The organism is Paenibacillus motobuensis, assembly GCF_039521865.1.
GTDB lineage: Bacteria > Bacillota > Bacilli > Paenibacillales > Paenibacillaceae > Fontibacillus > Fontibacillus motobuensis.
On sequence record NZ_BAAACX010000002.1, the window covers coordinates 1 to 57,671 of the forward strand.

The 57,671-nt window shown below is 48.2% G+C and carries 45 protein-coding genes, 1 pseudogene and 1 riboswitch (1 of these 47 running past the window's edge); of the genes and pseudogenes, 14 read left to right on the forward strand and 32 right to left on the reverse strand.

Annotated elements, in window-relative coordinates; all coding sequences use genetic code 11:
- Window positions 1-359 precede the first annotated feature (359 nt).
- A complete protein-coding gene (locus tag ABD014_RS00070; RefSeq protein WP_343855732.1) occupies window positions 360-1,730 on the reverse strand; it encodes an NCS2 family permease in 1,371 nt (456 codons plus the stop codon).
- Window positions 1,731-1,900: 170 nt separating this feature from the next.
- Window positions 1,901-2,001: riboswitch (purine riboswitch) on the reverse strand.
- Window positions 2,002-2,268: 267 nt separating this feature from the next.
- Here ABD014_RS00070 and ABD014_RS00075 point away from each other — a divergent pair.
- Window positions 2,269-2,670 (forward strand): GyrI-like domain-containing protein, encoded by a 402-nt coding sequence (locus ABD014_RS00075; protein ID WP_343855734.1) that lies wholly within the window; start codon window positions 2,269-2,271, stop codon window positions 2,668-2,670.
- A 191-nt stretch (window positions 2,671-2,861) separates the two neighbouring features.
- On the opposite strand, the gene guaA is transcribed toward ABD014_RS00075, so the two are convergent.
- The 4 genes from guaA to ABD014_RS00095 are packed head-to-tail and all read right to left on the reverse strand — an operon-like array spanning window position 2,862 to window position 9,125.
- Window positions 2,862-4,400 (reverse strand): glutamine-hydrolyzing GMP synthase, encoded by a 1,539-nt coding sequence (gene guaA, locus ABD014_RS00080; protein ID WP_343855736.1) that lies wholly within the window; start codon window positions 4,398-4,400, stop codon window positions 2,862-2,864.
- A gap of 54 nt (window positions 4,401-4,454) precedes the next feature.
- Complete coding sequence (locus tag ABD014_RS00085; protein WP_343855739.1) at window positions 4,455-6,902, reverse strand: transglutaminase-like domain-containing protein; 2,448 nt, start codon at window positions 6,900-6,902, stop codon at window positions 4,455-4,457.
- Window positions 6,889-8,163, reverse strand: a complete 1,275-nt coding sequence (locus ABD014_RS00090) for a DUF58 domain-containing protein (protein ID WP_343855742.1) — start codon at window positions 8,161-8,163, stop codon at window positions 6,889-6,891. Before ABD014_RS00090 ends, ABD014_RS00085 begins: the two co-directional genes overlap by 14 nt.
- The gene (locus ABD014_RS00095) at window positions 8,160-9,125 is read right to left on the reverse strand and encodes an AAA family ATPase (RefSeq protein ID WP_343855744.1); all 966 of its coding nucleotides are present in this window, start codon (window positions 9,123-9,125) and stop codon (window positions 8,160-8,162) included. The genes ABD014_RS00090 and ABD014_RS00095 overlap by 4 nt, the downstream gene beginning before the upstream one ends.
- 329 nt (window positions 9,126-9,454) lie before the next feature.
- On the opposite strand from ABD014_RS00095, the gene ABD014_RS00100 reads away from it, so the two are divergent.
- Window positions 9,455-11,029, forward strand: a complete 1,575-nt coding sequence (locus tag ABD014_RS00100; protein WP_343855747.1) for a hypothetical protein — start codon at window positions 9,455-9,457, stop codon at window positions 11,027-11,029.
- Between the two features lie 194 nt (window positions 11,030-11,223).
- Here the strand turns inward: ABD014_RS00100 and ABD014_RS00105 are convergent, their stop codons facing one another.
- Both ABD014_RS00105 and bcp read right to left on the reverse strand, forming a co-directional pair.
- Window positions 11,224-12,657 (reverse strand): polysaccharide deacetylase family protein, encoded by a 1,434-nt coding sequence (locus ABD014_RS00105; RefSeq protein ID WP_343855751.1) that lies wholly within the window; start codon window positions 12,655-12,657, stop codon window positions 11,224-11,226.
- A 160-nt stretch (window positions 12,658-12,817) separates the two neighbouring features.
- Window positions 12,818-13,294 (reverse strand): thioredoxin-dependent thiol peroxidase, encoded by a 477-nt coding sequence (gene bcp, locus ABD014_RS00110; RefSeq protein ID WP_343855755.1) that lies wholly within the window; start codon window positions 13,292-13,294, stop codon window positions 12,818-12,820.
- A 125-nt stretch (window positions 13,295-13,419) separates the two neighbouring features.
- Here bcp and ABD014_RS00115 point away from each other — a divergent pair, with 125 nt between their 5' ends.
- Both ABD014_RS00115 and ABD014_RS00120 read left to right on the forward strand, forming a co-directional pair.
- Complete coding sequence (locus ABD014_RS00115) at window positions 13,420-14,493, forward strand: LCP family protein (RefSeq protein ID WP_343855757.1); 1,074 nt, start codon at window positions 13,420-13,422, stop codon at window positions 14,491-14,493.
- A gap of 75 nt (window positions 14,494-14,568) precedes the next feature.
- Window positions 14,569-15,882, forward strand: a complete 1,314-nt coding sequence (locus tag ABD014_RS00120) for a glutamate-1-semialdehyde 2,1-aminomutase (RefSeq protein ID WP_343855761.1) — start codon at window positions 14,569-14,571, stop codon at window positions 15,880-15,882.
- 478 nt (window positions 15,883-16,360) lie between these two features.
- Here ABD014_RS00120 and ABD014_RS00125 read toward each other — a convergent pair whose 3' ends face one another.
- The 8 genes from ABD014_RS00125 to ABD014_RS00160 all read right to left on the reverse strand — a co-directional run bounded on the left by ABD014_RS00125 (window position 16,361) and on the right by ABD014_RS00160 (window position 29,060).
- Window positions 16,361-17,815 (reverse strand): ABC transporter substrate-binding protein, encoded by a 1,455-nt coding sequence (locus tag ABD014_RS00125; RefSeq protein WP_343855764.1) that lies wholly within the window; start codon window positions 17,813-17,815, stop codon window positions 16,361-16,363.
- Window positions 17,816-17,951: 136 nt separating this feature from the next.
- The gene (locus ABD014_RS00130) at window positions 17,952-18,815 is read right to left on the reverse strand and encodes a carbohydrate ABC transporter permease (protein ID WP_343855767.1); all 864 of its coding nucleotides are present in this window, start codon (window positions 18,813-18,815) and stop codon (window positions 17,952-17,954) included.
- A gap of 1 nt (window position 18,816) precedes the next feature.
- The gene (locus ABD014_RS00135) at window positions 18,817-19,749 is read right to left on the reverse strand and encodes a carbohydrate ABC transporter permease (RefSeq protein WP_343855769.1); all 933 of its coding nucleotides are present in this window, start codon (window positions 19,747-19,749) and stop codon (window positions 18,817-18,819) included.
- 94 nt (window positions 19,750-19,843) lie between these two features.
- Complete coding sequence (locus ABD014_RS00140; protein WP_343855772.1) at window positions 19,844-21,154, reverse strand: response regulator; 1,311 nt, start codon at window positions 21,152-21,154, stop codon at window positions 19,844-19,846.
- A 151-nt stretch (window positions 21,155-21,305) separates the two neighbouring features.
- On the reverse strand, window positions 21,306-23,114 hold the full coding sequence (locus tag ABD014_RS00145) for a sensor histidine kinase (protein ID WP_343855776.1): 1,809 nt from the start codon (window positions 23,112-23,114) through the stop codon (window positions 21,306-21,308).
- Window positions 23,115-23,717: 603 nt separating this feature from the next.
- A complete protein-coding gene (gene pgmB / locus ABD014_RS00150) occupies window positions 23,718-24,353 on the reverse strand; it encodes a beta-phosphoglucomutase (RefSeq protein WP_343855778.1) in 636 nt (211 codons plus the stop codon).
- Window positions 24,354-24,428: 75 nt separating this feature from the next.
- Window positions 24,429-26,759, reverse strand: a complete 2,331-nt coding sequence (locus ABD014_RS00155) for a glycoside hydrolase family 65 protein (RefSeq protein WP_343855781.1) — start codon at window positions 26,757-26,759, stop codon at window positions 24,429-24,431.
- A 3-nt stretch (window positions 26,760-26,762) separates the two neighbouring features.
- Window positions 26,763-29,060 carry a glycoside hydrolase family 65 protein gene (locus tag ABD014_RS00160; RefSeq protein ID WP_343855785.1) on the reverse strand — a complete coding sequence of 766 codons (2,298 nt, stop codon included), beginning with the start codon at window positions 29,058-29,060 and terminating at the stop codon, window positions 26,763-26,765.
- A gap of 237 nt (window positions 29,061-29,297) precedes the next feature.
- On the opposite strand from ABD014_RS00160, the gene ABD014_RS00165 reads away from it, so the two are divergent.
- Window positions 29,298-30,074, forward strand: coding sequence for a methyltransferase domain-containing protein (locus ABD014_RS00165; RefSeq protein WP_343855792.1), 777 nt, complete (start codon window positions 29,298-29,300; stop codon window positions 30,072-30,074).
- An 85-nt stretch (window positions 30,075-30,159) separates the two neighbouring features.
- Here the strand turns inward: ABD014_RS00165 and ABD014_RS00170 are convergent, their stop codons facing one another.
- The 5 genes from ABD014_RS00170 to ABD014_RS00190 form a co-directional block, all read right to left on the reverse strand.
- Window positions 30,160-30,411, reverse strand: a complete 252-nt coding sequence (locus ABD014_RS00170; protein ID WP_343855799.1) for a hypothetical protein — start codon at window positions 30,409-30,411, stop codon at window positions 30,160-30,162.
- Window positions 30,412-30,462: 51 nt separating this feature from the next.
- Entirely contained in the window at window positions 30,463-31,365 is a 903-nt protein-coding gene (locus ABD014_RS00175; protein WP_343855804.1) for an inositol monophosphatase family protein, read from the reverse strand.
- Window positions 31,366-31,735: 370 nt separating this feature from the next.
- Window positions 31,736-32,053: a hypothetical protein gene (locus ABD014_RS00180; protein WP_343855808.1), complete on the reverse strand. Its 318-nt coding sequence runs from the start codon at window positions 32,051-32,053 to the stop codon at window positions 31,736-31,738.
- Between the two features lie 54 nt (window positions 32,054-32,107).
- A complete protein-coding gene (locus ABD014_RS00185) occupies window positions 32,108-33,205 on the reverse strand; it encodes a D-alanine--D-alanine ligase (RefSeq protein WP_343855811.1) in 1,098 nt (365 codons plus the stop codon).
- Between the two features lie 57 nt (window positions 33,206-33,262).
- Window positions 33,263-34,267, reverse strand: a complete 1,005-nt coding sequence (locus ABD014_RS00190) for an amidase domain-containing protein (protein WP_343855815.1) — start codon at window positions 34,265-34,267, stop codon at window positions 33,263-33,265.
- Window positions 34,268-34,508: 241 nt separating this feature from the next.
- Between ABD014_RS00190 and acnA the strand changes: the two genes are divergently transcribed.
- The 4 genes from acnA (at window position 34,509) to ABD014_RS00210 (ending at window position 40,519) form a co-directional block, all read left to right on the forward strand.
- Window positions 34,509-37,226: an aconitate hydratase AcnA gene (acnA, locus tag ABD014_RS00195; RefSeq protein ID WP_343855820.1), complete on the forward strand. Its 2,718-nt coding sequence runs from the start codon at window positions 34,509-34,511 to the stop codon at window positions 37,224-37,226.
- 156 nt (window positions 37,227-37,382) lie between these two features.
- A complete protein-coding gene (locus tag ABD014_RS00200; RefSeq protein WP_343855823.1) occupies window positions 37,383-37,781 on the forward strand; it encodes a GntR family transcriptional regulator in 399 nt (132 codons plus the stop codon).
- 1 nt (window position 37,782) lies between these two features.
- Window positions 37,783-38,877, forward strand: a complete 1,095-nt coding sequence (locus tag ABD014_RS00205) for a DUF1648 domain-containing protein (protein WP_343855826.1) — start codon at window positions 37,783-37,785, stop codon at window positions 38,875-38,877.
- A gap of 31 nt (window positions 38,878-38,908) precedes the next feature.
- The gene (locus ABD014_RS00210) at window positions 38,909-40,519 is read left to right on the forward strand and encodes an alpha/beta hydrolase family protein (protein ID WP_343855828.1); all 1,611 of its coding nucleotides are present in this window, start codon (window positions 38,909-38,911) and stop codon (window positions 40,517-40,519) included.
- A 116-nt stretch (window positions 40,520-40,635) separates the two neighbouring features.
- Here the strand turns inward: ABD014_RS00210 and ABD014_RS00215 are convergent, their stop codons facing one another.
- Complete coding sequence (locus ABD014_RS00215; RefSeq protein ID WP_343855832.1) at window positions 40,636-41,385, reverse strand: IclR family transcriptional regulator; 750 nt, start codon at window positions 41,383-41,385, stop codon at window positions 40,636-40,638.
- 309 nt (window positions 41,386-41,694) lie between these two features.
- Here ABD014_RS00215 and ABD014_RS00220 point away from each other — a divergent pair, with 309 nt between their 5' ends.
- Complete coding sequence (locus ABD014_RS00220; RefSeq protein ID WP_343855834.1) at window positions 41,695-42,702, forward strand: alpha/beta hydrolase; 1,008 nt, start codon at window positions 41,695-41,697, stop codon at window positions 42,700-42,702.
- A gap of 134 nt (window positions 42,703-42,836) precedes the next feature.
- Entirely contained in the window at window positions 42,837-44,207 is a 1,371-nt protein-coding gene (locus ABD014_RS00225; protein WP_343855836.1) for a Fe-Mn family superoxide dismutase, read from the forward strand.
- Between the two features lie 180 nt (window positions 44,208-44,387).
- Here ABD014_RS00225 and folE read toward each other — a convergent pair whose 3' ends face one another.
- The 5 genes and pseudogenes from folE to ABD014_RS00250 all read right to left on the reverse strand — a co-directional run bounded on the left by folE (window position 44,388) and on the right by ABD014_RS00250 (window position 48,507).
- Window positions 44,388-44,981, reverse strand: coding sequence for a GTP cyclohydrolase I FolE (gene folE, locus ABD014_RS00230; protein ID WP_068779709.1), 594 nt, complete (start codon window positions 44,979-44,981; stop codon window positions 44,388-44,390).
- Window positions 44,982-45,207: 226 nt separating this feature from the next.
- Window positions 45,208-45,438 (reverse strand): YneF family protein, encoded by a 231-nt coding sequence (locus ABD014_RS00235; RefSeq protein WP_343855846.1) that lies wholly within the window; start codon window positions 45,436-45,438, stop codon window positions 45,208-45,210.
- 98 nt (window positions 45,439-45,536) lie between these two features.
- Window positions 45,537-46,574, reverse strand: a complete 1,038-nt coding sequence (locus tag ABD014_RS00240; protein ID WP_343855848.1) for an HD-GYP domain-containing protein — start codon at window positions 46,572-46,574, stop codon at window positions 45,537-45,539.
- A 120-nt stretch (window positions 46,575-46,694) separates the two neighbouring features.
- A pseudogene (gene queG / locus ABD014_RS00245) lies at window positions 46,695-47,873 on the reverse strand (tRNA epoxyqueuosine(34) reductase QueG); the annotation flags it as partial.
- A gap of 193 nt (window positions 47,874-48,066) precedes the next feature.
- Window positions 48,067-48,507 carry a GNAT family N-acetyltransferase gene (locus ABD014_RS00250; RefSeq protein ID WP_343855850.1) on the reverse strand — a complete coding sequence of 147 codons (441 nt, stop codon included), beginning with the start codon at window positions 48,505-48,507 and terminating at the stop codon, window positions 48,067-48,069.
- Window positions 48,508-48,967: 460 nt separating this feature from the next.
- Between ABD014_RS00250 and ABD014_RS00255 the strand changes: the two genes are divergently transcribed.
- A complete protein-coding gene (locus ABD014_RS00255) occupies window positions 48,968-49,183 on the forward strand; it encodes a hypothetical protein (protein WP_343855854.1) in 216 nt (71 codons plus the stop codon).
- A gap of 292 nt (window positions 49,184-49,475) precedes the next feature.
- Here the strand turns inward: ABD014_RS00255 and mutY are convergent, their stop codons facing one another.
- On the reverse strand, window positions 49,476-50,660 hold the full coding sequence (mutY, locus tag ABD014_RS00260) for an A/G-specific adenine glycosylase (RefSeq protein ID WP_343855857.1): 1,185 nt from the start codon (window positions 50,658-50,660) through the stop codon (window positions 49,476-49,478).
- Between the two features lie 37 nt (window positions 50,661-50,697).
- Entirely contained in the window at window positions 50,698-51,090 is a 393-nt protein-coding gene (gene acpS / locus ABD014_RS00265) for a holo-ACP synthase (protein WP_343855859.1), read from the reverse strand.
- A 329-nt stretch (window positions 51,091-51,419) separates the two neighbouring features.
- Between acpS and ABD014_RS00270 the strand changes: the two genes are divergently transcribed.
- Window positions 51,420-52,328 carry an AraC family transcriptional regulator gene (locus ABD014_RS00270; protein WP_343855862.1) on the forward strand — a complete coding sequence of 303 codons (909 nt, stop codon included), beginning with the start codon at window positions 51,420-51,422 and terminating at the stop codon, window positions 52,326-52,328.
- A gap of 176 nt (window positions 52,329-52,504) precedes the next feature.
- Here ABD014_RS00270 and ABD014_RS00275 read toward each other — a convergent pair whose 3' ends face one another.
- Window positions 52,505-52,939: a BrxA/BrxB family bacilliredoxin gene (locus tag ABD014_RS00275; RefSeq protein ID WP_343855865.1), complete on the reverse strand. Its 435-nt coding sequence runs from the start codon at window positions 52,937-52,939 to the stop codon at window positions 52,505-52,507.
- Window positions 52,940-53,047: 108 nt separating this feature from the next.
- Window positions 53,048-54,748, reverse strand: coding sequence for a two-component system sensor histidine kinase NtrB (locus tag ABD014_RS00280; RefSeq protein ID WP_343855869.1), 1,701 nt, complete (start codon window positions 54,746-54,748; stop codon window positions 53,048-53,050).
- 268 nt (window positions 54,749-55,016) lie between these two features.
- On the opposite strand from ABD014_RS00280, the gene ABD014_RS00285 reads away from it, so the two are divergent.
- Entirely contained in the window at window positions 55,017-56,240 is a 1,224-nt protein-coding gene (locus tag ABD014_RS00285) for a BaiN/RdsA family NAD(P)/FAD-dependent oxidoreductase (RefSeq protein ID WP_379337094.1), read from the forward strand.
- Between the two features lie 45 nt (window positions 56,241-56,285).
- Here ABD014_RS00285 and ABD014_RS00290 read toward each other — a convergent pair whose 3' ends face one another.
- Together ABD014_RS00290 and ABD014_RS00295 are read right to left on the reverse strand one after the other, a co-directional pair.
- On the reverse strand, window positions 56,286-57,554 hold the full coding sequence (locus ABD014_RS00290; protein ID WP_343855871.1) for an ABC transporter permease: 1,269 nt from the start codon (window positions 57,552-57,554) through the stop codon (window positions 56,286-56,288).
- 43 nt (window positions 57,555-57,597) lie between these two features.
- Window positions 57,598-57,671 carry the end of an ABC transporter ATP-binding protein gene (locus ABD014_RS00295; protein ID WP_343855875.1) on the reverse strand. 631 nt of this gene lie beyond the right edge of the window, so only the last 74 of its 705 coding nucleotides appear in the window; the start codon falls outside the window, past its right edge; its stop codon occupies window positions 57,598-57,600.

Consider the following 57,671-nt stretch of genomic DNA (forward strand, 5'->3'; position numbering starts at 1 on the left):
AATAAAGTGTTTCATTGAAAGAGCGATTAGCTCATTTTGAATCTGACTTATTTCTTAGATTTCACTGAACGTGAAACCCGCTCACTCGTTGTTCAGTTTTCAAAGATCAACTTCGTTTTCAGCGTCGCTGCGTTCTCAGCAGCAACTCTTATAATATATCACGTTCATTCCAGAAAAGCAAGAACTTTTTTTTGAAGCTTACTTTTTCAAAATTAGCGGCCGTTTGAAGCGGCGTTAATTAATATATCAAATATCCAACCTGAATACAAATTGTAATTAATTCCATATACAAATACAGAAAAGACCGGCCACCCAAGGGGCGGCCAGTCTTCGAAATACTCACTTATATATTAATGATATTACTCACCACCGAGGAAAATGTAGCGGCAAAGGATCAATACAGTCAGAATCCACATCAACCAGTGAATCTTAACTTTGTTCTTGTTAACCAAGTTGCTGAATACAGCAAGAATAACGTAAGATACGATCCCTGCCGAGATTCCGTTAGCAATACTTCCGGAGAACGGCATTAGGATAATGGTCAGGAATGCCGGGAATGCATACAGGAAATCATCCCATTCAATCGACTTCACTTGGCCCATCATCAATACACCAACTGTAATCAATGCCGGAGCCGTAGCAGCAGATGGAACTACTCCAGCCAGCGGTGCAATGAACAGAGCACAGATGAACAAGATCCCTGTAGTTACGGAAGTCAGACCTGTACGTCCACCTTCAGCAACGCCTGCAGTACTTTCTACGAAGGATGTGATCGTACTTGTACCAAGCACAGCCCCCGTACTAACGCCAACCGCGTCCACTAGCATCGCCTTACCAATCATCTTCTCGCCTTTTTCCTTATCTTCCATCAACCCTGCCCGTGTAGCTGTACCCACGAGAGTACCGAAAGTATCGAACAATTCAACAAAGGTAAAGACGAATACAATTTCGAGCAAGCCGAGCTTGAACGCACCTGCGATATCAAGTTTACCGACTGCAAGGTCGCTCAGGTTAGGGAACCAAGTTGCATGCGACAAACCGCTAACGTCTGTAACTCCCATTGGAATACCAATCAAAGTTGTTGCCACGATACCTATTAATAGAGCACCTTTTACACGCATTGCCATCAGAATAGCAATCAGGATCAAACCGATTAATGTCAATTGAACATCATGACTATGAACAAAATCACCAAAAGCAAAGTTAATTGCGCTACCAGGAATCGTAACCGATGCATCTTCAACCCCTGACAAGTTAGCGGCGATCAAATTACTCATTTTCAAACCGAGACTTGCTACGAACAAGCCAATACCAACCGTGATGGCGGCTTTAAGACTTTGCGGAACTGCAACGAGCAGCAATTGACGAACCTTCGTAATCGTGAGGATTATAAAAATGATACCGGAAATAAATACTGCGCCAAGAGCGGCTTGCCAAGTGATTTCTCCACCAGAGCTAAGGACAACGGTCATGAAGTACGCATTAAGACCCATACCAGGAGCAAGCGCAATTGGGATATTGACGAACAGTCCCATAATGATCGTAATAAGGCCTGCCCCAACCGTAGTTGCGAAGAAAACACCGTCTGCAGGAATACCAGCTCCATTAGGACCAAGGAACAACGTGTTGACGAATAAAATGTAGGCCATCGTCATAAATGTCGTAATACCCGCGATGATTTCAGTTTTTACAGTTGTTCCGTGTTCCTTAAGCTTAAAGAACCGATCCATTGTTAAATACTCCCCCTTAAAATAAGTCAGGAACGACAAAAAACCCGGGTTCTCACTAGCTTCCCAGGTCACTTGCTGAACAGAAGAAGCGCCAGTAGAACAGAAATGCCAAGTCCGTACCCGCAGCAAGCGGATTTGGACAAGCTTCTATTTATATCCGGAATCATTTCCGGTGCGCCTCTTCTTTTCGTAGCCAGATCATTTACGGTGACCTCGTAGAAACTTCCGGGCCAATTCCCGGAATTATACGAAAAAGCATATAGAAATTTGTCGATAGTTCCTGTTATAAAATCTTTAACTTGAAGACTTATTACATGGACTATTCTAGGCGCGAACGACATTCTTGTCAACATAAAAAGCGAATGTTTTTAAAGATATATGTTTTTAATGTTCGTGATTTGTCAAAAAATTAGTAATTTCTCCTATAGTATTGTTAATTTAACATGCATCCATACTACAAAATATTTAAAATAGGACGACATGTTGTCATATTTAGTGGTTTAGAATGAGGCTACATACAGTAAAAGGAGTGGTAATAATGGAACTATATATTTTAGAAAATACCCGCACGAACAATTTTATTGACCCTGACATGTACTCTAAAATTACGGGGATATGGCAGAACGTACAAGGTCGGCCCGAAGTGGCGAATATGGTGATTTACGGCGTGTACCACAATTATGAGAGTAACTACAAGGGAGATTACGACCTTTCGATCGCAACCTCTTCCTTCAATACAGCTAAGAAGCTTACCGTATCTGAGCAAGGCTATACAATTTTCAAAGTAGACCGTTCTAAAGAAAATGGCGTATTCGAGGCATGGCAGCATATTTGGGCGTTAGAGGAGAGCGGGGAGTTAGACAGAACTTACACGCTTGATTATGAAAAATACGACGTGAACGGAGAGATCGAAATCTTCATCGCTGTTAATAGAGATTAGCCACCTTTTATCCGTGCAGTGGGCCTGCGATTATATCCTCGCTGCTTGGTGCCGAAATTAAATGGGATAAGATAAAAACAAGCCTTACGAAAAAGACTTCTGCCCGAAAATAATAAAACCGTCTAGACAAAAAAAGCTCTCTTTTATGGCCAAAGCGGCCAATAAAAGAGAGCTTTTGTATCAATATCAGCTTATTCCCACTCAATCGTTGCTGGTGGTTTGGAGGTAATGTCATACACAACGCGGTTGACATTCTCTACCTCGTTAACGATACGAACAGAGATCTTCTCCAACACATCCCATGGGATACGTGCCCAGTCGGCGGTCATGCCGTCGATGGAAGTTACGGCGCGGATACCTACCGTATAGGAGTAGGTTCGCTCGTCGCCCATTACGCCTACACTCTTCATGTTAGGCAGAGCAGTGAAGTATTGCCAGATTTCGCGGTCAAGACCCGCATTGGCAATCTCTTCACGCAGGATATAGTCGGAATCACGAACGATCTTCAGTTTATCCTCCGTTACTTCGCCCAGTACGCGAATGGCCAGACCTGGACCCGGGAACGGCTGTCTCCAGACGATTTCCTTAGGCAGGCCGCACTCTTCGCCAACTTTACGGACTTCATCCTTAAACAGAGCCTTCAGCGGTTCAACTAACTCGAACTTCATGTCCTCTGGCAAGCCGCCAACGTTGTGATGGGACTTGATCGTTTGCGCAGTCGCCGTACCGCTCTCGACAATATCCGTGTACAGCGTACCTTGAGCCAAGAACTTAAAGTCATCAAATTTGCTGGATTCTTCGTCAAATACGTAAATAAACTCGTTACCGATGATTTTACGTTTTTGTTCCGGATCATCCACTCCAGCCAGCTTCGAAAGGAAGCGTTCGCGAGCATCAATCTTGACAACCTTCATGTCGAATTTTCCGACGAAAGTCTCCATAACGCTCTCAGCTTCACCTTTACGCAACAGACCATGGTCAATGAACATACAAGTAAGTTGGTCGCCGATCGCTTTATGGATCAACATAGCTACAACAGAGGAATCAACCCCGCCGCTCAATGCGCACAGTACCTTCTTGTCGCCAACTTGATTGCGAATATCTTGAATAGCATCCTCAATGAAGGTTTCCATGGTCCAGTTGCCTTCACATTTACATACTTCATATAGGAAGTTCTTGATCATCTCATTCCCGTACACAGAGTGACGAACTTCTGGATGGAATTGGACCCCGTACATTTCACGCTCGTTATTAACGAAGGCAGCGATTGGTGCAGATTCTGTCCAACCCGCCAGTGAAAAGCCCTCAGGCATTTGTGTAACATGATCCCCATGGCTCATCCATAATGTCTGTTTCGTGTCCAGCCCTTTAACCAAAGCCAGATTACGGTCAAAATCAACTTCAGATTTACCGTACTCACGTTTGTTCGCCCGCTCAACCTTGCCTCCAAGCTGTTGTGCCATCAATTGCATACCGTAGCAGATTCCGAAGATCGGAACACCGATGTCATAAATAGCCGGATCGATATGCGGAGCATCTTCTGCATATACACTAGCTGGTCCGCCCGAGAATACGATTCCCTTCGGCGCCAGCTCGCGCAGACGCTCCACTGGGGTATTATATGGTAACAATTCGCTGTACACGCCCAGGTCGCGAATCCGTCTAGCGATTAGTTGGTTATATTGTCCTCCAAAATCCAGAACGACAATGATTTCATTTGGCTTATTCATAACTGGCCTCCCTCGATTAATGACAATAATTATACGCAACGACGAAAGATGTCGTCAAGGAAGATCATGAGGGAGATAGCGGTAACGATATGCCAAATCACGGCATCGCCTCAAAAAATGCATGCTTTCTTGTCGCCCCAGTCTAACCCTTCCATAATAGAGGTTTTCCCAGTTCACTATAAAATCATCCAATTCGTTATAATTTTCTCTGCTTCCAGACTGTATCGATATCATGTACTCCCGTGCAGTCATAGCTTGTGGCTTAAGGCCAAAGCATTGGTATAGCTGACGCCAGACGATATCGGATGCCGAGAGCAACTCATCGGAATCAGGAAATTGCCGACGTGGCCTAAGGAGATGCAGGCTTAGCAGAAGCGCGTTCCTACAGAACAGCTCCCGACGATACCTCCAGAGCAACCATATGACAGCTGGTATACTGCACACCACAATGGTCCACTTGAGCAGGTCCGGTTCGATCCTTGTCCAGAGCATATTGGCCGCCATAAACAGCCCTTGCTTCATTTGTTTCGCAATCCTGCCTACTTGTTCCATGAGCATGCCCATATCAAACCTAGAGGATGTCTCTGTAATGTTCTCCTGGCCAAATACAGACAGGCTCTCAAAGCCCGGTGTTGGATCAAAGGGCACCCAGCCTAGCCCAGGAAAATAAACTTCTACCCAAGAATGCGCATCCGAATAGGAAACGTCATACTGATTACTATTTGCCGCTATAAGTTCCCCTGGAGCGAAGCCTTTGACCCATCTGGCAGGCACTCCTCCACTTCGCAGCAAGACAGTCATCGCCGTCGAGAAATGATCGCAATACCCGCTCTTGCTCTCAAATAGAAAATCATCCACGAAATCACGTCCGGATTGGGGTAACGACGTATTAAGATTGTACGTATAGTTGCTCTGTAAATAAGTCATAACCGCAGTAACTGATTCATACCGATTCAAGCCCTGCCCGACCAACTCGGTTCCTAGACTTCTAACGCGTGACGGCAATTGCTGAGGCAATTGAAGCGACTGCTGCATGGTTACCTCTTCAGGATCGATACCCGTAGCTTGCTTCAATTGGTCCAGCGTATATTGCTGCGGCTGAACCCTTACTTTATAGCCATACAGCTTCTCATTCCGCTCCAAATTGCTGAATGCCGCATTCGAGGATGCATCGTATAAGATGCCACCGCTAGCCTTCTCCTCCAGATTCTCATCGACATATAAACGTCCTATTCCTGCAGGCAGACCGCCAGTAAACAGAGGAATATTCCTGCTCTCCGGCTTAGAGAATATAACGGTCTGTTCGAAAATAGCTCCCGCCCCGCTCGTCTCTCCTGCCAAAGAACCGCTAGAAGCCGGGATTGCGAGAATATCTCTCATATTATCAAGTGAGATTCGGTCCGTGCCGGACTCCGTCCAGCCTTGTCCCGTATATACATTTTTACTCTCACCACGCCAGTATGTACGATAGGGCGAGAAAGCCGTAAAGTACCTTTCGTGCCGGAGACTCAGAGCAGACCCTAACTTTGAGTCATCCTGGCCATATCCAGACATTTTATAAGCCTGAGTTTGTCTCTCCCCGAGCCGCTCGCCGCTCCAATTCTCCCAGGCCCGGATTACATCATTCCAGGCTATCTCTTTTGCGGGCTTCACGGGAATGCGGATAGTAAGAAAGGCTGTCCCGAACAAGCCTGCCAGTAGAATAACAACACTAACGCCGAACCAAATACGCTCCATTCCTCTTGTATGCGACTGACCTACAGGATTCTGACGCTCATCCACTCCTAATTTTTGCTTCGCCATACGCGATGATTGCTGCAATGACTTCGTCTCCTGGAATTGTAGATCCCCTGTTAAAATCTGAAGCCTTCTCCGGAACAGGACTAGCTGCAAAAGCAGACCCCAGCATAAGGTGCGGACAAGTCCTGCATATATGTTCTGCTCCCCAGCTATTTCAAGCGCCAGCAAGTAAATAATTGATGCTATAAAGAACAGCATAGTGCTCTGCCGGCCAAAGGCCAATATTTGCACAGAGGATACCAACAGCGTCCAGCCGATAAGAAGCAGCAGAGCACGCGTCTCGATGCTTACCCCGTACAACCGGCCTGATTGGACAATATCAGTAATATCATTTCCTAACAGCTGAACATAACTGGAGAACCATCTTCCCCCGCTTCCCACCCCATATAGGAAGTACAGAGCCCCACTGACTAGCAAAGGGTATAGACCAAGCAGCAGGCCCTTTGGCAAGCCCAGGCAGCCGATGAACAACAGCGCGCCCGTGAGCACCATAAACAGGGTAATAACACGATAATGATCATCACCGATCAACTTCTGCAGCGGATAGAGCCATTCCGAGAACAAGGCAAATAGCAGCAAAGAGACCATGCTTCTGTTCACCACTATTTGGTGGAATGAAGCAGGGGCCCTTTCCTGTAATGGCGCAGCGAATGTCGTTAGGTTATCCCCTCTGACCCTTCCTTCCAGATTAGGCGCTGACATGTCCGTCCCCCCTGTCGTTAGACTTCGCGGGCAATAATAAAGCCAGGTCAACATAAGGGATACCCACACGCCGCAGTCGAGCTAACCATGCTCCCCTCTCCACCTCATTGCTAGAAACCGAAGTCCAGATCTCTAGCTTCACGCCCGACTCAGCCAGTTGCGTAGCTGCGGACACTAGCTCGGAAGTCATTCTTCCTGTAACCAGGGTATGGATCACTCCACTACGAGGAGTCATCACGCCAGCAGGAATCACAAGACGAGAGACTGAACGATCAGTTCTAACTCCTGCCAGCAGGTCAAGCCCTTGCCGAAGCCCCTGAAGGCCGGAGATGGTTATCGCCTCAGCGGACGATCCATAGCGAAGCTCAAGCTCACTGCCGCCGGCTTCCCAATCAGACGTCTTGGCTATCTCGTTACGAAGAAGGGCTGCAGTTGCTTGAACGGCCAGCTCAAAATTGGCCCGCACTGCCGGAACCTCCGGCTGGCTCTGCTGCGCTTCAGGCATATATGCTTTATGCCGAGTATCCAGCCATAAGCAGCGTGCTTCCTTCCCCCTCACATCTGGAATTCGGGCCAGTAGCGTTCCCGTCCTCGCGGAGCCTTTCCAATAGATACGATGTAGTGGATCACCTGGCAAATATTCACGAATACGCTCTATAGACGAACATGTCTCCATACTTCTAAGAAATGCACCTGAAGTCATCTCCTCATCACCAACGGGGTTTACCCCTTTGCCAAGGTAAGCGCCTAGATGTGAAGGATGAACATAAAGCGTATCGTCCATAACAATCCTTCGCGTCCGTTTGAAATAGCCCAGCGGGTCACCATAGCTCACGTATATCGCTTCTGCCCCATAGACCCCGCGCTGCGGATTCGTTATCACATATTTTACGGTATACTGCCTGCGGAATCCGCTTAGCAGCAAGCTCCCGCTCTCATATTCTTGATCCGGATCCATCCGTTCGGCTTGCATCGCCAGCTTGTCCCGTATAAGCAGCCATGGCACCGAAATTCCCCCGGTAGCCTTAATACGCAGAGTCACTTCTATAGGCTCCCCAGCCTCTGGCTGAAGAGGAAGCCAAGAACGCTCTATCTTAAAGGCGCGTGGTCCGAATAATAGAATGACCACGCCTTGAAATATCAGCAAGCCAAGCAGCAGGCATAGAAAGAGCAGTGCTGCTCCTCCCCGCCAAATGTATAGTGCGATCAGCAGACCCGCCGCCAGCGCACACCAGAACCCATTCCAAGCCCCTTCCCTCATGATGGGACACCCGGAGCACGATGAAATACAGGAACAGACACGCCATTTAATAAGTCGACTATGACCTGACGATGATCCAGCCCGGAGATTCTTGCTTCGCTGTTCAGCATGATCCGGTGTGCTAATACGGCTTCCGCTACCTGCTTGGCATCATCAGGCACAACATAAGTTCGTCCTTGGTAGAAGGCCATGGCCTGGCTCGCTCCCAGCCATGAGAGAGTGCCCCGCGGGCTAATGCCTAGGGAGATCTGCGGATGACGCCGGGATTTATCCGCCACTTCTACCATATATCGCTTGATTCTATCATCTACGAGAACCATTCTGACCTGACGCTGAATCCCAACAATCTCTTCCGGCAGCAATATTGGCTTCACTACTGCAGCCCGCGGGTCACTGAAGCGCCCAAGCATCTCTATCTCTTGCTCCGGTGCCGGGTAGCCGAGAGACAGTCTCATCAGGAAGCGGTCCAATTGGGCCTCCGGCAGTCGATAGGTCCCCTCATACTCCAGCGGATTCTGTGTCGCGAATAGCAAAAAAGGCTCCGGTAGGGGGCGGGTAATCCCGTCTACCGTTACCTTTCGCTCCTCCATCGCCTCGAGCAGTGCGGATTGAGTACGCGGAGCAGCCCGGTTCAATTCATCACCAAGCACGATATTGGCATGAATCGGCCCCTGCCTGAACTCGAAATATCCGGATTGTGGATGATACACCGTTACCCCGGTTACATCTGCAGGCATCAGGTCGGACGTGAACTGAATCCGTCCGAAGGTACCGCCTACGCAGTCCGCCAATGTTCTGACCAGCTTCGTCTTACCAACACCGGGTACATCCTCCAGCAATACATGCCCGCCGCATAACATCGATACGAGAATAAGTTCGATTTCCGTTCTTTTACCAACAATGACACGTTCTACCCGATTCACCAATCGCTCAAGCAGCTCTTGAGCCTGTTCTTGATTCATCTCTTCTATTCCTCCATTTCCGGCGATTCAAATCTATCAACCAGTATCGCCAGAATCTAGCGGAAATAGACCTATCGAGATATTCACTTTTGATCACGAAGTAAATCATTAAGCTATTCGGCATCGATAATTTCCCTCTGTCTTCATGGTACTAAATGGAAGACGTTTCGAACGCCCTCTGAGCTGGAATCAGTTTCGATCTCAGAAACTCTTGGTCACGACAATACATGATAATTCCAATCGATGTTTCGATATTGAATAAAACCTACTTTTTGGAAGCATTATAAATAAAATCCAAAGTTACCAAGAGTCCAAGGAGGGTTATTTAGATGGCTTATTTTGAAATTGCAACCGCTGTCCTCAGTGCTATTGGAGAACACAATGCAAAGATTAAACAAACCAATGAAATATCAGCACGAATTCTGAATCAATTAAATGACCTAAAGAAAGAAATAGTACAATATATACTTGAACACTCACTTAGTCAATATGAAGGAAAAATTGATTGGTATCACGAGTTTTATGAGCAGACAATCACTGACTATATAAACGGAGTTAAAGATGAAACAAAGACAAAAGAAAATCTAACTCAATTGTCATTCTTCTTAGGCGAAGTTATTTCAGAAATCAACAAGACCTTTATTAGTGATTTACAGTTTTATTGCAAGAAAGTTCACCCTATTCTAATCAACGCTGTTATATTCCAAATAGCTACGTATACGGAAATGAGTGTACGTTTCGGAGAGTTTACACGCGATACAGATGTAATTCAGTCACTTGATTTTCTTTTGGAAAAACATTTTTCTTATTATAAATATACTTATGATAACAGTAACATTTATCCAAATGGGACATACCTAGATCGACCAGTGTTTAATAATTTTGATTTATACAAATCGATTATTAAATTCAGAAAGGAATTGGAGCATTTAAGATTCATCAATGAAATCAATTTGAATAGTAACTTCAAATTGATTGAAACAACCGAGCGAACTGCATTTGGTAAATTTCAGTTTCATCGATGCACTCAGCATCAAATACTCGAATTAAATCAAATTAGGGTCCTGGCAGCCAATAATCAAAATGGAGAATTAGATAATCCAAGTATTTTAAAGGATGTTCATGATATCCCCGAAGAATCAACAGCAACGTTCACTGTCACTTTGAGTTCATCCATCAGTCGCCAAGCACAACTAGAGATCTGGGAGCTAACTGAATCAGGAGAAGTGATAGGTGAAGAACCAACTGTTGCGTTCCCCATTGACAATCAATGGACAACTCAAACAATTACTTACAGAAAAAAACAAATGGACACAAAACTAAGGTTTGAAATATATTGGTTTGATAAAAATGTGGACAATATTTTTATTAGAAATGCCAATATAACATTTACACAAGCGGAAGAAAGACTTCCTGATGTGCAATATCCGCATATACTTCCTATGGTCGATTCATTAGTTCTGAAATCGAGAAGTAATAACAAAATGCCGTATTTTACGATAAATCCAGACTATTCTTCAAGCATCTACTTTGCGGCAAATGATGATAAACATACATTTGAAGTCCCGAGTGTATACTACGATCTGACCATGAGTGGACTTAACGGACCAATTAAAGATTGGGAAAGGTTAAACGTAACGTTTGAATGCTTTGTCAAATCGCGGGAGAATATCGACCGGAATATCGCACTTGCGTTACATGAAGGAGAAATGAAAAACGGCAACTTTAATGCTAAAAACACTATTTCTACTGAAAAACAGGCAATTAATACAGAGTGGAAATTCTTTAGACTATCAGGTTCACGCCAGTTTAATGGATGGGTTCGGTGTGAAGTATATTGGTTTGACAGTAATGCAACTGACATAATGATTCGTTCCCCAAGAGTAAGGTACACATTAAAATAAGAAGCGATTTAGATTTAAATTGATAAACAAATTCGCATGACGAGTGGATCATTACTTTCACTCGTCTTTTTTGTTTAGCTTCGAATATGAGTAATTCAGCTTTTTACAAATCGAAGTTTCTCTTTTTTAATAAAACAAGGTAGAACCAAATTAACCTTATTAAATTAGATGTTATTAGCTATATTGTTACTACTTTATTCAGCCTTCACAAGCCGTTCCTCGGTGGTAGAGGAAGTTGAGAGAATCGGATGTCCTGTCGCCTCAAGAATGGACCGCAGCGGAACCCAAATGGCTCCGTTCTTTCTCGTAATTGAGATAGATTGAGGCTTCCCATTGCCATCGGCCAAATCGGACTCCGTTATGATCACATTTTCTAGCGTATCGACAATAACCTTAGATTCTCCCCAGGCAATAACTGCGCTACGATTCGGATGATCCCAGGTCACTTTGGCCCCCAGACGCTCCATAACTGCCCGCAGCGGAACCTGGTATTGCTCTCCCTGCAAGTCGTACTCCCCGACAGCCAGCTTCGTCCGTACGCCACCAGCCTCTACATATAGTGGCAATCCAGGACCGAACAAGGATGCGTTCGGCACAATATGACTATCAATCCATGCTTGGGATGGGGCAGACCGCGTTGTACGCTTCATCTTGTCGGAGATGGGAAAATGTACGGATGGCTGCTCCGCTGATAGCGTGCGGAACACATACCCTTGTTTTTTATAAAAATCGATAATTCCAGGAAGCGCCTTGACCGTCTCAGCGTGTCCTGCCCCATCATGCATCAGTATAATCATTTGATTCTTCAATTTATCAGGAGTACTGTTTCGTAAAATTTCCGCAGCAGGTACGCCCTTTCGCTTGGAGTCACCGCTGTCCACGTCCCAATCAAATATTTTATAGCCGGCCTGCTCCATTAAATCGAAATAGGTCTTGTCAAAATGGCCATAGGTACCGCCTGGGGCTCTAGCCAGCTCTGGACGTACTCCGGTAATCTGCCGCAGCACTTCCTCTGTCTCCTTGATCTGGCCCCAGAACACGTTGAAGCTCTGGTACAGCTCACTGTATTCATGATTATAAGTATGATTGCCAATCGTATGACCCGCCTCGACAATCCGTGTAATGACCTCTGGCATTTTCTTGGCGTTCCCCCCTAGTACAAAAAAGGTGGCAGGAACATCTTCTTTTTTCAATATTTTCAGCACTTGATCGGTTAAATTACTGGGCCCATCATCAAATGTAAGATAGACAATCTTGTCCGCTTTATCGGATTTAGGCATAGTGGCTGGCGTCTTAGCGGTCAGCGTCACCGCCCCGGTAGCCGCCTTATCTGAATCCAGTCCTGATGAATCTGACTCCAAATTGAAGCTGCTATTCACAGCAGATGCTTCTTGCCGCGACTGCATAATCTGCTCTTCATGAGCCTTACCCAGCGCCGCTTCTCCTGCCGCAGCAACTATCTGTTCCGGTGTATTCCTGTCCTCCAAGGCCCCGACCTGTTCGGAGGAATAGGCCGAAGCCTCTATAATCCCCGCCTCCCGGGAGATTAGGAGCGAGCTTACCGCAAATACCAGCACTACAAAAAGGATTGGAATCACCACAAGACTGGAAATAAATCTTCTCTTCATTTATTTCTACCTCCGCCGTTTATATGAATCATTTTGCGTCTGGTAGATTGTATGTCGTGAACTATAGAAATAGACTTTGTTTGGAAATAACAAAAAGGACGCTGCGAAAGCCCTACTTTACAGGTCTTTGCTGCGCCCTTCTTTTAAAAAAACGGATTGTTCAAACTCCCTCTTGTATTGCCTCCAGAACCTTCTCTACATGCCCCTTCACTCTGATGCCGCGCCATTCGCGGACCAGTCGTCCTTCTTCATCAATCAGAAAGGTGGAGCGAACAATGCCTTCATATTCACGACCATACATCTTCTTAAGCTGCCACACGCCGAACATCCGACAGATCTCATGGTCTGTATCCGATAGCAATAGGAACGGAAGACTCTGCTTCTCCACGAAGCGGTCATGCGACTTCACTGGATCACCACTAATACCAAGCACGACCGCATCCCGCTCGCTAATAGCACTATAATTGTCGCGGAAATCGCAGGCCTCTTGAGTACAAGCCGTAGTCATGTCCTTCGGATAGAAATAGATCACGACCTTCTGTCCGCGGAACTGACTTAAGCTTACTTCATTGCCCCCGCTAGCAGGAAGGGTGAAATCCGGAACAGGTTGTCCAAGTTCAACTGGTTGCCGATTCATAAGAAAATCCTCCTAAAAGAATACTAACTCACATAAATTGATTGTAACTCTAAAAAAAATTATAATGTATGAAGTACTGCCATCAAAATGAACTCATCGTTTTTTCTGAAAGGAACGAAATTTATATGACAAAACGAACTAAGCGAACCATCCTCTGGTCGCTGCTCGCGGTCCTGGTCATCGTTGTTGGATTTTTAGCTTATTATTTCACCGCGATTTATAACCAGGTAGACCACTTCCAGAAGACCGGCGAGGATTCTCCATTTTATCAGGTTAAACCGACGGAAACAACCAAGACCCCAGAACCGCCAAAATGGGAAGGGACTGACCGAGTCAATATTCTACTCATGGGTGTCGACGCGCGCGGTCTCAAAAAAGGCGAAATTCCACGTTCCGATACGATGCTGGTAGCCTCGCTTGATCCGGTAACCAAACGCGGGTATCTGTTCTCGATCATGCGCGACACCTATGTCAAGGTCCCTGAATATGGCATGAATCGTATTAATACAGCGATCACTCATGGCCCTAACACAGCCATGAAGACGGTCTCCGACTTGCTGGGCATTCCGATTCAATATTATGTGTATACCGACTTCCAAGGATTCATCGAACTGGTCGACGCCATCGGCGGCGTGGATTTCTATGTAGAGAAGGATATGCATTATACGAGCAAAGCGGATAATCATGAGTACGATATCGATTTGAAGCAAGGACAGCAGCATCTGGATGGCAAGACTGCGCTGCAATACGTCCGTTTCCGGCATGATGCTCTCTCGGACTTCAGCCGTACAGAACGTCAGCGTAATTTCTTGACGGCCGTGGCCAACAAGATGATCTCGACGACCTCCTTGCTGAAACTTCCGGCTATTCTGGAGAAAGTCAATCCATATATCGATACGAACCTGACGATTAACGATATGTGGAAGCTGGCCAACCTTGGCTATTCCAGCAAAATGATTGCCAGTGAGCAAATTCCGCCAATGAGCCTGCTGATCGAGAAGAATGTTGGCGGAGCTGAAGTGCTGGGCGTCAAGAGTGATGAAGAGCTCAAAGCTTATGTCCAGGAAGTATTCAATAGAACGGAAGACACTTCTACAGATGAGCAGAACAGCGGGAACGACAGCCATTCTACGACAAACGGCAGCAATAGTACGCCGAAGATTAAGAATGAAGCTGCAGATACTTCCAGCGGGCCTTGAGCCTGAGGAGACAGGCAAACCTAGATCCTATGCTCTGGAAGTTCTATTACCTACTGTGAAAGGAAGTTACTCATCATGAATAGGAAACAATCCGAAGTACTATATGAAGAAGCGCTTCAACATATCGTAGGCGGCGTCAACAGCCCCTCCCGCTCTTTCAAAGCGGTTGGGGGCGGGGCGCCCGTCTTTATGAAGAAGGCCGAAGGCGCCTACTTCTGGGATGTCGATGGCAACCGTTATGTCGACTACCTGGCCGCATATGGCCCAATTATTACTGGACATGCCCATCCGCATGTCACGAAGGCAATTACTGAAGCTGCGGCTAACGGAACGCTCTATGGTACGCCTACCGAGCTTGAAATCCAGCTTGCAGTAATGCTGAAGGAAGCAATCCCTTCGATGGATAAGGTCCGCTTCGTCAATTCCGGTACAGAAGCCGTTATGACGACGATCCGCGTAGCCCGCGCCTATACCGGTCGCAACAAGATTATCAAGTTCGCTGGCTGCTATCATGGCCATTCCGACCTTGTGCTCGTTGCTGCAGGCTCTGGTCCATCCACGCTTGGTATTCCAGACAGCGCTGGTATCCCGACAAGCATCGCCCATGAAGTCATCACCGTTCCATTCAACGATGCCACCGGATTGCAGGAAGCTCTGAAGAAATGGGGCGACGACGTCGCGGCTGTCATGATCGAGCCTATCGTCGGCAACTTCGGGATGGTCATGCCGAAGCCTGGTTTCCTTGAGGATGTATGCCGGCTGACACATGAGTACGGCGCGCTCGTTATATACGATGAGGTCATCACGGCCTTCCGTTTCCATTACGGCTCCGCCCAGACTTATGCGGGACTGGATAACCACGATGCGATCAAGCCGGATCTGACCGCACTAGGCAAGATTATCGGCGGCGGCCTGCCTATCGGCGCTTATGGCGGCAGCAAAGAGATCATGGAGAAGGTCGCTCCGCTCGGCCCGGCTTATCAAGCCGGAACGATGGCTGGCAACCCGGCTTCCATCTCCGCAGGTATCGCTTGTCTCGAAGTACTGCAGGATCCTAAAGTATATGAGGAGATGAATCGCCTCACTGTGAAATTGACCGATGGCCTGGCTGAGTCCGCCAAGCGGCATGGAGTGCCATTGAACATCAACCGTATTCGCGGCTCCTTCTCGACGCATTTCTGTGACCATCCGGTAACGAACTATGACGAGGCCCAAGATACGGATGGCGAAGCATTTGCCGCCTTCTTCCGGGCTATGCTGAATCGTGGCGTTAATCTGGCTCCATCCAAATTTGAAGCCTGGTTCCTGACGACGGCTCATACCGAAGCAGACATTGATTTCACACTTGAGGCAGCTGAAGCTTCCTTCAAGGAAATCGCCGGCAAATAAAGGATATCATCCATTAAGCCCTCTGCGGCCCAGGTATTTTTCCTTGGACTGCAGGGGGCTATTTTATGGTGTAAAGTGTTAAGTCCTATCAAAAAAATCGGGCGTCCCTGTGGACGCCCTTTAATCTCTGAAGAAGCTTGCGGTTTTGCAACTCACTCTAACGAAACGTGGTATCGCTATTCAGGCCCAAATGAGCTTCGAAAAATTGTAACGAAACAGGGTATCGTTATTTAGCAAAAATAACTACTCAAACCCCAGAATTAGCCCAAATAACGATATGGTGTTTCGTTAAATTCTATACGCGCTTATTTTTGGCCAAATAACGATATGACGTTTCGTTAGAAAAGGCCGACCACTTGACCGACCGCTCACCAGACTTCGCCTCAATCTTCTCGACATCAGTCGTTGCAACAACTGAGGCGCCCAAATAAGGACGCCTCAGTTATTGCACATCTGTGTAAACTATTAACTAATCTGATTATTTCGCTTCAATCTTATCAAAGTAGTTCTCCTGCACGTACTGTGCAGCTACATCAAGCTGTTTCTTCGAATCCGTGTCCTTCTTCGAGAACGATTCCTGTACTACGTTGGACATCGTTGCATAGTAGTCCTGTGTGCCGAATTGAGCTTCCGGTTTGCCTTCCAGCAAGGAGAACAGGTTTGGATCGTATTTGTACACGTTGTCGTACTTGTCATAAATCGCTTGGATCTTGCCTGCATACTCGGAATCATCCTTGAAGTACTCAAGTGGCGTAGGAACATAATACTTGCCTTCTGCTTTGCGAGCATTAATCGTATCTTCAACAGCCTTCAAAGAGCCATCTGAGAAATAATCAAACGTAATATAGCGGAAAGCCATCTCTTGCTCATCCTTCGTTGCATTCGGGTTAATGACCAGATAGTTGCCGCCTAGAATTCCGTAGTGCTTGCCGCCCGCTTCAGCAGCCGGCATCGGATAGACGAGAACGTCCTCAGGCTTCATGCCACCTTCATTCAGAGCAGCTTGAACGACGTCAAATGCGCCTGCAATGACCATTCCTGTACGTCCTTGTTGGAACGAGCTTACTGCATCGCCCCAGCCGAGAGCCCAGTCCTGCGGAATCGCATTAGCTTCCCACTTCAGCTTCTTATAGAAATCGAGGGCTTTGACACCTGCATCAGTGTTAAATACAGCCGTTACTTTGCCATCTACATTGTTCTCAATATCCCCGCCGGCCTCGAACAAGAAGTTCGTCCAGTTCCAGCCAGCTTCATTGCCTTTACCCATTGGAGCAATGCCTGAGATCCCTTTCTTCGGATCAGCAACCGCTTTGGCTGTATTATACATATCATCCCAAGTCCAATCGAGGGCAGGAATGGCAACTCCTTTATCGTCCAGAATCTTCTTGTTCACTACAGTGGAGGTAATGTAACCGTTTTGCGTTATACCAAATACCTTGCCATCCACGATGAACTGGTTCTGTATAACAGGGTTAATCTCGTCCTTGTACTCCCAATTGTTCCAGAGGTCCGTAATATCAGCGACCCAGCCACGTTCTACTAGGAAGTTCGCTTCCGTGGCCCAAGTGTTGTAGAACGTTGGAGCTTCGTTGGAAGCCATTTTTACGCCGATTTCGTTAATATCATATTGCCAGTCATCCTTAATAATCGTGACATTCGGATACATCTCTTGGAAGCGGGCGATCTTATCGTCTTCTTGCGCACGAAGCGTTGTTTCATCCGGCAGTGGATAGTGAATTTTCAGCGTTACTTTCCTCTGTGTAATGTCATCCTTCGGCTCATCCGTTGTCGCTGTGTTATTACCACCGGTATTGCTTGGAGTATTTGCTCCTCCGTTATTAGCCTGGTCGCTTGCATTGTTCTTTCCGCCGCACGCTGCGAGCAGTGAACCTAGCAGCATTAGGCACATCAGTACTGCTGAGAACTTGCGCATTGAAACTCCCCTTTTCCATAATTGTTGTCAACTGCTACATTTTTATATTAGAAGATTCCCGGTTCAAGGACGATGTGTATTCATATGGCGATCATGTGCAGCCCTACGCTAAATGTAAACGCTATCTCTACTCTGCTTACCCTTTAACGGCTGTCAGGCTGACGCTGCGCACGATAAACTTCTGGAATCCCAAAAACACAAAGATCGGCGGAATCATAACCATGAACAGAATCGAGAATTTAATACTGCTGTCCAAGCTCCGCGCATTAATGACGTATTTATATATCGCGGTGGCCAAGGTATATTTATCCTCCGTATGCATAACTAGCGATGGCCAGAACCAGTCGTTCCATGCAGTAGAGAAAATGAAGATCGATAATGTGGCAAAGATCGGGACGGACAACGGGATAGCTATTCGTAGATAGCTCGTTAGCTCCGAAGCACCGTCAATCCGCGCCGCTTCAAAAATTTCCGGGTGAATGCCGTCGAAGAAATTCTTCATCAGCAAGAAGTAGTACGCATTCGCTCCCGCAGGCAGCCAGAAAGCCCAGTAAGAGTTGAGCAGCCCGAGCTGCTTCAGATTCACGAAATTAGGAATCATATAGCTTGTTGCTGGTATGAACAAGGTAAGCAGGATGAAAAAATAGATTACCCGACTATAAGGAACGCGAATTCGCGATATACTGAATGCTGCCAGACCGAGTACTAGAATCGTCATGAGCAGATTCCCGAGGAAAATGAACACCGTATTCTTAAGAAATACCGGTAGAGCAATGTAGTTCCAACCTTTGGAGAAATTCTCCCAATGCCAGGTTGTCGGGAAGAACTTCGGCGGAAAGGTATTGATCTCAGGATTGCTTTTAAGTCCGTTGAACATCGTCATGAGAATGGGATATAGCATCGTAACGGCCATAATGGCAATGCCCAGAACCATGATGCCATAGACGATCTTATTCACCGGCTTCTTCAAATCCGATGGTGACAGGATGCCTCTTTCCATATTAGTAATCCTCCCTGTTCATCTTGAATTGAATGACGCCAAGGATACCCAATACGATAAACATCAGTACACCCAGCGCTGTACCCGCCCCATAATCCAACTGGGTGAAAGCATATTTCACCGTGAAGAGCGCATAGGTCAGTGTAGCCTTGTTCGGACCGCCATCCAGCAAGGCCAATTGAGATTGGTAAGCCTGTGATGTACCGATAACCTGCAGGATGAGCATCAGAACAATCAAGCTGCGCATAGATGGGAGGGTAATATATTTGATCCGGCTCCACACTCCGGCACCGTCGATTTCCGCCGCTTCATACCAGTCCCTCGGGATACTCAGTACCCCGGCCAGATAGATCAGCATTGCCGAGCCGAACTGCTGCCACGTCTCCATGAAGACGATCGAGATCATCGAGAAGCGCCCGTCGGATATGAACGAGATCGGCTCGACGCCGAACAAGCCAAGCAAGGCGTTAATCGGTCCAACCGGATCGTACATCCATCTCCACATGCCATAGAGCACCACGCCAGGTACGACGAAGGGCAAGTAAGCGGCTATGCGGGCAAAGCCCTGAAAGAACTTCAGCTCCGATATGGCTATCGCCGCCACGATTGGCACCCAGAACCCGATGACTAACGTAAGGAACATAAAATACAATGTATTTTTAACGGAAAGCCATAAATCAGGGTTATGAAATATTTTTGCATAGTTATCAAATCCGACAAAAGAGTTGCCCTTTACGAAATCGACGTTGTAGAAGCTATAGACGATCCCTTTGATAATTGGAACCCATAGAAAGACGATAAAAATGACGATAGCCGGAACGAGAAAAAGATACCCCCACATGTACTTTTTCCAGTTTGATGTTCTTCGTACTTTTTTGAGCTCTTTCTGAGGCCCCTTGACCATGTTTCCTGGTGAAATCACCGATTCCTCCATGAGTTTCCCTCATTTCTCTTTAGTGTCCAGCTTTCATTTTAGAAAATCATGGGGCTCGGGAACAGGTGTAATACTATGCGAAGTATAGCTGTTCTTACTTCTTCAGCTCACTAGGACTAAGACCGAAGTACTTCTTAAATATTTTACTGAAATGTTCGGGAGATTCGTAACCAACACGTTCAGCAATTTCATAACGACGTAAATCGGTATTGAGCAACAGCGACTTGCTCTCTTCCATCCTCAGTTTGATCACATACTCCCACAGATTGTAGCCGGTATTCTTCTTGAAGAGGAAGCTAAGGTAATTGGGGCTGACGTGATTCTTCTTCGCGACCTCGTGAATCGTCAATCCTTTCTGGCTGTAATTATCTTCGATATATTGCTTGGCCCTGTCGACAATCCGGTTATTCTGTGTCGTTAGTTCTTCAGCCGTAGGGTCCTGAGCATAATTGCTCCAATTGAAGTCCCCGTAATAGAACACATGGTAATCGCCATGCTTCCCGCCCCACACAATCGCCTTATCCGCTTGACGATCAAGCACAGGCATAAATTCAGCCCCCTTCAGAATCTGGCTAATGCCGATGATGGCCGGAATATTTAAGTACTTCTGCACATGATGATGCAAACTTCGTCCGATCATTTCCAGATGATTGATTTTATTTATATCCAGTTCGTCATACTCTGTCTCGTTCCACTGCAGCAGAATACAGATATCTCGTTCACCTAAATAGCAGGTCAATATTTTCTCTTCTTTATGTAGCAACTCCTCAGCCACGTTCCGCGCAGCATAGCGTAGCAGACGTATATCCCGCTCCGAATAGGAAGCCTCCCCCTCCAGCGGAATATCAAGCTTCATTCTGATCACGGAGAAATAAGGCCCTACTAATCTTAATTCCTCTAAAATATCCTCTTGCAAAGAGACCGTTCCGTTCAACAGACGCTGCAGAAGCTCATTCTTCTCTGGACCGAATTCCTCCATTTGAAAATGATCCGTATCCGCGGACAAAAACTCATCGATTTGCGCAACGGGCCGCTCCATCTTCAACAGGGCATTGCGGACGGAGTCCAGGAAATTCTCGCTATTCAGCGGCTTGATCAAATAATCCCTGGCCCCAAGCCGCAGCGCCATCTGCGCATATTGGAACGTCTCATGGGCAGAGATGATAATGGTCTGCACCCACGGCTTGACCATCTTGGCTTGCTGCATCAATTCGATCCCGCTCATCTCTCCCATCTGGATATCAGTCACAAGCAGATCGATCTCCTCCATACGGATGTAATCGAGAGCTTCATGCCCGCTGTAGGCGGTATATACCGCTCCAATATCGATGCCGGAGCCGTTCAGAAGTCCAGCCAGCCCCTTGCAGATTAATGGTTCATCGTCAACGACTAGTATTTTGTACATTCTCTTCTCCCCCTGTAGCTTTTTGAGTCCAACTACGTACACTCGCTCCTCACGCCCTAGCTTCATTCTACTGAAGCATTTTGAAAAACGCACAGTGGAAGCATAGGCTCCGGTGCCGAAAACCGGACTTTTTGAATATACACACCTTATGCTATGGCTGCTCTCGCACGGACTTTGGAAGCTTTAGCGTAACCCGAGTCCCGTCTTCCTCGCGCTTCGAGTATTGAAGTCCATAATTGGCTCCAAAATGCAATCTGATTCGCTGATGAATGTTGCGTATTCCATAGCCGAACGTCGGGTCCGGATTCTCTTCGTCAAGCAGGCGATTAATCAGCTCATAATCTACTGGCTTGTACCCGTTATCTTCTATGAATATAAATAGATTGTCTTCATCCGAGGCAGCACGAATCACAATCTTTCCGTCCTCCCCCATATGCTTCACACCGTGAATAATGGAGTTTTCGATTAAAGGCTGCAGCGTTATTTTCGGGATGGAGATCGGCAGAAGCTCCTCGGGAATATCGATCAAGACTCGGAACTGATAATCATATCTATGCTGCTGTAATTTGATATAGGCAGAAGCATGCTCAAGTTCCTCTCCGAGCGTAATCAACTCCCGGCCCTGGCTGAGACTGATCTTCATCAACTTGGACAACTCTTTGATCATTTCTGCAGAGGCGGTATTCCCTTCCATCGTACTCTTCCAATAGATACTCTCCAGCGTATTGTAGAGCAGATGTGGATTAATCTGCTGATACAGAATCTGCAGCTGGGATTCCTTCTGCTTCAGATCCATCGTGTATTTATAATGAACCAGCGCATTCAACCGCCGCGCCATATCATAAATGCTATGCATCAGTACGCTAATCTCGTCCTTTTTCTCCCTGCTTGGGGTCTCCGGAACGATATTCCCTGGTTCATAGCGTCTGACGAAATAAACCAGCTTCTGAATGGGCATCATTAGGGATCGCCAGAAATAGAGCATGAAGATCAGACTCCCGGCAAAAAAGACAATCGAGATCAGCTGGATTACCTGCTTGATCTCCTTCTGCTGATGCAAAAGCGCTTGTACCGGAACTTTATAGACCAGCTTCTGCTGCAATACATGGTTATAATTAACGACGTAAATATAATCGCTGGTAATGACATCCTTCACGCCGCTGGTCATTCCCATATCCGCAACCTCCAGCGGAAGCTCCAGCACATCTTCGTGTTTATTGCTCTGGGCGCTCAGAACGCGGTTGCTCCAATTTGTAAAATAAAGCTCTCCCTCCGGCAGCGATACGGTCTGCAGCGATTCCTGAACCCGAGCGTCCAGATTCGTAACCACCAATACCCCAATCGTGCCATTTCTATAAATATTGTTGATTGCCCGGATATAAGCGAGCGTTCTTTGATCGCCTTGGCCCTTAGAAGGAGGCGACAAATGATCGATCAGCCTTAAATATCCTTTCCCTTTCTTGTCGACAGCCTCGTCGAACCAGTCCGGCTTCTCATCGTCAGAGAAAAAATAGACTCCCGATTTTTTCGGCCCTGGATAGAACGGAGCAAAAAAGTAGGTGTTCTGCGGATCATACACATATAGCGAGTAATAGACTGGCTCTCGCTCATCTGTCTCTTGCGAATAAGTGGTCAGTAAATTTTCGAGCTTTTCGTAATTTTTCACCCTTTGCAGTATCGTCTCATCGGTAGAAAGCGGATTCAATTGCTGTAGCAGTGAGTTCTGAAATACAGTAGAAGTCACCTTGTTCACTGCTTCAATGTCACGATTGATCAGCCGGAAATTTTGCTTGTTCAGCTCGATATAGGCGTTGGTGACATGACGCTTCAAGATTTGATCGGCTTTGTAATTGCCGTAGGCATTCAGAATGAATAGCGGAATAATGATAATAAGGAATAACAGGAATAGCTGCTGCTTCACATTCATTCGATTCAATGGATTATTCAGTCTATATCTCAATTGCCTTTCCCCCCTGGCACTTGAAGCGGTAGTCCAAAAACCTCCGCACACCCCTTCATTCAACTGAGGCGTTTTGAAAACGCACATGGGAAACATGAGTTTCGGTGCTAAAAACCGGTCTTTTTGAACACACACTATAAGTGTAACAAGAATAAAAATTATCAATGGTGTGTATTTCTACGCACATCATAGTTATTCCTACGATCGGCGGCTATGGAAAATTTCAGGAGCTACCCCTGAGCTAGCAGCCACCTACCCATATTTCTGTAACGAGACTACGGATCGTTATTTCTTCAAAAACATTGCTAAATTAATTCTAACGAAACTGCAGATCATTATTTGAGATTAATTCAGGCTTTTTACAGTCAATTCCCTATAATAGCGATACCTAGTTTCGTTACATTTTAAAACAGCACTTTGGGACCTAAATAACGATATCCATTTTGGTTAGAGTTCGAGCGCACTCCTGAATGCATACAAAAAAGAAGCTACCTTCAAGTAGTAAAACACTACTATCGGATAGCCCCTCACTGACTTCGTATGACGATGGTCGACCACAAACCACCACATATTATCTAATAATCAGCCTTCATTCACCGGGCATTACCCGACCAGCTCATCCAGCCCCCGGATCACTCTGTCAGCCGCGAACAGCACCTCTGGGCTGCCGATGCCGATTACACTACAGCCGGCGGCTTTGCCGGCCTCAACCCCTGCCGCCGCGTCCTCGAACACGACGCAGTCGGTCGGAGCGAGGCCAAGCGCTGCGCTGGCCTCCAGGAACACCTCCGGGTCCGGCTTCGCCTTGGTCACCTTCGTCCCGTCGATCACCGCGTCGAACAGCTCCGCGATACCCAGTCGATCAAGAATGAACGCTGCATTCTTGCTGGCCGAGCCGAGCGCGATCTTCACGCCCTGCTGGCGCAGTTGCTGCAGGTACTTCTTGGCGCCCGGCAAAATCTCCGATGGCTCAAGCCGTGAAATATACTCGACGTACTCCTTATTTTTCTCCTTAGCCATCCTGAGGCGCTCCGCTTCGCTAGTCTCTACACCGCCGATCTCCAGCAGAATCTTCAGCGATTCTACCCGGCTTACCCCTTTGAGTCGTTCATTATCCGCTTCCGTAAACTCAAATCCGAGCCGTTCAGCGAGCGAGTGCCAGGCCAAATAATGATATTTTGCAGTATCCACGATCACTCCGTCCATATCAAAGATCGCACCTCGCATCGTATCCAGCATATCTTCCTCTCCCTCTCTATCAAGTACTCGTTAATTGCTTCCTTGCTGATTCGTGGCACTTACTCTAGCCCTCTACTACAAGGCAATAGATAGAATCTGGCCCGGTGCTGCCATTACGTTCTCTAAACTAGCTGCAACTTCCGAATCTGTTATCTCTGTCCCCTCGTCAAGCCGTCGCTCAATTCGGAACTCAATCGAAACCTGATTCTCTTCCGCAGCCTCTACCTTCACCTGATCCACTTCAATCGTAACAGTGAAGCTCGCCCCTCTCAGACGCAGCGGGAAGCTGACCGAGCTCCATGCTTCAGGCAAGGATGGGGCAATGGAGACGACTTCTCCGTCGAACCTCAGTCCCGCAAAACCGAGCACCGCGGCCATCCATGCGCCTCCGTTCGCCGCAGGATGCGTCCCTCCGATATACAGGTCGCCGACGTACTGCTTGGAATCCCCGGTCAAATCGATCGTAGCCGTGCGTTTGAAATAAGGGTATGCCCAATCCGATAATCCGATATCTGCAGCTACTAACGCATAAATACAAGAGCTTAAACTCGATCCATGCTCTGTGCGAGGCTCATAATACTCCCAGTTGCACTGCTTGATCGCCCTGCTGAACTCATCCTTGAACAGATGCAGCATCAGGACAACGTCGGCCTGCTTCAAAATTTGCGTCGTCGTAGCAAGTCCGTTGCCGCCGCCAAGATATTCATGCTTGTTCAGGACTCGTGATTTCAGCTGCCCCAGCGTTACGTCCTCAAGCATGAAGTAGCGGTCGAACTGCTCGATCACTTCACTGTCCTCGGCAGGCTGCGGAATATACAAACGGTCGTGCATGTCGCAAAGCTGCTCCGGCTTGATTCGGCTGTCCACCGTAAGGGACTCGGCCATGTCTGGATATTTACTCTGTAAATAATTGAGAACCTCTAACGCAATATGCAAACAACGCTTAACCATCGCATTCGTGAAGGCGTTGTTGTTCACCCGCTCATGATATTCATCCGGCCCAGTCACATCCAGAATCTCATAGCGGGATTTAAAAGAATTATAGTAAGCGTAGGAGTAGAAGAAACGGGCGCATTCCAGCACCGTCTCCGCGCCACCGTCCAGCAAAATACTGTCATCTGCGGTGAAGATGAAATACTGATAGATGCCGTAAGCTACATCCGCGCTGATGTGCACCTGCTTATCGCGGAAATAAGTCCGCATCGGACGCCCGGTGAACACATCATTGACATTGAACAGGGTACAAGCATCATCCCCGTTCTCCTGGCTCTCCCAGGCGTAAAACGCTCCTTCATATCCGTACTCCGCCGCCTTCCTGCGCGCGCCATCCAGCGTATGAACTCGATACATCATCAGATTTCGGGCGATGTCTGGCTGAGTATACAAGAAGAACGGGAGCATGAACATCTCCGTATCCCAGAAGATTGCGCCTTTGTATACCTGTCCTGATAAGCCCCGCGCTGGGATCGACAGCTTCTCCGAATGTACCGGGGCAATGATATGCAGCTGGTACAGGCTGTAGCGAAGGGCGAGCTGAGCCTCGTCATCCCCTTCGATGCGAACATCAGACTCCTTCCATTTTCGCTCCCAACAGTCCGTATGCTCGGCATACAGCGCCTCGTATCCAAACGCAACAGCTTCCTGGCTATCCTTGAATGCCGCAGCAATTGTATCCGCAGCTTCATCCAAACCGGTAAATACGGACACATACTTGTGGAAGGTATAGCTCTTGCCCGCTTCAGCCTGTAAGCGGATCTCCTTACCGAGGAAGTCGCCGGAGTCAATAGTGCGCTGCTCTCCGAATCCGCACGCAAGGGAATGACTAACCGAGACCGGAATGTTCAATTCATGTGTCCAACTGGTACAAGACAAGGTTTCTCCCTGTGCTCCTTCGTGGACGGTACCTTCCATTCGCTCCAAATGCGGACCGTTAATATCCCATATCCTGCCGTCAATCCCGGTAGTAATAGTTAACTCACAAGCCGTGCTGCAAGTAATCGTTACGCGATTGACGAGCAAGTGCAGACGCTGCAAGCTGCAGAAACGCTCCGACTCAACAGTAGCGGTTCCGCCGCCCTTAGCCGGATATACTGTCCTGCGACGATGCACGCCGTGCCGTATATCCAGCTCCTGCTCATGCTCAAGCGGCTCACGCTCGAGCACGCTTAATGTAACACCGTCACATATCACTGTGGTGGACAATCCATTCGGCGCGTTGATCGGCTCCCGCCATTGATCGCCGACTTTGTCGTACAGACCGGCTACAATAGTTGCCGTCAGCTCCGAATGAGCGAACTCTTCCAGCGTGCCGCGATATCCCATATAACCGTTGCCGGTCATAAATTTATTGCCGTTAACAGCTATCCGTTCCCTGTCGAAGCCGCTTTCTCGAATGATCCAGCTCATCGTTCATTCCTCCTTCTTCAGATCCAGCACAATCCCTGCCGGGCCGACGATATGGTCCTGGCCATAGATATGGATCGAAGCGGGATCGCCGCTGCGTACACTAATCTTCACCCGCTGCTGGTTCACATCGACTGCGAGCTCGGTTCCCTGATAAGTGATCGGGAAGGAATATTGGCTCCAGCGCTCGGGAATCGTCGGATTGAAGATCAGCTTATCCCCATCTGAACGCATCCCCCCGAAACCATAAACAATATTCATCCACGCTGCGGCAATCGAAGTCGTATGCAGCCCCTCTCTCGTATTACGGTTATAATTATCGAGATCTAGCCGAGTTGCGAATTCGAAGAACTTGTAGGCTTCGACAGGTCTGCCAATCTCTGCAGCCAGAATCGAATGAATTGATGGAGACAAGGACGACTCATGGATACATCTCGTCTCGTAATAATCGTAATTAGCCCGTTTCGCCTCGACTGAGAACTCCCCACTGTACAGGAACATGAACATAAGCACATCTGGCTGCTTAATCATGTCGTAACGATAGAGCCGGTCATAGGACCAGTGCGAATAGAGTGGAAACTCGGTCACCGGAATCGAATGAATATCAAGATGCGGCATATCGAAGAAACCATCATGCTCCTCGTAGATTCCCGTCTCGTCATCATAAGGAATCTTCATGTTGTCAGCCTTGTTCTTCCAGTCCATCTGCTCCTGCATCGTCAACCCCAGGCGATGCGACAGCGCTACAAAGGCGGACAGTTCAGCCTGCTCCATCTCAGCAATCGTCTGCAGCGTATACTCGAACAGCTTCTTCGCCATCAAATTGATGTAACAGTTGTTGTTCACCATAAGCTGGAACTCATCCGGTCCCATAACCCCGAAATAACCGTATTTGCCGCTCTTCTGTCCCCACTGCCCACGGGTCGCATAGAAACGGCTGATCTGAATCAGCATCTCCAAACCTTTTTCATATAAAAATGCCTTGTCGCCTGTAATATTCACATAATGACGAATCCCATAAGCCACTGCCGTACCTACATGCAGTTGTAGATTGGAATGCTGCCACAGGTCACAGCTCTCCGTCCCATCGATCGTCGCAATCGGATAGAACGCCCCTTCACAGTCGAGTTCCTTCGCCCTCTCCAGTGCTTGCGGCAATGTCTTATACCGGAACTCCAGCAAGCTGCGCGCTGCCTTTGGGTTATTGAAGATATAGAACGGCAGACAGTAGGACTCCGTATCCCAGAAGGCCAGGCCGCGATAAGCTTCCCCGGTCAGCCCTTTCGCCCCGATGTTGAAGCCCGGATTGTCACCATGATAGGTCTGATACAATTGGAAAATACAGAAGCGAATCCCTTGCTGATTCTCAGGATCCCCTTCGATCACGATGTCGGAATGCTTCCATACCTTCGCCCAATACTGCTCCTGCTGCTCCGCAGCTGCCTTATAGTCCACCTCGCAGTACTTCTTAGCCAGTTTCATGCCCTTGGACCAGACTTCATCATCGCTCTGCTCCCGATCCTTATCTGCATAATTGATGACCAGCTTATCTACTACAGTCTCTTCTTCCTTATTCAGCTTCAGGATGATCTCATCGCCTATGAAATTTTCTTCACTTAATGCCGCGCTTTTGGCTCCCTTCGGCAGATCGAGCCGATAGCTTGAGAACAGCCGATTTCCCGTATTCGCTGTCCGGCCAAGCATTGCGCTAATTCTGCGTTGACCGTCCTTCTTTACACTTTCCCAGTATCTTGTATTCTGATCTTCATGGATCGTTGCAAAGTCAAGCCCCATGATAACCTGAGCTGTACCGGCGAAGTTGAGCGGCTTCAGCATGACCCGCTGACATCCAAGGTTCGACACCTCCATACTTATCAGCCTTTCAAAGACTAACTGAACGCTCTTTCCATTCTGCAAATGCCAGATTAGCTGACGTGTATATACTCCCCGCTTGAAGTCCAGCTCCCTGCGAAAGTCCGAGAACTTGCTCGTTCCCATATCGAAGGTCTCATCGTCGATCGTAACGCGTGTATAGAGCCAGTCAACCCCGTTGACCATAAAGCGTAATGAGCGAATGATTCCCTTATAGTGCGCCCCAACCTCGCTCTCTTCGAACAATCCATTGAAATAGCTGCCTATTAACGTGTCACCGCTATAACCTTCCTCGGCATAGCCGCGAACCCCCATATATTCATTGCCTAACGAGAAAATAGATTCCGACACCCGGCTTCGCTCTGGATCGAACCCTACCTCAACGATCTTCCATGGATCAACGACTAAATATTTATCCGCTATCTTCGGCATATTTGATCTCTCCCTATTGAATATTCATTCTGTTCTGGCATGCCCTTCATCCAGATTAGCCAAAACATCGCTCTGTACGAATGTCCAGGTCTAATGAGCTTATGTGTGATCTTACTGACTTGAACTGGATCTCATTGATTAATAGGATAAACCTATTAGTGGGATTGAATTTATATATTTAACCAATTTGAATTTGTATGTCACAATAGAGGCAATTCATATGGAGGAGGTTCGGTTATGGAGGCAAGACAGGTATGGAACGCTAAGCTCTACGATACGAAATTCAGGTTTGTATCCGAATACGGCAAGGATGTGCTCGAGCTCCTGAACGCACAGACAGGAGAAGAAATCATTGACCTTGGCTGTGGTACAGGGGATATCTCTTATGAGATTTCCAAGACAGGAGCCGTTGTCAGCGGTTTTGATTTATCGGAGACGATGATTCAGCAGGCTCGCCTCAAATATCCAGACCTGAAGTTTGAAGTTCAAAATGCAGCCCATTTCTCTGTGGAACGGCCTGTTCAAGCCGTATTCTCCAATGCCGCACTGCATTGGGTCAAAGACGCCGAAAATGTAGTCAAATCCGTCTATCGTGCCTTAGATGCGGGAGGAAGATTCGTTGCCGAATTCGGTGGCAAAGGAAATGTGGACATCATCGTCCAGCACATGACCAAGGTACTTGACGCGAACTATGGCATCGATGCCAAACCGCTCAATCCCTGGTATTTTCCAAGTCTCGGTGAATACAGCAGTTTATTAGAAGAGCACGGTTTACGAGTAACCTATGCCGTGCACTTCGACCGGCCTACCAAGCTGGAGGGTGGGGCAATGGGCATGCAGCACTGGCTCCGTTTATTTGCTGAGGATTCATTTCTATATTCCCTAAGCGAGCCTGATAAGGAACAGGCGATTCAGCTCATCGCTAAATCCGCTGAACAAGATCTGCTGGTTGGCGGTGACTGGTACGGGGACTACAAACGGCTTCGAATTATTGCCATTAAGGAAGAAACGTAATATAGAATGCATTCGGGCACAGAAAAACGGATACCCCATTCGTCTATGGCGGTATCCGTTATATCTTTACAAGTATATATTTTCATTAATCGCTTTTCTCTTTATCCATATGTCCCGTTTTCCTTAAATAACTATCGTATCGGTCATCAACTTCCTTGGCGATTTTACGGTATTTGAACGTCTCTTCTACGATCGGGTCAAGTTGTGTTTGAATCCTTACCTCATATCGTGGAGACAAGCGGCGCCGTTCTTCTGCGCGGCGCTCCTCCTCGCTAATTGGCTCGCCTTCCGTCAACAGTTCATTCAATTCCCGCTCCAAATTTTTCTCATCGCTCATGGTATTTGAACTCCTTTTCGAATCAGAATCCGGTCTTCACAGGATGTATCGCTAGACCCCCGTGGCTTCGGCAGTCTTCAGCACATCGAGCAGCTCCTGATGGATTTTGCCATTGGTGGCCACCAGGCGGCGAACGCCAATATCATAAGGATTACCTACCGTGTCGGTAACGATACCTCCCGACTCCTTGACCAGTAGAGCACCTGCAGCAATATCCCATGCATTCAGACCAACCTCATAATAGCCACTAAGCCGACCAGCGGCAACATAGGCAAGATGCAAAGCTGCGGAGCCAGCGGCGCGCAGGCTGCGAGTTCGATCCGATAGTGCGGCGATCCCTTTCATATTAACTGGCAGCGCAACTTCACGGTCCGGGTTGAAGCCAACCGCCAGGACGCTGTCTGCGAGCTTCCCATCTCGAGATACTCGCGTTGGGTTGCCATGAACATATGCTCCCTTGCCTTTCTCGGCAACGAACATCTCGTCGCGGATCGGGTCATAAATTACGCCTATAATGACTTCACCACGATAGGCCAAGGCAATCGACACACAGAAGAAGGGATAGCCTTGCACAAAATTCGTCGTCCCGTCGATCGGATCGATGATCCATAAGTATTCAGCTTCCTTCTTCGCCTCTGTCAATGCATTCGCAGATGCTTCGGCGCCGGGATCAACACTTTCTTCCCCAAGGATCGCATGATCCGGAAAATGTGTCAGGATCAGCTTACGAATCATCAGTTCTGCCCCTTTATCAACATCGGTGACCAGATCCTGTGGTGAACATTTCGTATTTATCTCCTTAATTAGTCCAAGCCGGCTCTTAATCCATTCTCCCGCTTTGGAGGCACTGTTGATCGCCACAGCCGTTGGACTCTTGCTTCCTACTACGTATGGAATTTTAGGCTTAGGTTCCAATGGTTTCACACTACTTTCTAATTGATTTTCAACTTGCATAGCTTTTCTATGAATCTTGCAATTTTTACCTTTTTTAAAATATACGCCCCGAATGGCGCAAAGTTGCATCATTTTAGTGACTTGTCTAGAAAATCAGGCTGAATAGCTGCAAATCGATCTGTATTTAATATACCACCATTTATATAAAAAGTCCGTAACCAGCCACTTAGTACGGCCAATTACGAACCCCTCTTACGAATATGAATCAACTAAATGAGATCTTCTATTTACAGAGTTCCCGCCGTCAGGAAAAATAAACCTGAAGGAAATCCATTTCGTAATCTTCCTCTCAAAAGCTTGTCCCTCAATGTGCCCTAGGCAAATGAACCGCAATTGACCGAGACAAGCTACTGAGCGAAAGGGGCCTAGGCTACTTGGCCTCTCCAAAGAACATCTCGTAAGCAAGCGCAGTTTGGATCGCAGACTCTTCATCCGTTAGCGAACGTACCAGATCCAACTCGACTGCGGTCACCTCTTCACCGTTGAAGTTAATCTCAGCAACACAGGCGGTGATCTTCACTATGGCTACAGCCTTATTATCCGGGCTATAAGCAATGACCTTCTGCCCGGTCGGGAATACGCGCAATCCCTCCTTGCGCATTTTGCCGCGACCATATTCCAACAGGTCGAACAACTCCTGTTCATTCTTGAATTTACATACCGAATTAAATTCTGTCTGGAACCCCATGCTCATCTCCCTTTCCGTCCTGAATTCATTCTGTTCCTGACTCGTCTTGCCAGATTAATGAATCCCGTTCTCAAAGAACAGATCCTCTCTCTTCGCGAACCGTTCCATTGCCAGCTCGATCAGTCGGTCAAGCAGCGTCTCATAAGAAAGTCCTGTCTCTCTCCACAATAGCGGGTACATGCTGTATGGCGTGAAGCCCGGCATTGTGTTCACTTCGTTAATCAGGATACGACCGTCTGTCTTGCGTATAAAAAAGTCAGCCCGGCACAATCCATTGCAAGCGATTGCCTTAAAGGCTTTGACCGCCACATCGCGAATGCGTTCAGCCAGCTCGGTATCCAGCGGGGCCGGAATCAGCATTTGCGATTTGCCGTCGAGATATTTAGCTTGATAATCGTAATATTCGCCAGAGGATACGATTTCTCCTGGTACGGAAGCCAGCGGAATATCGTTGCCAAGCACCCCAACCTCAACCTCGCGGGCTTCAATGAATTCCTCTACGATGACCTTAGTATCATAACGGAGCGCTAGCTTAACAGAGCTTATAAGCTCCTCTCTCGTCTTCGCCTTCGATATCCCGACGCTGGAGCCAAGATTAGCCGGTTTAATGAAGCAAGGATACCCCAGCTTCTCCTCAACCTGCTGAATCTGCATGAAGCTATCGCGCTCCCATTCACTATCTGTGAAATAACAGTACCCGCACTGCTCGATTCCCGCATCAGCGAACAGCTTCTTCATAATCACTTTGTCCATACCGGCAGCCGAAGCCAATACGCCTGCTCCTACATATGGAATGTTCGCCATCTCGAACAAGCCTTGAATCGTGCCGTCTTCTCCATTGGTACCGTGCAGAAGCGGGAAGGCGACATCAATCTTCGCTTCACCCGTTGCCAGCTTACTGAACAGCGTATTGATCGCCGCGCTTGTATCCCCCGCGTCCGATTCCAGCTTCAATTGTTCTAACGCGGTAAAAGGAGCGGATTGATTGCTGCCGACTCTCCACTCCCCCTGCTTCGTAATATAGAAAGGCAGCAATTCATATTTCTCGTAATCAAAAGCCTGCATGACTGCCAGAGCCGTCTGTAGCGACACCTCGTGTTCTCCAGATTTGCCTCCGTAAATCAGCCCTACAGTCAATTTGTCCTGTCCCATGGGTAACCTCTTTTCTAAATATAAATACACGTCTTGATCGATTGAAACTCCCTGATGTCAGAACCGGTCCGCTATATGGAAAAACCGATATACGGTATTCTCGGTCCAGGCATAGGAATCCCGATAGTCCCAGTAGCGATGCTGGCTTGGCGTTGTATGTGCATTCACAAGCGGCATGCCGCCAGCGTCAAAGGCGGTTACGATTGTACTGTGCTGATATGCACCGTTCCCGTCCCAGTCGTAGATAATGACATCTCCTAATTGAAGCAGTTCAGGACGATCAACGACCTCTGCACGCATATGAGAGTTGCTATGGGTCAAATATAGCTGCAGGGCATTCGCCACCGCCCAGCTATAGCTCCACGCTTCCTGTTTGCCTACATATCCTTTGTACCACCAGCCCGATTCTCTTTTTCCAGTATAGTTTATTGGGGCTCCGCCTGCAAAGAGACATTGGGAGATATAACTGGTGCAATCGACTTCAAATTGGGCAAATTCCGGATTATAGCTATCCCACCAGCGATCTGCGTACAATACGGCGTCTTCACGCCGATAAGCTGTGCTTCGCTGGGACCCGCCCGCCCCGAGAATCTGATGATTCAGATAAGGACGAGACGGACCGGCCTTCGTCGTGTAATCCTGATTGTAGATGGAGGCAACATTTACCGGAGCGCTCCGTTCCGGAACAGGCTGAAATACGCGGGACACCGTCCAGCCATCCCCCTCGTGCAGGAGAGTCAGGCGCTGCTGATCGATCCGCTTCTCCTGATGTCTGGCACCGCCTTTATCATAATAGATCTTCTGCAGCAGCAGCAGTTCTACTTCTATTTCACCTGCACGATGCTCAATCTCGCGGACCAGCCGTGCTTTCGTCTCACATCTAACCGGAGCAGCCCCCCGCTCCCTGTACCACATCTCCAGCCTATGTTTACGTTCCCCGCTGCGGATCAAATAATCCAGATCGGTCACGACGGAATCCTCCGAGCGTACCCGGTAATCCACCTCATCCTGATTAAGTTGATTCACGTACTTTGTCAGTACTCTTCTCCATTCGTCCGCCATGGTTCTCGCCTCCTTCAAATACATTCCCATTCTATTTATATGAACGCGTAATAATGAGTATGTACTAACTAGAGGTATCCTTGTTTATGCACCCGAGCTTAATGACATCGCCCCTAAATGGGTAACGCTGACAGCAGAAGCAACTGGACAAAAAACACTTTACTCGCTTCGGTGGGGAAGCTATACTTAAGGTAGTGAATTTGAAATTGTGTTTCACCTAACGGAACAAGGAGGTACATTCATGTCAAAGAACGATTTTTTCACTGCTGCCCGTCAACTGTCTGTTGGTGGTAAGAACTATCGCTACTATGACCTGCAGACGCTGGAACAGCAAGGTCTTGGCCAAATTTCCAAGCTGCCGTTCTCGATTAAGGTATTGCTGGAGGCGGCTATCCGCCAATATGACGGCAGAGCTATTACCGAAGAACATGTGAAGCAAATCGCTGGCTGGGCCGAGGGCCGCGATGAGAACAAAGAGATCCCATTTATCCCGGCAAGAATCGTGCTGCAGGACTTCACCGGCGTACCGGTTGTCGTCGATCTGGCGGCTATGCGCGATACCGTGAAGAAAGCTGGCGGTGATCCGAAGCAGATCAATCCGCTCGTTCCCGTCGATCTCGTTATCGACCACTCTGTCATGGTTGATGCCTTCGGTTCCCCTGAAGCGCTCGAATATAACATGAACATTGAATTCGAACGGAATGAAGAACGCTATCGCTTCCTGCGCTGGGCGCAGACCGCATTCAACAACTTCCGTGCGGTACCGCCTGCAACCGGGATTGTGCACCAGGTTAACCTGGAATACCTTGCCTCTGTTGCTGCTACGAAGACGGTAGATGGTGAGACGGTAGTATATCCGGACTCCCTGGTCGGAACGGATTCTCATACGACGATGATCAACGGTCTGGGTGTTGTCGGCTGGGGCGTTGGCGGTATTGAGGCAGAAGCCGGCATGCTTGGACAACCGCTTTATTTTGTAGCGCCTGAAGTTATCGGCTTCAAATTGACCGGTAGCTTGAGCGAAGGCGCGACAGCAACTGACCTGGCCTTGACGGTCACAGAAATGCTGCGCAAAAAGGGCGTTGTCGGCAAGTTCGTTGAGTTCTACGGACCTGGCTTGACTAACATCAGCCTCGCTGACCGCGCAACCGTAGCCAACATGGCACCGGAATACGGTGCAACGATCGGTTACTTCCCGGTTGACAAAGAGACGCTTGCTTACATGCGCAGTACAGGCCGCAGCGAAGAGCAAATCGCACTCGTTGAAGCCTACTACAAAGCTCAGGGCATGTTCCGTACTAATGAGACTGCTGATCCAGAGTTCTCGGATCTGATTGAGCTGGACCTCGCTACAGTCGTACCAAGCTTGGCTGGGCCTAAGCGTCCGCAAGACCGGATTGAGCTCACTGAGATGAAGAACAAATTCAATGATATTATCCGTACTCCTATTGATAAAGGCGGCTACGGCTTGAGCGATGAGAAGATCGCACAGCGTGTTCCGGTCACTCATCCTGATGGAAGCACAAGCGAGCTCGCTCCAGGTGCAGTAGTTATCGCAGCAATTACAAGCTGTACGAACACATCCAACCCTAGCGTAATGCTAGGAGCCGGTCTGCTTGCTAAGAAGGCCGTAGAACGCGGCCTCACCAAGCCAGGATATGTGAAGAGCAGCTTGACTCCAGGCTCGCTCGTCGTCACTGAATATTTACAGAAGTCCGGTCTAATTGAGCCGTTGGAGAAGCTCGGCTTCTACGTAGCAGGTTATGGCTGTGCTACCTGTATCGGCAACTCCGGACCACTTCCAGAGGAAGTCGGCAGCGCGATTGCCGATAACGACCTGACAGTTGCTGCTGTATTGTCCGGCAACCGTAACTTCGAAGGACGGGTTCACGCGCAGGTCAAAGCGAACTATCTCGCTTCGCCTCCGCTCGTCGTTGCCTATGCAATCGCTGGAACGGTGAACATCGACCTCCAGAATGATCCGCTCGGCTATGATCAACAAGGTGAACCGGTTTATCTGAAAGATATCTGGCCAACTTCGCTGGAGATCAAGGAAGCCATCGCTTCTTCGATTAGTCCAGAGATGTTCCGCAGCAAATATGAGCATGTCTTTACGCAAAATGAACGCTGGAATTCGATTGCTGTCCCTCAGGGCGAGCTCTATGAATGGGATGAGAAATCAACCTACATTCAGAATCCACCGTTCTTCGAGAAGATTGGCGACGGCATGCAGGATATCGCTGATATCCATAGTGCGAGCGTGCTGGCTCTGCTCGGCGATTCGGTTACAACCGACCATATCTCGCCAGCCGGCAACATCTCGCCTTCAAGCCCTGCCGGGCATTACTTGAACGAGCGCGGAGTGGCCCGCAAGGACTTCAACTCCTACGGTTCGCGTCGCGGCAACCATGAGATCATGATGCGCGGTACCTTCGCTAACATCCGTATCCGTAACCAGGTAGCCCCTGGCACAGAAGGCGGCGTAACGAAGTACTTGCCAACCGACGAAGTGATGTCTATCTATGATGCGGCAATGAAATATCAAGGCGAAGGTAAGAACCTGGTCGTGCTCGCTGGCAAGGAATACGGAACAGGCAGCTCACGTGACTGGGCAGCCAAAGGAACTTACCTGCTGGGCGTGAAGGCTGTTATCGCGGAGAGCTTCGAACGAATCCACCGCAGCAACCTCGTTGGCATGGGTGTCCTTCCACTGCAGTTCCAGGAAGGAACGAGCTGGAAGATCCTGAACATCGATGGCACGGAGACCTTCGATATTCTCGGCCTAAGCAATGATGTCAAGCCAGGGCAAGAATTGAAGGTTGTCGGGACGCGCCAAGACGGCAGCAACTTCGAATTTACCGTCATTGCCCGTCTCGACAGCATGGTCGATGTAGACTACTACCACAACGGCGGTATTCTACAAACTGTACTCCGCCAAATGATCAGCGCGGCGAACTAATTCGATTGGAATTATACAGTCTTCGTAAATAAGAAGACCTCCCATTCACCTGAATCTAGAATTCAGGGTGGATGGGAGGTTTTTTTATAGTTTACATTAATTTACGTTATCTGTTATATTGTAAGTATAACAGTTAGAACAAAGAAGGTGACGACTGTGATTATCCAGCTTGATATGCAATCCGAGCTTCCGATATACACTCAGTTAGTAAATCAGATCATTGAAGGCATTGCCAGCGGCCAGTTGAAGCCGGGCGAGCCTCTGCCTTCCGTACGCAGCCTGGCCTCAGATATAGGCATTAACCTGCACACGGTCAATAAAGCGTATACCTTGCTCAAGCAAGACGGTTTCATCCTCGTGCATCGTCAGAAGGGTGTTGTCATTAACCCAGAAGGTATGCCGGGAATTACGGAGAACTACCGGAACAAAATGCAAGGAGAGCTTAAGCCTATCGCAGCAGAAGCGATCTGCCGCGGAATGAGCCGGGAGCGGTTGCTATTGGAAGTTGAACGAATATACCAGGAAATAACGCAGACTGACAAGGAGAATGATTAATATGAGTACAATATCCTCCCTTTTGATTGCCCTTATATTTCTGCCGATGATGATTTCCTTAACCGCTATGCCATATTTGACGAGGGAGACGATAAGCTTCGGCGTAACCGTCAGTGAGGACAATTATCGCAGCGAGACGCTGCGCCGTATGCGCAAGTCCTATAGTATGTACAGCGGTATTTTATATGCCGTCTTGTTCATCCTCTGTATTATCCAGCTGCTCCGCAGTACTCCCGTACAGCAGAACGGAGTCATTGGCGCTTATATCGTCATGGTTATACTGATCTCAACAGCCATGAACGTGATCTATTATTTTAGAATGAGGAAACTGCTTCCTTCGCTTCCCTCCACCCCATCTCCTTCGGTGCTGGCCGTGGACACGGGCTTCCGCCAAGGCAAACTGGTTCTCTCCAATAAGTGGTTCTTGATTCATGCAGTTATTATTCTTGCTGGACTCATCGCTGTATTGAACCGCTATGAGCAGATACCCAACCTGATTCCCATGAAGTTCGATTTCATGGGAAATGTAACTCGCAGTGCGGTCAAATCGTATCGCTCAGTTCTCTACCCGACGATTATTCAGACCTTTATGACCCTGCTATTCATTTTTATCAATTGGAGTATCCGCAGCAGTAAACAGCAGATTCAAGCGGATGATCCGCAGCGGTCACTCCGCCAGAATATCGTGTTCCGCCGCAGCTGGTCGCTATTTACGGTGCTGTCAAGCTTCGCCCTGCTGCTCCTATTCTCGATGATTCAACTTAACATGCTAGGCCAGATCAATGTGAACAGCCTGATGCTTATCAGCTTGCTCACCCCGATCTTCGTCGTTCTGTTCGCCTTCCTGATCTCCTTCAAGACAGGTCAAGGCGGGAGCAAAATCGGGCGTCCAGCAGCGGGCTCCAAGCTCGCGCCGGTGAATAACGATAGGCACTGGAAGCTGGGCATGTTCTATTTCAACCCCCAGGATCCAGCCCTATTTATGGAGAAAAGAATAGGAATCGGCTGGACGCTGAATTTCGGCCATCCGCTATGCTGGCTGGTACTGTTAGGTATCGTTGGTTTCATCGCGTTAACCTATGTTTTCGCGAGATAATATATACCTTTATTCTTAAGGAGGAAATTGTATGTCAAAGAAGAGAACACCGCTCTATGCTGCCACTGCAGCCACGATTGCTCTGAGTCTTATGCTGCCTATGGGCGCTTCCGCCGCCCCTTCATTCAGCAGCTCGACAGCACTTACACCACTAAGAGAATCAGCACTCGAATATGGAGCAGACGTCAAATGGGATCAACAGACCCGCACAATTATCATTACTAAGGGCAACACTGTAATCAAGCTGGAAACGGGAAAAAAACAGGCCATTGTCAATGGCAAGCAGGTAGTTCTGGAACACCCCATCACCATCGTGTCAGGACACGCTCTAATTGATGCCAAATTCATAAATGAGCTATTTCAGAATTCGCAACAATCCACCGATCCAGCGGACCTGTTCATCCAAGGTCTGGAAGCTGGAGATGGTGCCGAATCCGCCAAATATGTCAGCCCATCCTCTGCTGCCGCGCTGCAGGAGAATCTGTTAAAGGTGTTGTGGAGCAATTACGAGACCGTCTACGGTAAGATGAAACTGACTGGCAGCAAGACAGAGAAGGTCAACACTGTACACCGAAATGTAACTTACGGGGTCGAATCAGAGATAGTTCCTCTCGAAATCACCGTCCGCATGAACCTCTCAGGGCAAGTGGACGACCTGAACGTAACGACTGCCTCAAATGACTCCGGGTACAAGAAGCCATCCTATGACAAAGCAGACAGCTACACCGAGCAAGAGGTGACCGTCGGTCAAGGCAGCCTGGCATTGCCAGGGACACTCACCTTACCTAAAGGGGATGGCCCCTTCCCTGCCGTTGTGCTCGTCCAAGGTTCCGGGCCGCATGATCGCGATTCATCCATAGGCGGAACGAAGCTGTTCCGTGATCTTGCCGCAGGTCTTGCTTCACAAGGTATCGCCGTACTGCGCTATGACAAGGTGACCTATGAGCATACTTTCAAGGTAGCCTCAAATCCAAAATTTACGATAAAGCAAGAGAGCGTTGACGATGCATTAGCTGCGGTACAATTGCTCAAGGGTAATGCAAGCATCGATAGTTCGCGGATTTTCGTCGCCGGCCATAGCCAAGGCGGGTACGCGATCCCTCTGCTGGTCGCTGAGGACAAAGGCCATAATGTAGCGGGAACCGTGGTCATCTCCGGACCAAGCGGCAAGTTTGCCGATGTGCTGGCTGAACAACAACAGGAGCTCGTTCAGCGCGTCAAGCAGCTGGGAATCGATGCTGCTCCATATGAGCAGCAGGCCGCTCAATATATCGCGCTTGCCAACATCATAAATGATCCGCAGTATACAGTGGATCATATGCCGGAGCAGTTCCCATTGCAGCCTGCGTACTGGTGGTTCGAGCAGAAGAACTATGTACCGGCTGAGCTCGCCAAGAGCCAGAGCACCCCGATGCTGATTCTACAAGGAGAGAATGACTGGCAGGTACCGATGAAGCAATTCGAGGACTGGAAGACCGCCTTGAAGGACCGCAAAGATGTGAAGTTCAAATCTTATCCGAATGTGAATCATCTATTGACCACATACCAAGGCCTCTCAATTGGAGCCGAATATACCCAACCAGACAATGTATCAAAGAACATCGTCGACGATATCGCCACCTGGATTAAAGAAATCAAATAATCTTATTACAAAAAAATCGCGAGTCTGCATGGCCTTATTCTGGCCAGAGACTCGCGATTTGTTATGTTAGTGCGTGTTTACTAAGTTTAGACTTTCAGCACCGAGAGGGATCAAGTTTAACCGAGATGAATCATCATCCCCATCTCTCTGGCCGCCTCGATCAATATTGGACCATATTCATGCAAATTCTGAGGGTTCAGGCGGCTGACTGGACCGGATAAGGAGAGCGCTGCGGCAATTTTGCCGTTCCGATCAAAGATCGGAGCTGCGACCGCTGAAGCCCCGGGCTCACGTTCCTCATAGCTGATAGCATAGCCCTGCTCACGAATCTCCTGCAACTGCTGTACATACGCATCACGGTCCACGGAGGTGGGCCAATCAGGGCTGCCCAAGACAGCCTGAACAACAGTATCATCTGCATAGGCTACCAGAACCTTGCTGGAAGCGCCAACGAACAGCGGTAGTCTTGCGCCAACCGGAGCAACCCTGCGAATAGCCTGATTGCTCTGTACCGCTTGAATCCGCAAACGGTCCGTACCGTCCCGCAGGTATAAGCTTACCGTCTCACCAAGGCGATCCCGGAGCTGCTCCATTTGTGGAAGAAGCAGAACCGCCGGATCATCATTATGCGACAGATGTGCGGACAGCTCCCAAATTTTCAGGCCTAATCTGTATTTCTCGGTAGACGCATTGCGGACTACGAACCCCTTCTCCTCAAGGGTATTCAGCAAGCGGTGCACCGTGCTCTTATGCAGGTCAATCTCCGCGGCAATTTCTGTTAACCCAAGGTCATCCTTCTTCGTGAAGCACATCAATATGTCAAGCGCCCGTTCTACGGCGCGTACTGTTAATTTCCGATCTTCCATACCGGAATCATCCTCTCCTTACGTTTCACTATATGAAACTCAGTTACATAAATTATATGAGAAAACCATCATTTTCGTCAATGATAAGGCTATAAATTACCCCTCACGCATTGACAATCTGAATAGGTAGCCGTACGATATTTTCATAGTTTTTTTCATAAATCATCTTTTTTCGACACGATCTTTGACGTCAGCATGGAATTTCGATAGAATTACAACTTTAAGAGAATTAGATTTGCGCAGAAAGCGTTTTCTTGCAACCAGACATATAATAATTAAAAATTTATTCTTAGATGAGGAGGAGCATCCATGAAATTATCGAATCGCAACGATCTTCCTCTGCAGCCTGATTGGATCGGCCCCGACTCTTCCGTGCATAAATCGAAACGGATTAGTCTTAAGAATATTATCGTCGCTCTGTTACTGTCCATTATCTTCTTCCTAATCTTCTGCTTTGTTGCTCTGCACGGGTTCATCGCTTGGGTGTTGTCCAATCCGACAGTGGCCCCTCTATACTCCAACCCGAAGCTCGCCAAAAATCTGGATTACTATAATATCTCCTTCCCCGCTGCGGATGGCAGCCGGATGATGCAAGGCTGGTATATACCTGCGGATTCTTCACGTAAGACAATTGTGTTCAGTCATGGCTATGGCGCGAATCGGGAGGAGAGTTGGATTCCGATGTACGATCTCGCCCACTATGCCCATCGTCTGAATTTTAATGTCCTTATGTTCGATTATGGATTTGCCGCCGGGGGCAGCAAAGAAGTTGCGACCGGTGGCAAAAAAGAAGCTCAGCAGCTGTTAGGAGCGATCCAATATGCCAAGCAGCATGGAGGCGATGAGCTCATCGTCTGGGGCTTCTCCATGGGAGCCGGTACAGCGCTGCAAGCTGCACTTTATAGCAAGGATATCGATGCCATGATACTGGACAGCACTTTCCTGCTTGAGCCAGATACGATGTATCATAACATTCGGCAGCATATCGATTTACCGCGCCATCCTTCTCTGGAGATTATCGGGCTGTTGCTGCCCGTGCTGAATGGTACAAGTCTGCGGCAAATTCCGTATCAAGCGGTCAAGACGGAGGACTATCCGTTCCCAATTCTGTTCGTACACGGTACCAAAGACGATAAGGCTCCTTACCCGATCGCTGAACAATTGGCCGAGAACCAGACGAACCCGATCTCTGATGTATGGATCGTCAAAGATTCTCATCACGAGTTGATTTTCCGCGAGCATCCGAAGGAGTATTTGCGTCTTGTCTCAAGCTTTCTTGGTCGTGTTGAAGCCACTAAGGGCTCCAGCAGCCCTTAGTGCGTGTCCAAGAATGCTGCTTTTCGGCTCTTTGAACTACTACTCTATGTTCAATCCATAGGATTTTATAGAATAGGCCAACCTGCCTCGGTAATAAACTAAATATAATGACATACGACCGAGGAGGTTAATGAATGCTATTCGTTTATGGCCCCTATCTGCCTGTGCGTATTCTGGAAGAGATCTACTGCTGGAAGCGCCAGGAAGCCAGGCACACGCAATTAATTAAAGCGGCTATTCCCAGGCTGGAACCGGAATACGTCAAACTACTTGACGAATGGAACCGTGTATTCCGCGGGACGGAGGAGGAAGCAAGCCGTCTATTGCATCATGCTTTGAGCAATACCAATGCTGCCTCAGACCCCCATTTCATGAAAGAGGTCGAGAAGTTGCTGGATGTCTCCTGCCGCCAATCCAATGAGTTCATCAGGCAACTACACTATATTCTCGATCACAGTGCTGCTGTACAGTCCAACCCACATGCACAGGCCTTACTACGGCACGTCATCCAAGAATCGGAACATTACCTGCTGAAGGCCCAAAGCATAAATGCTCCACACCATCCAGCTCATATGATGTACAATAAATCTCCCAACGATCCCTATTCCACAGCAGAGTATATGGCTGGTCCCAGACCTGAAATTCACCCTAATGAGGAAAATCTACAAGCGGACATCTCTATTTCTCCAGAAAATAACCCTAACTTTGACGATAAGGAAAACAACGATGTTACTGCTAGCGTATCCGAAGCTGCCGTCTCATCTGATATCCGCAAAGAACAAAGTGGTGGCAATCTGGTGAATTCAGCTAACCCAATATACTCGCCTAATCAAGCACATCCGACTAATCCCGCTGATCCGCCAAGCGATAGAGACCATCCCGTCCCAATCGGCAAACATACGTTACCACCACTACCTTACGCTTATAATGCTCTGGAACCTTATATCGATGAGAAGACAATGCGCATCCACCACGATATCCATCATAAATCCTATGTAGACGGTCTGAATACAGCCGAGAAAAAATTACAGGATGCACGAAAATCAGGCAATTTCGATCTAGTAAAGCATTGGGAAAGGGAACTCGCCTTCAATGGTGCCGGCCATTATCTGCATACGATCTTCTGGGATATTATGAATCCAAAAGGCGGCGGCAGACCAGAAGGAGAGCTGTTAGAATATATCAAGCGTGATTTTGGCAGCTATGATGCCTTCAAGAATCATTTCTCAAAGGCAGCCGAGAAGGTGGAGGGCGGCGGCTGGGCGATTCTCGTCTGGAGCCCGCGCAGCCATAGATTGGAGATACTTACGGCTGAAAAGCATCAGAATTTGTCCCAATGGGATATCATCCCGTTGCTTCCTCTGGACGTATGGGAGCATGCCTATTATCTAAAACACCAGAATGAGCGTGGCAAATATATCGAGGATTGGTGGAATGTCGTCTACTGGCCAGCGGTCGCTAAGCGGTTCGAGCAAGCGAAGAAATTGAAATGGCAACCCTTCTAGCGGCTGCTTTTTTCCATCGCTATAGATTATTCGAACCCCGATCCTACGCGCTCTCCTTACGAAATCCATGACGTTTGGTCTATAGGCTTCTCAAAACACAAAAAATCCTTCAGCATACCATACCAGCAGCGTTCATTCGCTGTCGGACGGATATACTGAAGGATTGATTACCAAAATCTATTATTCTTTAATTAGAGATAAAAATTCTGCTCTAGAAGCAGCATCGGTACGGAAGGTACCTCTTACCGCCGAAGTGATTGTCTTGCTGCCTGGCTTCTTCACACCGCGGGCACACATACACATATGCTCGCCCTCGACGACAACGATCACACCTTGCGGTTCAAGTACTTCTTCCAAGATGTCGGCGATTTGCGAAGTAATCCGCTCCTGAACCTGCAGTCTACGGGTCACCGCTTCCACCAGCCGGGCTAACTTGCTAAGTCCAGCAATTCTTCCACTTGGAATATAACCTATATGTGCCTTGCCGAAGAAAGGCGCCATGTGGTGCTCACATTGACTGAAATATACGATATCTTTGACGATGACCAGTTCCTCATGATCCTCTTCGAAGGTTACTCCCAGTACATCGCGAGGATCAATCTCATACCCGGCAAAGATCTCCTCATACATTCGGGCCACGCGGGCCGGTGTCTCGATGAGCCCTTCCCGCTCAACATCTTCACCAATCAGCTTCAAAATTTCGCGAACATGGTATTCAACCTTTTCCCGATTCTCACCAACATGTGCATTTACATAATCCTTTAATCCTGACATTTAGCGCCTCCTCCTTTCAATCCAATCTACTAAATGCTTAATGCGCATTGACTTAGCCCTTGTTAGCTCTAGCTAGTCTAGATGAAAATGGCTTCTAGCCTACCCCGATCCTACGGGTCCAGTAAAAATACAAAATTGCGTCTTTAATGACCCGTAGAGATCCTGAGTAGTTGAGTTGCTGCTGAGTTACTGCGTCATTGTATTGCTAGGCCAAAGGCCGTTAGTTCTACTTCTTTTTCTTCTTCCCAGTTACAGCCGGCGGCTGATTCTTCATCATTTGCTGTGCGCGCTGCATCTGCTTGTTATTCAGATTGTAGCCCATCTGCTTGGCCATCTTTTGCAGCATTTGCGGATCATTCTGCATCTTCGAAAGCTGGTTCTTCAGATAGAAGACACCGATCGCAAAGCCACCGATCAAACCAACGATTAAAGTAACAATAGGAATTACAATATTCACTCCTGGACTCCCCCCGTACCCAATCTTCAATTTTCATCATGTACCTCATGCATAGCTAGAGTTACTCAACATATAATAGCATTCCGCCACTGCAGTATTCAAGCCAAAACCGCTTCAATAAAAGTGGTAGTCTCTGTAGCAAGGTCCACTTCCTTCACTTCCATCGCTTCACTCGTTCCGTGAACGATGCGAATGACCGGCCTGCCCGGCAGACCTCGATGCTGACGAACAACGACGCCGATCTCCTTCGTGGACAGCCGTACCGATGAACCGTTAGGATAGACGGACACAATCCTCGTGAATTCCACAAGCGCATCATGATCCAACTCTTGCTCAGAGCAAGCCATCAGTCGTTCACAAGCCTCATGGGGGAGCAGCGGACGACCTCCGCTCCCTTCGCCACCAGCGATCAGATTATCGTACATATTAGCGACAGCTACAATTTTCGGATACAGATGAATATGGCTTTCATCCAGACCGCGCGGCAGTCCGCTACCATTCAGGCGCTCATGATGCTGCAGTGCCGTATGGGCAATCATCAGATTAAATTCACGCTTGTTCTTCAATATCTCAAATCCACGCCAGGTATGATGATTCTTCATACTCTCCACATCTGCCCCTTCCGGCAAAGGTACAGATTTCCCAATATCGTGAAGCAGCGCACCAATAGCTAGATCCTTCAATTGTGAGTAATTCAGGCCTAAATTCAGACCGATCATGGTTGACAGCAAAGCGACATTAACCCCATGCATATAACCAGCATTATCATTAGTGCGAATATCGGTAAGCTGGATCATCACCTCTTTATTGTTAAGAACATCTGTCAGAAGTGAATCCACAGCGACACCTATCTTGCGTGGGCTCCAGTCCTTACCGGATCGAATCGCTTCCATCGTCTCGCTCATATCCCTGAACACAGCCTGCTTCGTTGGCTCACTGAGTACATCTTCTATTTCAATATCCTCGAATCCGGGATCCTTGATGTATAGCATAGTGACACCAACCCGTTTCAAAGTATTGATCATAAAAACCGTAAGCTGAATATCCTCCGACAGCAATACTGTCCCATTCGCGGAATATACGGTTCTTCCTAGTATCTGTCCGGGCTCAATGTCCTCAACACTTATAAATCTCATGATTATCCCCCTCGGTAGCCGTCCCATATTGTCTTTTGACTATATCCTTTATTTACTTAACCCTCATAAAGAAATATCGGTCAACGACCCGCCGACTTTAAGCACAAATCAATTGAGATTAGCTTCCTCCGCCTCCTGCAACTTCTGCTCGGCACGATGAAGCCGCTGGATGACTTCCTCATCCTGTTCAACAGCAAGCGCCCGCCGCACACCTTCCAGTGCTTCCTGGCCACCTATGCGGCTCAAAGCCCAAGCCGCTGTCCCCCGTATGACAGGGCGCGGATCATTGAGCATTACCTCTACAATCTTCGGTACCGCAGTGCGATCCTTGAAATTGCCAAGCCCGATCAGTGCATTCCTCTGAATCGGCTTCTTGCCGCGCCATGCGGCTGCACTGCTTCCGAATCGCTCCTTGAACTCCCGGTTGCTCAGATCGAGAATCGGCAGCAGCAGCGGCTTCACTGTCTCCGGATCAGGCTGCAGCTCTGGCCGATGGTTCCACGACTTACCCCTATTCTTCGGACAGACGATCTGACAAGTATCGCAGCCATACAAGCGATTGCCGATCTTCACCATAAACTCCTCTTCGAGGAACCCTTTGGTCTGCGTCAGAAAAGAAATACATCGTTGGGCATTTAGCACCCCGGGACCGACCAACGCTCCAGTTGGACAAGCGTCAATGCATTTTGTACACTCACCGCAATCCTCTGTTACTGGCGTATCCGGCGCAAAAGGAATATTCGTAATCATCTCACCTAAATATACCCATGATCCCCATTTGGGCGAGATAATCGCACAATTTTTCGCCTTGAACCCGATCCCTGCTCGCTCAGCAACAGCGCGGTCTACCAGAGCACCTGTATCGACCATGCTCTCCAGACGGGCATCCGGCACGCGCTCACGAATGAATTCCTCTAGCTTGGCCATCGCTTTGCGCAGCACCAAATGATAATCTTCCCCCCAGGCCGACCGGGCAAGAATACCTCTACGCTGTCCTGGCTCCGACTTCGGCGGATTGTCCAGCTTGGACGGGTAAGCCACCGCAATGGAGATCAGAGAAGCTGGCTGTTCCAGCGTCAGCTCGGGGTAGACCCTTTTATCAATATCAGGCTCCTCGAAGCCCGATTCATAGCCTTTGGCTCGACGGTCAAGCAGAACCGACTTCAACGACAAAAACGGGTCCGCGGTAGCAAACCCGATATCATCAATTCCAAGCGATGGAGCAGCTTCGATGATTTCTCGCTTCAGCTTGTCCCATACCGCTCTATCTGTTATATTGGCACTTGTCTTCAGCTCCATGCTTGTCCCTCCTCGATGTCTGTTCATTAAGATAAGCGTTTGATCGCTTCACGGGCCAGAAAATCTAAGCCGTATAAAATCCCTATATAATAGAAAAGCACATCCAGTTCCCTTTTGCAACGGGTCGCCAGACATGCCTAATAATATCAATATTGGATATTCTTTATAAAAAAATCAAAAAATGCATAAATTCTTATGACCCTGACAAGGATTGAACAGCAGCAATGCTAAGCTTCTGGAACGCCTCTAAAAATTTGCTGGCGCCGTACCCCAAGGTCTCATACAAAGGTGCGATTGCTTTATTATGTTCGTCTCCGGCAATCACAATTTTGCAAACCTTGCGCTGTTTGAAGCGTTGCTCCATTCCGTTCACAAGTCCGGTTGCTATACCTTGACGACGATAATCCGGATGAACAACCGTGCGGTAGATACAACCTACATTATTGTCGATTGTACCGATCAATACACCAACGATTTCCTCGTCCACTTCAGCAATTACAATTAAGTCTGAGTCCCAAGACAATTGCCTGGCAAATGCCCGCTTTGTGTCTTCACAACAATCTTCCGATAAGGCCACTTGCAAAAGCTCCATCACTTGATTAGCATCACTCAACTGAAAGGAACGAATACGCATGCTATGATCTCCCTTTTCTTTTCGCAAGATAGATTATGTAAAAATGTTCTCTCATTTTTACAAAACTGAAACAATTGAAATCCAGACAAAAAACGAGAAAAAATAGTCTCTTTGTCCATTAAAGCATATTTATCGTGGAATTACACCATTTTTCTTCTGAAAGCGCTTTATATTAAGCGTTTACATTCATTTTGCCACCATTTATTTCTATTACCGGAAATGAAACTGTTTCAATCTGCTAGTTTAATGATTCTCTCACTCATTTTAACACTCTACTTACAAAGTCTATTATACCTCTGAATGGAACATTTATTGTTCAAATTCAAAGAAACAGCATCATAGGCTTAATGAAGTTACAGGTCATCTTTAATTTATTGGCAAATAACACATACTAATCAACGAACCGTTAGGTTAACCATATATCTCACCCTAATCACACAATGGATGGAGGAAATAATCAATGGACAATAACCATTCGAACCTTAGCAATGATCCACAGGAGCTGCTTAAAGCTAAACATAAACAGGATCAGCATAAAGCGCAGTTCACCAACTTCGCCCGTAGTGTCAGCGGCGATACGCCTGTCGATTCAGGCCAGACAAGTCCGGACCAGCACCGCGAGCCAGATCAGCAGAATACGATGAAAAGTGTCGAAAATCGCATGATTGGCGACTAAAGTGAGTTGAGTATAGGTTCGTGTTCAAAAAGACCGGTTTTCAGCACCGAGAAGGTTGGATGAAGCTAGGGTCTGAGGAGCGGAGCGTACGTAGTGGGTACGTGAGCACCGGAAGACCCGGCTGAATTCAAGATTCGATGTCGAATATGCTCTCAGTGTTACTTCGTGATCAAAAGCGGACTTTTTGAACTACCTCTATAACAAGAAGCAGCCTCGGCCGAAGACATTCATCGAATGTCCTGCCTAGACTGCTTCTTGTTATAAGCGGCGGCGGATTAGCTATGCTCCAGCCTTATTTCGTAGAGAAGTATTGATTCAGGATACGGATAAAAACATTAGGAAAAGCCAGTTCTCCCATATCCTCCTTCGTAATCCAACGATATTCGGTCGCATCATCGCCTGAACTTGAACCGATCGCATCACCATTCGCTTCATAAGCAGAAGCGGACTCGGCCACGGCAATCAGATCACTTCGGCCATCCACCTGCTGGAAGCGGAAGACGCGCATATTCCAATGAATATGGCTGAACGTATGCTCCGCTTCCATCAGGGCTCCCTGCGGCGCGGCCAGTACGCCCGCTCCGCCTAGTGCAGCGGCGAGCCTGTCCATCGCCGGGCCGTCCGGCAGGCCGGCCCCCTCGCCGGGCTCCGCCGCTGCCGGGATGTGGGGCAGCTCCCACATTCGGGCGAGCAGCCCTGAATCCGGGCGCCGGCGGACGAACACGCGCCCGGACTGCTCTCCGTCACCCTCGACCAGGGCGACGAGCCGGTACTCCGGCCGCGGCGGCTTCGCCTTGCTCTTCACCGGCAGGCGATCCTCCGCCCCTTCCAGGCGGCCGGCGCAATGCGCCATCACCGGGCAGATCAGACACTGCGGTGATTTGGGGGTACAGATCAGAGCGCCGAGCTCCATCAGCGCCTGATTAAAGTCACCGGCGCGACCCTGAGGAATCAGCTCGGTCGCCAGATCCTCCATCAGCGTTCGCGTACCGGTCTTCATAATATCTTCCTCAATCAGGAAATACCGCGACAGAACACGCATAACATTGCCGTCCACCGCCGGTTCCGGCTGATTGTAGGCGATGCTAAGGATAGCTCCCGAAGTATAAGGGCCGACCCCCTTCAGCGCCGATACATCCTTCTTGTTATCCGGTACGATACCGCCGTGACGTTCCATCACCTGCTGGGCTGCTGCCTGCAAATTACGAGCCCGCGAATAATAGCCAAGACCCTCCCAGCATTTCAACACATCTTCCTCCGGTGCCTCCGCCAGAGCCTGAACCGTGGGAAATCGCTCAATAAAGCGCTGAAAATATGGGATCACCGTGTCGACCCGCGTCTGCTGCAGCATAATTTCCGAGACCCATATATAATAAGGATTGCGATGTCGCCTCCATGGAAGATCACGCTTCGCTGTCTCATACCAGCCCAACAATTCCTTGCTGAAATACAGCTTACTCTCCTTGCTTTCCTGCATAATTGTATTGATCCTCCCCCTCTGATAAACCGCCGTATTAACTCATTCTCTCCACCACAGCGAAAGCGGAGGCCAGTTGGCGCTCATGCGTAATGCTGATATGCACCACATAATGATCTGCACCAGATAATCCGAGACGTTCCCAAGCCTCAGGCTGCAAATATACCGACGGCTTGCCGTTTGTATTCGGCACAACCTCGATATCCTTAAATCCAAGCGTCTTGCCAATCCCACAGCCAAAAGCTTTGCTGACCGCTTCTTTGGCCGCAAAGCGGCCGGCAAGAAATTCAGCAGGGCGCTTGACCCTGCCTGGCAGTTCATATTCAGCAGATGTCAGTATCCGCCAAGCGAACTTGTCTCCGGCACTACTATCCAGCATCTGTCTGATTCGTTCAATTTCGACCACATCATGACCGATTCCATATATCAACAGAGTTCCCTTCTTCCTTATCTGCCTGATCTCATACTACTCATTCGTCTATCCTCTACAACCATACTCGTGCAGCATACAAAATCTTCTGACCAGGTGTTAGAGCTAAATTCTCATGATTCCAACGTTCGTCCTTGCTTGGACTAACCACATTGTACAAGGAAGCTATTGTGAAGGAAAGCCTATGGTAAATTTCTCATGCTATAATCAAAGGATAAACTTGTAAATTTGTACACACTCATTCGTCTTTCGTTCAAGAGCAAGAAACGTCAAGAGACTCAATCCGTCCTATTCTATACTTAGAACACAGACCGGTCTGGAGGAAGTTCATGAACAATCTCAATCTTGTCTCACAAAGTATCGAATATATCGAGGAACATCTGGAACAAGATCTTAGCTTAAAAGGGATCGCCCAGGCGATGTTTTACTCGGAGTACCATTTTCACCGCACATTCCAGCATTTTACGGGCGAGACGGTTTCAAACTATATTCGCAAACGACGCCTGTCTAACGCCGCTGAACTGCTGGCCTATACCGATCGTAAAGTGCTGGATATTGCGATTGAATGCGGCTTCGGCTCTCATGAGACCTTCACCCGGGCGTTCCGCAAAATGTACGGCATACTTCCTTCAGACTGCCGTAAGCAAGGCTATCCACCTTTCGTCGTTCCAAGAGCAGTCCCCCTGCTGATATCGGACGAATCTATTACATTGAATTGGAGTGATTATCGTATGCAACACCGTATTGAGACACTGCCCGCAATGAGAATTATCGGCTTCTCACTGACTACGACGACAATTGAAGGCCAGAATCACAAGGAAATCCCCGAATTCTGGCAGGAGTACATGCGCGAGAAATGGGGAGATAACGTCCCCGGCAAGAAAAATCCTAATGTTGAGCTTGGCGTGTGCACCCCAATTGATGAAGAAGGCTCTTTCCGTTATATTATCGGCTTTGAAGTAGATAGCGAAACTACCGTGCCAGAAGGAATGGCCGAGTTCTTTATCCCGGAAGCAACCTATGCCATCTTCACTACGCCTCCTACGGATAATGAACGATTTAGCTCAGCCATCCAGGATACATGGGGTGTTATATTCCGTGATTGGTTCCCTGCTTCTGGGTACGAGCAAGCATATTCGCCAGACTTCGAATGGTATGACGAACGCTGCTGGGGCGAGACAGATAAAGTGATGGATATTTACATCCCCGTTCAGCCAGCCCCTAGCCCTCTAGAATAACTCTCATATCTTATAGAAAAGCAGTTCTTCACCTGCCTTAATGCAGCGGAAGAACTGCCTTCTTCTTAATAAGGCGATCTCAATCTCCATCCGATAGAACATGTAAAAAACCGCTCCTGCGTAGTACCGGGCAACCGGAGCAAGGGGCGGTTTGAAGCATTGCTATCGCGGATTACTTATTTGCAAAAACGATCGAATGCACTCGTCAAATCAGCAGCAATCTCTGCTGCGGAACGATCCTCGATCTGATGACGCTCGATAAAATGCACAAGCTCCCCATCTTTCATCAGAGCGATCGATGGCGAAGACGGAGCGTAAGGCGCGAAGTATTCCCGCGCTTTGGCAGTCGCTTCCTTATCTTGACCAGCAAATACGGTGAACAGCTGATCTGGAAGCAGCTCATTCTGCAGAGCCTGGGCTACACCCGGACGGCATTGTCCAGCTGCACAACCACACACCGAGTTCACTACAACCAGCGCAGTACCTGTAGCGTTTGGTAATGCCGCTTCTACTTCCTCAGGAGTTCTAAGCTCCTTAATCCCCAAGATTGTCAGCTCATCACGCATCGGTTGAATCATTTCTCTCATATATTGATCATATGACATTGACATTTATCTTCACTCCTCATGACCTATTATATTGTAGATATGATTAATATCACTTCAAACTATAATTAATTATACATTTCGCCATCAGGAAAGCAACAACTACTATAAAGCCTAAGCTTCGATCCGCTCGGAAACAAATGGGAAAAATACGATAAATGTCGTTCCCACCCCTTCTTCCGATTCAACGTTGATTCTTCCGCCATGCCGCTCCATAATGCTTAGGCATAGCGACAGACCCAGGCCTGTCCCCTTGCTCTTCGTCGTGAAGAACGGTTCGAACAGTCTCTCCTTCTGAGCCGGTGGAATTCCCGGACCCGTATCCGTAACATACAGTTCAACGCCATCTGGCTGCAGCCTCATTTCCAGCGTTAATTTGCCCTTCTCTCCCATCGCCTCCATTGCATTGCGGCCAAGGTTAAGAATGAGTTGCTTGATCTCTTTATGATTAAGCATAAGAAGCGGCGCGTTCTCGTCGAGGCGTACCTCAATGCTCTGTCCCCTCAGGTTGGCATCCGCCCACAATAGCGGAGTTAGCTCCGAGATAATCTCATGCAATCTATACAGTTCCATCTTGACAACCCGATTCTGGGCAAGCGACAGGAAGTCATTAATTATTCCGTTAGCTCGGTCCAGCTCCTCCATCACAATACGGTAATAATGCTCTAATGAAGCCGGACTCTTCTCCCGCATCAATTGTAGAAAGCCGCGAACGACGGCCATCGGATTTCTGATTTCATGCGTAATACTTGCTGCCATTTGCCCAACCAGACCAAGACGCTCGACATGATTTAATTCCATCCGCAGCGCCTCCAACTCAGTTATATCCTGTACGATGATGACGGCTCCGATGTTCTCATTTGTATGCATCTTCGTAATCGGAGAGGTGGTCGCGTAGAAGACACGGTCAGCGCTTTGCAAGATTTCCGATGTTTTGACGTTCCCCTCCAGCGTCTGCTCTGCCCGGGAAGCGATGATTTCAAAATCGAGGCCCTGCATGACCTTCTCCATCTCCTTCCGGATCAAGTCATCACGGGTTCCACCGGGACGGCTTAGACGATAAAATTGAAGAAATGCATCGTTGACCGACACAATTCTCCCTTTTTGATCTAGCAGAGTGATACTCAGCGGTGCAGCATCCATCATCTGCTGTAGCGTCTCCGCCTCACGGAAATATTTCCTCGATAAATGCATGACCTGCTCGCGCAGCTTCTCCTTCTCCATAGTCGTCTCTATTATATGTACGAACAAGCTTCCAGCCAGTACAGATACCAGAATATTGGCAATAATCGTTACGATCGCGCCAAGCTCAACCTTTATTTCTTCTATAATATAGGGTGATACGGTGATTACCATCTCTCCGATAGCAAAGATAGCCGTTAATACAGCCACTTTGCCGCGGCTGCCAATTCTCTTGAAATAATTAGCGTTTAATAGTACAAAGGGATAAAGGAACACCCCTGTCTCAAGCAGAAACTCCAGAACCGTAAACCTTACTGCATAGAGCGGATAGAGCAGTAAATACAAAACGGCAAGGATAATTCCTTCCCTCAGTTTGCCGTACAGCATGAGCGCGAAGAGCGGCAATATCCCGAAGTTAATCGGGATCCCATTCCATACATAGCTAGGGAACAATGAGCATAGCAGCATGCTGAAGGTGCATGTATAGGTCAATCCCATGGAGTAAGACGTCTGATAAGCTTGGCGGCCATTGGGCTGAGGAATTCTAGAAGATTTCTCATACAGAAGCGGGAACAAAAAAGCAGGCAGACAAGCGATCAGGAATTGCAGTAAAATCTCCCTGAATTCAACCATCTTCTCCCTCCTCAGGCGGAAGAATACCAATCTATCATTGATTAAAGCATAGCCGACAAAGTTTTACAATATTTCTTATTTCAGATAAACACTAACCCCTTTTTAGAATGTCTATAATATGTGATATCCTATAAATTATCGTCGGAATACTGCAAACAAGACAAAACTTCAAATAAAAGTTCACTACCTTGCAAAAGGAAAGGAAAAATAGATGAGTACATTGAGCAAATATGAAGTAATCGTAATTGGAGGAGGCCCCTCAGGGCTTATGGCATCGATTGCCGCTGCGGAACAAGGTGCTTCCGTTGCCCTGGTTGATAAAGGAGACAAGCTCGGGAGAAAGCTAGGCATCTCCGGTGGTGGTCGCTGCAACGTAACGAATATCAAGGAAATTGATGAATTGATTCAGTACATCCCTGGCGGCGGAAGATTTCTCTACAGCGCCTTCTCCTTGTTCAGCAATCGCGACATCATCGCCTTCTTTGAGAATTTGGGAATTGCACTGAAGGAAGAAGACAACGGGCGGATGTTCCCTGTATCGGATAAGGCTAAGACCGTCGTCGATGCGCTGGTCGGCAAGGCCAGATCATTGGGAGTGAAGCTGCTTACACATCATCCCGTTCAAGAGGTAATGTTCGCGGAGAACGGGGTCCAGGGGGTCAAGCTCACAACGGGTGAGCAAATAGAAGCCAAATGCGTAATTATAGCTACCGGCGGAAAATCTGTCCCGCATACCGGTTCAACGGGGGATGGCTATCCATGGGCTACCGCGGCAGGCCATATGATTACAGAATTATATCCGACCGAAGTACCCATCGTCTCCAAGGAGCCTTTTATTACGGATCGAAGCCTGCAAGGGTTGTCGCTACGCAATGTGAAGCTCTCGGTGCTTAATGCTAAAGGCAAAGCAGTCGTAGCGCATCAGGGCGATATGATCTTCACCCACTTCGGCTTGTCCGGGCCAATCGCTCTGCGCTGCAGCGGCTTCATCCGTGGCGTCAAGCAGAAGAGCGGCAGCAGCGAGGTGAAGCTTGCGCTTGATCTATTCCCCGAGATGTCTCAAACCGGATTGGATGCCTATTTACGCGGGCTCCTTACCGATGAACCTAAAAAAACGCTAAAAAATGTGCTCAAAGGTACGATTCCGGAGCGGCTGCTTCCCATTCTGTTTGAACGAGCCGGCCTTTCCGGGGAGACGACCTATGAGCACTTGCCTAAGGAGCCTTGGCTTGCATTTACAGCTATGCTAAAAAGCTTCAGTATCCTGGTCACGGGAACCCGTCCCTTTGAAGAAGCCTTCGTCACTGGCGGAGGAGTTCATCTTAAGGAAGTCAGCCCGCAGACGATGGAATCCAAGCTTATGCCAGGATTGTTCTTCTGTGGTGAAGTGCTCGATATCCATGGCTATACCGGCGGATATAATATAACGGCCGCTTTCGCCACCGGGTATACCGCTGGGTATCATGCCGGCCTGCTCGCGCAAGGCCACTAAGGGCTCCGCTTTTGAGAAGAAAACCGGTCTTTAGAACATATATTCTTATACTTTTCTGTGTCTTGAGCTCATAGAGAAGAAACGCCACAGAACAGGTACAACCAGCAAGGATACGGCTGGGCCAAGCGGAATGGCTGCCAGCAGCCCCCAGCCAGGCGTGAACAAATTCATGCAAAGCCCTGCCGTAATGACGAGAATCGCAGGAAATAACAGCAGCCTCATTGTCTTGGGCGCACATATAAATTCCAGATTCTCGTCCTTCGGTAATATAGCCAGTAATTTTGCCTGATAGAAGGCACGCCGCTGCGAATTCATCCATTGGAACAATAACAGGATCAGGCCGACATATACCAATAGATTGACTGGATAAGGCGGCAAGAATACAGCCATAAATCCATATATCGCGAACTGTACATATAATAGAACTTCGCGACCGCGGAAGAAGGACTTGACCGCCGCCTCCGTAACCCGATCATGTACCTGCCGCTGACGGATAAGATGTCCACTACGGCGGAACAGCCACGGACGTGGCCTTGTCTTCGTCGGCCGTTCTACAGATGGCTGCAGAATCATTCCGGTCAGCTTCGTCCGTTGCCGTTCCTCCTCGCGGATGCCCGCCTCAAACCGTCCCTGAAGCGATACTCTTCGTCCAATTAGCCAGATAGAGACCAAACAATAGCACAACAGTATAATTATGCTGATCTCAGGCCGCAATTCGATACACAGCACACCGACAATATAGCTTGCTAAGAGTGAACCGGTACCAAAAAAAACCAATAGAGTTCGTCTGAGGCCAGTGAATACGACAGCGATCAGATTGGATAACAGTAGGTACACAGCATTCATGGCATATGTAAGTGCAAAAAGAATGAATATTTCTCTGCTCCCCATCCCGTAAATACGCCATAACAGAGGCAGCAGCAAGACAGCTTCAAGCAGAATGACGACCAGACGCTGCGCCAAAGCCAGCGAGATGGCACGCAGCATGATCCCCCGCACCCATTTAGGATGCTGCTTCAGAAATAGAACATCCGCCGCTTCAATATACAAGACGAGCCCGCTTAGCAGCAGCGTCAGGAGGATTAATACCACGGGCACAGCTTGGAACGGCAAACCAGTCAGCCAGTTCGGCAACACGTCCTGCCATAAACCATAGTAAACTCTACCAAGCAGCAAAAGTCCCGGGATGCCGATATATAATAGAACCACTCGATCAAAAGCTATACGCAGCACACCGGTTTGATGACGAATATAGTCAAGCCAGCGCCTTCTGAACAACGATCCGGCTCGAGTGGATGAGCTTATTTTGTTCATAGTCCCCATCTCCTCAAATCAATCTTCTCCCGATCACGGTATCTTAAGTCAGGGCATTGAAGCAATCGAACAGTGTTCCCTCCGGCAAGGAGGCCGCCCGCCGGATATCATCCAATT

Bases quoted from the DNA above. Each gene is read 5' to 3' on its own strand.
- ABD014_RS00070 (WP_343855732.1), bottom strand. From the start codon at position 1,730: ATGGATCGGTTCTTTAAGCTTAAGGAACACGGAACAACTGTAAAAACT.
- ABD014_RS00075 (WP_343855734.1), top strand. From the start codon at position 2,269: ATGGAACTATATATTTTAGAAAATACCCGCACGAACAATTTTATTGAC.
- guaA (WP_343855736.1), bottom strand. From the start codon at position 4,400: ATGAATAAGCCAAATGAAATCATTGTCGTTCTGGATTTTGGAGGACAA.
- ABD014_RS00085 (WP_343855739.1), bottom strand. From the start codon at position 6,902: ATGTCAGCGCCTAATCTGGAAGGAAGGGTCAGAGGGGATAACCTAACG.
- ABD014_RS00090 (WP_343855742.1), bottom strand. From the start codon at position 8,163: ATGAGGGAAGGGGCTTGGAATGGGTTCTGGTGTGCGCTGGCGGCGGGT.
- ABD014_RS00095 (WP_343855744.1), bottom strand. From the start codon at position 9,125: ATGAATCAAGAACAGGCTCAAGAGCTGCTTGAGCGATTGGTGAATCGG.
- ABD014_RS00100 (WP_343855747.1), top strand. From the start codon at position 9,455: ATGGCTTATTTTGAAATTGCAACCGCTGTCCTCAGTGCTATTGGAGAA.
- ABD014_RS00105 (WP_343855751.1), bottom strand. From the start codon at position 12,657: ATGAAGAGAAGATTTATTTCCAGTCTTGTGGTGATTCCAATCCTTTTT.
- bcp (WP_343855755.1), bottom strand. From the start codon at position 13,294: ATGAATCGGCAACCAGTTGAACTTGGACAACCTGTTCCGGATTTCACC.
- ABD014_RS00115 (WP_343855757.1), top strand. From the start codon at position 13,420: ATGACAAAACGAACTAAGCGAACCATCCTCTGGTCGCTGCTCGCGGTC.
- ABD014_RS00120 (WP_343855761.1), top strand. From the start codon at position 14,569: ATGAATAGGAAACAATCCGAAGTACTATATGAAGAAGCGCTTCAACAT.
- ABD014_RS00125 (WP_343855764.1), bottom strand. From the start codon at position 17,815: ATGCGCAAGTTCTCAGCAGTACTGATGTGCCTAATGCTGCTAGGTTCA.
- ABD014_RS00130 (WP_343855767.1), bottom strand. From the start codon at position 18,815: ATGGAAAGAGGCATCCTGTCACCATCGGATTTGAAGAAGCCGGTGAAT.
- ABD014_RS00135 (WP_343855769.1), bottom strand. From the start codon at position 19,749: ATGGAGGAATCGGTGATTTCACCAGGAAACATGGTCAAGGGGCCTCAG.
- ABD014_RS00140 (WP_343855772.1), bottom strand. From the start codon at position 21,154: ATGTACAAAATACTAGTCGTTGACGATGAACCATTAATCTGCAAGGGG.
- pgmB (WP_343855778.1), bottom strand. From the start codon at position 24,353: ATGCTGGATACGATGCGAGGTGCGATCTTTGATATGGACGGAGTGATC.
- ABD014_RS00155 (WP_343855781.1), bottom strand. From the start codon at position 26,759: ATGAGCTGGATCATTCGAGAAAGCGGCTTCGACAGGGAACGGATAGCT.
- ABD014_RS00160 (WP_343855785.1), bottom strand. From the start codon at position 29,060: ATGCCGAAGATAGCGGATAAATATTTAGTCGTTGATCCATGGAAGATC.
- ABD014_RS00165 (WP_343855792.1), top strand. From the start codon at position 29,298: ATGGAGGCAAGACAGGTATGGAACGCTAAGCTCTACGATACGAAATTC.
- ABD014_RS00170 (WP_343855799.1), bottom strand. From the start codon at position 30,411: ATGAGCGATGAGAAAAATTTGGAGCGGGAATTGAATGAACTGTTGACG.
- ABD014_RS00175 (WP_343855804.1), bottom strand. From the start codon at position 31,365: ATGCAAGTTGAAAATCAATTAGAAAGTAGTGTGAAACCATTGGAACCT.
- ABD014_RS00180 (WP_343855808.1), bottom strand. From the start codon at position 32,053: ATGGGGTTCCAGACAGAATTTAATTCGGTATGTAAATTCAAGAATGAA.
- ABD014_RS00185 (WP_343855811.1), bottom strand. From the start codon at position 33,205: ATGGGACAGGACAAATTGACTGTAGGGCTGATTTACGGAGGCAAATCT.
- ABD014_RS00190 (WP_343855815.1), bottom strand. From the start codon at position 34,267: ATGGCGGACGAATGGAGAAGAGTACTGACAAAGTACGTGAATCAACTT.
- acnA (WP_343855820.1), top strand. From the start codon at position 34,509: ATGTCAAAGAACGATTTTTTCACTGCTGCCCGTCAACTGTCTGTTGGT.
- ABD014_RS00205 (WP_343855826.1), top strand. From the start codon at position 37,783: ATGAGTACAATATCCTCCCTTTTGATTGCCCTTATATTTCTGCCGATG.
- ABD014_RS00210 (WP_343855828.1), top strand. From the start codon at position 38,909: ATGTCAAAGAAGAGAACACCGCTCTATGCTGCCACTGCAGCCACGATT.
- ABD014_RS00215 (WP_343855832.1), bottom strand. From the start codon at position 41,385: ATGGAAGATCGGAAATTAACAGTACGCGCCGTAGAACGGGCGCTTGAC.
- ABD014_RS00220 (WP_343855834.1), top strand. From the start codon at position 41,695: ATGAAATTATCGAATCGCAACGATCTTCCTCTGCAGCCTGATTGGATC.
- ABD014_RS00225 (WP_343855836.1), top strand. From the start codon at position 42,837: ATGCTATTCGTTTATGGCCCCTATCTGCCTGTGCGTATTCTGGAAGAG.
- folE (WP_068779709.1), bottom strand. From the start codon at position 44,981: ATGTCAGGATTAAAGGATTATGTAAATGCACATGTTGGTGAGAATCGG.
- ABD014_RS00240 (WP_343855848.1), bottom strand. From the start codon at position 46,574: ATGAGATTTATAAGTGTTGAGGACATTGAGCCCGGACAGATACTAGGA.
- ABD014_RS00250 (WP_343855850.1), bottom strand. From the start codon at position 48,507: ATGCGTATTCGTTCCTTTCAGTTGAGTGATGCTAATCAAGTGATGGAG.
- ABD014_RS00255 (WP_343855854.1), top strand. From the start codon at position 48,968: ATGGACAATAACCATTCGAACCTTAGCAATGATCCACAGGAGCTGCTT.
- mutY (WP_343855857.1), bottom strand. From the start codon at position 50,660: ATGCAGGAAAGCAAGGAGAGTAAGCTGTATTTCAGCAAGGAATTGTTG.
- ABD014_RS00270 (WP_343855862.1), top strand. From the start codon at position 51,420: ATGAACAATCTCAATCTTGTCTCACAAAGTATCGAATATATCGAGGAA.
- ABD014_RS00275 (WP_343855865.1), bottom strand. From the start codon at position 52,939: ATGTCAATGTCATATGATCAATATATGAGAGAAATGATTCAACCGATG.
- ABD014_RS00280 (WP_343855869.1), bottom strand. From the start codon at position 54,748: ATGGTTGAATTCAGGGAGATTTTACTGCAATTCCTGATCGCTTGTCTG.
- ABD014_RS00285 (WP_379337094.1), top strand. From the start codon at position 55,017: ATGGCATCGATTGCCGCTGCGGAACAAGGTGCTTCCGTTGCCCTGGTT.
- ABD014_RS00290 (WP_343855871.1), bottom strand. From the start codon at position 57,554: ATGAACAAAATAAGCTCATCCACTCGAGCCGGATCGTTGTTCAGAAGG.